Origin of the sequence: Aquimonas voraii, from assembly GCF_900101825.1 — a bacterium.
Taxonomy (GTDB): Bacteria; Pseudomonadota; Gammaproteobacteria; order Xanthomonadales; family Xanthomonadaceae; genus Aquimonas; species Aquimonas voraii.
On the sequence record NZ_FNAG01000014.1, the window covers coordinates 1 to 57,671 of the forward strand.

Sequence of the window (57,671 nt, forward strand, 5' to 3'; positions counted from 1 at the left end):
CCTGTCGTGATTCCCGGCCCGCCCGCCTCACGGCGCTCGGGCGTTCGCGCGCCGCGCGCGCCAGTGGCGCGCAAGCGCGGCGGCTCTCCCCTCCAAGCGCGCGATTTACCCTGTGACAGACCTGTGCCCCGGGTGACCCGAGTCGCGGACCTTGGGCTCCGTGACTTTGCGTCAAGATTGTGCTCGCGCGGACTGGGCACCCAAGCCTGCTGAGGCCCACGACGACCGGCCTGCTTGATCAGCGCGATGATCTGCTCGCTGGTTCATCGACCCTCGCCTGTTTCCGCCCTGGCAGGATGAGGAACTGATGGCCGCTTCGCTCGTCACGGCTGGGTGACGGCGGATCGGAATCGCCCCCGCCGACTGCGGAACATGAAACCCGCGCAGCTGGAGAGTCGAGCTTGAGAAACGAATCCCCTGAACCCCTCGACCACCGCGCAGCGCAAGCGCTGGCGGCGCTTGAAGCCGGCGATGCGAGGACGCTCTGGAGCCTGCTTCCCGGCGCCTCGATTCCGACCCGGCACCTTGAGGCGAAACACGTGCCTGCCAACCCGGATTGGGGCTATGGCAGCCTCGCCGAGGCTTTCGCTCTGAGCTTCGATGGCTATGCCTGGGGCGAGGCGCAGACTGCTCCAGTGGACCCGAGACAGCTTGCCGTGGACGTCGAGCAGGGCGCGGCGATCCGGACATGGACGGCCGATGCACTGCGCGCGGCGCTGTTCGGGCTGCAGCGTCGCTATCGGGACGGCGTCTCGACGCCTGATCGGGCCCACATCGAGCGCCTGCTCACCGCACTGAGGGACAGGCTCGCAGGCTGAGCATCCCGAAGCTCACGCTGTGGCCTTTCAGGTCTGCGCGTGATGCGCTCGATCGATCGGGGCGGACTCCAACTCGATGGGGTCGGAACGCCTGGATGAGTGGATCAGTGACGGCTTCGATGGACGCGCAGGCGCGGTAAGCCGCGCGCCGGCCCGGCTTGTTTGAGACTGGCTGCGGCCGACTCAGCGCCGGCGCAGCCCCGCCCAGGCCAGACCCGCGATCAGCAGGGCGAGCAGGCCCAGGCTGCCACCCGACAGGGTGTCGACCACGGCAGGGCGCGGCAGCGGTGCCGGCAATCCGGGGCCGGCGCCGGCGATGTAGTGGGCCTGGATACGCGCGGGGCTGAGCTCGCTGGCGTAGTAGGCCACTTCGTCGATCAGACCGTTGAAGTAGCGGTTGTCGAGAACGTTGCCGCCGATGGCGATGATCGGATTGGCGTTGAGCAGGGCTGCGCCGGCGGCCGCCGATGCCTGCAGCTCGCCGTTGACGTAGACGCGGATCTCCCCGCCCTGGCTGCGGGTGACGACGAGGTGCTTCCACTCGCCGTCGTTCAGCAGGCTGGTGCTGCTGATATTGGCTTCGTTGTCTCCAGTGAAGAAGGTCAGACGGTTGTTGACCGCGGCAACAGTGAAGTCGTTGGCGCCACCACCCACGTCGGACCACACCAGGCCGTTGCCCTGGAAGGCCTGCACGCCGCCCAGACTGTTGGCCGTGGTGTTCACCCACAGCTCCAGGCTGAAGTTGCCGGCCACGGTGCGGGCGGTGTTGACGTAGTCGTCGATGCCGTCGAATCGCACCGCGCGGCCGAGACGCTCGGCGCCAGTCTGCCCCAGGGTGGGCGCATTCCGATACTCGCCGTCATTGCCGTTGCCGCTGCTGTCGGCGGCCACCGTCCCGCTGGTTTCCTCGAAGCGGTAATAGGCCACCGGGCTGTCCGCCAGCACCACGTCGGCATAGCTTGACTGGGCCTGCGCGTAAGAGGCGAGGCCAAGGCTGGCCGCGAGGGTGCAGCAGGCGAGTACAGGGTTCATGCGCAAGCTCTCCATGGCATCTAGGGTCTGGCTGGGGTCCAGCATCAGGGGTACGGCGTCGGGCGAGTGGTGCCTGCCGTGCGCAGGCGCGACCGGCCCCCATGCAAGCGGCTTGCCGCCGCGGGTTTGACACTTTCAGCAATGGACCTGCCCAGCCCGGGCCGCGAACCCCCGTGCAGATCCCAGAGCGTGTGAAAAAGCCCAGACGCCGTAGCGAGGGCGCCTCTGGGTGTTCGCGGCAAAGCGCGGCACGTGAATTCAAGGGAGTTTGGCGAGCCAAGTGACCGCGGAATTCGCGTAGCGCGCTGCCGCCACGGGCGGCCAGAGGCGGCCGCAGTAGGCGGAGGGTTCTCACATGCTCTCAGTCGGCGTAGGTCTCGGCGATCCGCCGGAACTCGTGCTGCCGCCGCAGGAAAGCCTCGACCACCTCGGGATCGAAATGGCTGCCGCACCCGTCCTGCAGGATCGCGACGGCCTGCTCGTGGCTCATGGGCGCCTTGTAGCAGCGCCGCGAGATCAGCGCGTCGTAGACATCCGCCAGGGCCATCAGCTGCCAACGCGCGGGCCAAGTCGAGCCAGCTGTGCAGCGCGCGCATGATCTGCGGCGCGCTGGGGCGCGCGTGCGAGGCGGTCCGGTGCGTGGGGACGACTGAAGGACGCCCGCCGCCAAGTGCGCCACTCAGTGCCCGCTGGGAATCCACGCCTCGAACTCGGCGCCACCGCCCGCCCGATTGCTGGCCCGCAGCCAGCCACCGTGGCTCTCGCAGATACCGCGGGCGATCTGCAGGCCGAGTCCGGTTCCGCCGGCGCCGGTCTTGGTGCCCGAACTCTGTGAAAAGCGCTCGAAGATGCTTTCCAGCTCATCCGCAGGAATGCCCGGTCCGCAATCGAGCACGAGCAGGCGCCAGCCGGCATCCCCGCCTTCGACACGCACATCGATTCGCGAGCACGCAGGCGAGAATCGCACGGCATTGGCGAGCAGATTGCGCAGCACCTGGGCCATGCGCACCGGGTCCACGAGGCAAGGCGCAGCGCCCGGCAGGTCGAGGCGGATGGTCGAGGCCGGCCCGGTGTCGACTTGGAACTCGGCAGCCACAGCGCGTGCGATCTCCACGAGGTCGCAGTGCACCCTCTGGATCGAGAAGCTGTGCGCCTCGATCTTGGCCGAGTCGAGCAGGTCGTTCACCAGCAGCAGCAGATTCGCGGCGTTGCGCTCGACCTTGCCCAGATAGTTGAGCTGCCGCTCTTCCGGCAGGTCCGGGTCGTCGATCAGGAGACGCGTGAAGCCGAGAATGCCATGCAGGGGCGAGCGCAGCTCGTGCGACATGTTGGCCAGGAACTCGCTCTTGGCCCGGTTGGCGGCGTCCGCCGATTCCTTGGCTGAAACCAGCTCGGCGGTGCGTTCCGCCACCGCGGCCTCGAGGCGCGCATTGAGCTTGCGCAGCGAATCTTCCAGCGCCTTGCGCTGGCTGATGTCGCTCACCATCACCAGCCAACCTGCCGAATCTCCCTCGTCGCGTCGTAGCGGAATCATGGCGATGTCGCACAGACGCTCGCGACCGTGCCCGTCGCGCAGCGCACTCTCCCGACGGACGACATAGCTGCGTGTCGACGAGGTGCTGATGAGGGCTTCGGCGTCTTCACCGCGGGCAAACAAACCCGGGAAGGGTCGGCCCACCAGGCTCTGGTAGCCCTCCAGAATCTCGTACAGGCGCGGACTGCAGTAGTCGATCCCCAAACCCTCGTCGAGGGTCAGCATGCCGTCGTGGGAAGCTTCGAGGATGCGCGCATAGCGGTCGTTGGATCGCTGCAGGGCGAGGCTCTGGCGTGATTGCGCCCGTTCCTGCCACTTGCGCGCACTGATATTGCGCACCAGCGCAACCCAGACCGGGGCTTCGCCGTCCCGAGTGCCCGTGGGTGTGAGCGAGAGCGAAAGCCAGCGTCCTTCGGCCGGCGCGAACTCCAGTTCGATGGGGCGCTGCCGGCCGAGCGCGTCCCTCAGGGCCGCCAGAGTTTCGTCATCGCCCCAGCTGCCATCGAGAAAGGCGGGCGTCTTTCCGACCGAGGCCTTCCCCTGATTCAGCAGGACGTCGAATGGCGGATTGGCGAACAGCACCTCCAGCCGGCCGTCCGCGCTGCCGCGGGCGATCGCGAGGCCATCCGGGATGTGCATGATTCCGGTCTGCAGCAGGCAGACGGTGTGCTCGGCCCGACGCCGCTCCTCGTCGAGGCCCAACAGGCGCCACTGCACGCCCAGCCGGCGCGCTGCCTCCAACTGGGCGGGGCTCCAGGGCCTTGACTCGTCCCGACGCACTTCCCGCCATTTCGCGAAGGAGCGGCGCGGCCCCAGCCGTTCGGTGCGGCCGGAGGGCTCCATCGGCGAATTCGGGTCGCCACCCCAGAACACCGAGCGCGGCTCTTCACGACGCCACAGCAGCAGCCCGCTGCCCGCCCGACCGAAGGGAATCCACAGCGCGCCGGACACCGCCGAGCCCGGTTCGACCACGCCCGCCGCAGCCAGCGCCGACGAGGCCAGCGGGGCATCCCGGCCCTGCGTCATGAAGTGCACGACACAGGCCTCCAAGGAGCCCTGCAGCTCCGCCTCAATGGACTCAACGCGCCCCTCCTCCACCAGCAGGCCGCCATCCGCCATGAACCAGGCGAGTATCTCGGCCTTCAGCGCCTGCCAGGCTGCAGCGACGCTTCGGAACTGGCTGCCCTTCGACTGCAGCCCCTCGATCAGATCCAGCAGGCTCTGGTCCTCAGCGAGACGCTGTCGGTAGTCGAGCGCAAGCAAGCGGGCGCCGACCATCTGGCCCATCACCCGGCAGGTGACGCGCAGTGCATGCACGATGGCGTGCGGCGGCACCCGCGGCAGCTCGTCATGCGCGACCAGCAGCCCCCACAGACGGCCATCCACGAGCAGTGAGATCGCGAGAGTGGCGCGCACGCCCATGTTGCGCAGGTACTGCAGGTGCATGGGCGAAACGCTGCGCAGCAGGGCATGGCTGAGATCGGGGGCGGGCTGGGCCTCGGCAATGCCGACCAGCGGCATGCCCTCGTCGTCGGCGTCGGCGATCACGCGAAGGTGCACGCTGGCATACAGGCGCCGCGCCTGCGGAGGAATGTCCGAGGCGGGAAACTGCAGCCCCAGATAGGCGGTCGGCTCGCCGGCGCGCACCTGTTCAGCGATGACCTTGCCGTTCCAGTCGGCATCGAATTCATAGGCCATGACCCGCTGGTAGCCGGTCATGCGCTGCACCTCGGCACAGGCGATGTCGCAGAGCTCGACAACGCTGGCGGCCACCGCGAGCTTCTGCGAGAGGCTGTCGATGAGGCTGGCGGCGTCGGATTCGACCAAGTCCGGATCGACCCGCGTGGGCTGCAGCTCGACGATGACCGCTGCGTCCCAGGCGTGGACCGAGGCTTCCAGCACGGCGGCGGCCGGCCCCAACGCCACCCGCGCCTGTCGCCGCATCGGCGTACCGTCCGGCCACAGGCCCTGCGCGCGCACGCCACGGGCGAGCTCGTCGAGGCGCGGGCTGAGCCTCGCCAAGGCCCGGCCCAGCAGCTGCTGCGGGGCGATGCCGAGCACCGACTCGGCATTCATCGAGCACATCGCGATGCTCGCGTCCTCAGCCTTGCAGACGAGGATCACGCCGTGTGACTGCGAACGCCCGAGGCGATGGATGGGTTCTTCCGCGCAGGCCCGTTCGGCCGCTTCCAGAATGGGATCGGGCCTCATGCCGAGACCTCCGGTGCTGGCGCGCAGGCACTCAGAGCAGCGAGAGCGAATCGGAAGTCAGCCACCGCGAGTTCGACGGCGGCGCGCTGCGCCGGCCCTTCGAGCTGGTCCAACACCCGGCAGATGCGCGGCCAGTCACAGCGCTGGGCCAGCACCGCATCGAGAAAGCGCCTCGGCAGGTTGGCCGCTCCTCCCAGCCGATCCAGCTGCCGGGCCACGATCGAAAGCCCCGCTTCGGCGCCACGCACCACGTAGATGCGCCCCCAGATCGCGTCGGGATGCGCGGGCTCGGGGGGCGTCTCGACGACTGCGGGCCAGGCGACGGCGAGCGCCCCCAGGTCCTGCGCAAGACAGGCCCAGGCCTCTGTCGAGGCCAGCGCGGGCCGCGCCTCCGTCTGCTGCAGACGGGCGGCAAGCGGCGCGATGCTGGCGGCCAATGCGACCAGGTACTGCCCATAGGTCGTCGCCGAGAGTGGGGAGCACAGCATTCCCTGCATCACCGCGGTGCTCTCGACTGCCGCGTGCAGGCCGCGAGTGGCCGCGCGCAGCGCCTCAAGCCCCGCTGGCATGCGCCGCTCCGGCAGGTGCCCACAGCGCCTCCAGCTCATGCGCCGGCAGCGGTCGGCCGAACAGGAAGCCCTGGAAGCAGTCGCAGCCCATGGCCAGCAGGACGTCGCGCTGTGCCGCGGTTTCGACGCCCTCGGCAACCACGTCCATCCGCAGCGAATGCGCCAGCTGCACGATGCTCAGCAGCACGGCGCGCGCGCCTTCGTCCTTCTCGGCGTCGACGACGAAGCTGCGGTCGATCTTCAGCAGGTCGGCGGGAAAGCGACGCAGGTAGCCCAGCGAGGAATAGCCGGTGCCGAAATCATCGATCGCGAGACCCACCCCATCGGCCTTGAGCGACTTCAGCACGTGAATCGCGTAGTCCACGTCCTGCAGCAGCGCGCTTTCGGTGATTTCGATCTGCAGAGCCGACGGTTGTACCCGGAAGCGTTCGAGGGTGCGCTTGAACTGGCCGCGGAAATCGCTCTGGTTGAATTCGTAGCCGGACACGTTGACCGCGACCACAGGCGCCTGCCAGCCGCGCTCCCGCCAGCGCAGGATCTGCGCGCAGGCCATCTCCACCACCCGTCGACCGAGGTCGGGCATGAAGCCAGCGCGCTCGGCGATCGGGATGAAACGCGCGGGCGAGACGTTGCCCAGCTTGGGCGACTGCCAGCGCAGCAGGGCCTCGACGCCGTCCAGCTGCGGCGCGCCGACAACAAGACGCACCTTGGGCTGGAACACAAGATGGAACTCGTCGTTCTGCAGGGCGCTGGCGCAGGCCGATTCGAGCAGCATGTCGTCCTGCATCTGCCGCGCCATCGCCTCCGAGAAGGCCCACACGGTGCCCCGCCGCTGACGCGCGGCGGTAAACGCTGCGGCCGCCGCATGGTCGAGCAGCTCGCTGGCGCTGCGACCGTGTTCGGGCGCGATGGCCAACCCACCGGTGACGCGGTGGGCATGTTCGCCGCGGCCCACCCGGAGCGGCTGGGCGAGCACCCGCAGCCAGTGCTCGGTGGCGGCCATCGCGGCTTCGGCCGTCGGCTGTGCCAGCGATACCAGCACCAGCTGGCCGTTGCCCAGATGGCCGGCGAACTCTCCCCGGCGCAGTTGGGCGATGACGCGCGTGCTGATCTGATCGATCAGGGCGCCGGCTTCGTTGCGTCCGTACAGCGATTCGATCTCGTGATACAGGCCCAGGTTGAACTGCGACACCGACACGATCTGGCCCAGCTGCAGCGCGGTTTCGAGCGCGCGCTCGAGTCGGAAAAGCAGGCCGGGCGCGTCCAGCAGCCCACCACTGCGACGCGCTGCGACACCTGACCGGCGCTGCACCAGACGGGCGCCATCGGCGCCCTCCAAGGCCAGCACCTCGGCATCCGCGGGCAAGGCGCCGATCGGATGTCCGTTGGCGAGGTCGTACCAGGGCAGGCCTGCCTCGCGCAGCCAGGCGCGAGCCTCTGGATTGGCAAAGCGGAGCTGGCCCTCGGGACCGACGACCAGCAGGGGCCAGAGCGCGCGCGCCAGGACCAGCCACGGCAGCTCGCTGCCGGCTGGCATGGCTAGAACTCACGCCAGGCCGACAGCGCGACCCTGGCCCGCACGGTGTTGCCGCAGCCGAGGTATTCAACGCTGTCGAAGCTGAGCTCGCGCGCGATCTGGATGCCGCGGCCGTTGGGTTCGGTGAGTCGGTGCGGCAGAGCTTCGAGGAAGGCGCCGGCGTCAAAGCCCGCACCCGGGTCGGCCACGGTGTAGGTCACCGCCTCCTCGTCGCGTTCGATGCGGACGGTGGCGAACCAGCGCGAGGCATCGCGCTCGGCACGCCGTGCGGCGAGCAGCGCGGGGTAGTTGCCGCTCAGCAGTGCCGCCTTCTTCTGCTCGTAGCCGATACCGAGGCAGCCGTGCTCGATCGCATTGCTGAGCAGTTCGAACAGGCCGAAGGCGACCGGGCTCGGATCGCCGCTGGCGCGGGCCAGGAAGGTGGCCAGCTCCTTGGCCTCTTCCAGCGTGGAGTAGCGGAACTCGCCCGACAGGATCAAGCCGAGCGCGACGCTCGACAGCATGCGTCGCGTCATCTCGCGGATGTTGCGGTAGTTGCCGACCGCGCCGGCCACGATGGGGATGAGCTGGGCGCGGTCGAAGGGCTTGATGAGGTAGTAGTGGGCGCCGGCTTCGAGGCCCTGGGCGACCTGGTGCGGACTGCCGGCCGCGGTCTGCAGGATCACCGGCAGCGCGTTGAGGCGCGGGTTCTCCTTGATGCTGCGGAGCACCGTGATGCCATCCATGCCTGGCATCATCCGGTCGAGCAGGACGGCGTCGTAGCGGTCGGGCTCGGCCGCCAGCAGCTCAAGCGCTTCGCGCCCGGATTCGGCGCGCACCAGCGTGTACGGGCTGCGGGCCAGCATGCCTTCGATCAGATCGAGGTTGTCGGGCTCGTCGTCGACGATGAGGAGCGTCGCCGTGCCCGCCGCAGGATCCGTTTTTCGGTCAGCGTCCATCAGGCAGCTCCAGTCTTGGCCGGGGAGAGCAGGAAATCGCCGACGCGCTGGCGTCCAAGCGGCTTCGGAAGGAAGGCCACGCCAGCGGGCAGGCCCCCGCGCCGGCCGATCTCGTCGAGGTCATAGCTCGACATCGCGGCGATGCGGATCGCCGCGGTGGCCGGGTCTGCACGCAGCGCGCGCAGCATCGCGAGACCGTCGAGCTCGGGCATGTGGATGTCGGTGATGAGCACGTCCACGGCCGTGCGGCCGAGCTGGATCAGGCCAGAGAAGCCGTTGTCGGCCTCCAGAATGCGGGCGGCGGGCAGCAGGCCACGCACGGCACGAACTGCAAGCTCTCGGTCGTTCTCGTCGTCGTCCACCACCAGCACGCAGGGCGCGGCATCGCTCTGCACATGCGGCGGGGCTGGCGACGCGCCCGTCGCGTTCGCCGATGTCGGGCCCTGCTCGCCCTGCAGCTGCAGCCTCGAGTTGCGGACGAAATTGTCGACGCTGTCGACCGCGAGCCGGCGGTGTCCTCCGGCGGTTCGCCAGGCGCGAAGAACGCCGGCATCCACCCAGCGCTGCACGGTCTGCACCGTGACGCCGAGCATCCGGGCCACTTCGCGGGTGGTGTAGGTCTTTTCGTTCATGGCATCACTAGGGGCTGGAAGTGACGCGACTGCCCGTGTTGACGGGGCGAACCAGATGTCGCGCATTGGCCGCCCAATACTGCCGCAGCAGAACGGCGGCCGGATCAGCGGCCTGTTCCCCGGCCAGCGCCTGCTCGAAGTTCGAGACTTCCGTCAGCAGCCCCGGGGGCGCAATCGCTTCGACCGCCTCCATATGGAAGAAGCCCATGGCCCAGGACGAGAACAGTCGGGACACCACCAAGGGCTGGTCGCTGAGCAGGGTGAACGCCGCATGGCGCCGATCGCGCGCGATGCGTCCGATCAGATCCGACACCTCAACCGTCGGGCCCTCGAGGCACTGCAGGAAGAAGCGGTCCTGGTAGAACAGCGCGCCGGTGATGCCGCGCCCGGTGTTGGCCCGGCGCGAGTGGACGAGCAGTTCGAACAGTGCATCCAGGCCCAGAGGCTTGTGCGAGAAGCTGGCGTACACGATTCGGCGCATGGCGATGGCCTCAGGGGCGCACGGACGGGGAGGCTCGACGCTGCAGGTCGAGGGTGGAGACTGCAATGATCTCGTCGGCGATGCCATCGAGCGGCACCACCGTCTCGGCCGCGCCCAGGCGGATCGCCTCGCGCGGCATGCCGAACACGACGCAACTGGCTTCATCCTGCGCGACCGTGCGGGCGCCGGCCTGACGCATGTCGAGCAGACCGCGGGCGCCGTCGTCGCCCATGCCGGTCATCAGCACGCCGAGTGCATTGGCACCGGCGTACTGCGCCACCGAGCGGAACAGCACGTCGACCGAGGGCTTGTGGCGGTTGACGGGGGGGCCATCCAGCACCTCGACACGATAGAGAGCCCCGCTGCGCACGACGCGCATGTGCAGCCCGCCCGGCGCGATCAGCGCGCGTCCCGGCAGCACGCGATCGCCGTGCTCGGCCTCCTTGACGTCGATCTCGCTCAGGCTGTCCAGCCGCTTGGCGAAGCTCGCGGTGAACTTCTCGGGCATGTGCTGGACGATGACGATCCCGGCGACCAGGCGCGGCAGCGCGACCAGCACCTGCTCCAGCGCCTGGGTGCCGCCGGTGGAGGTGCCGATCGCCACCACGTTCTCGGTTGTGGCCATGGCCGACGCGCGTGCGGCGGCAGCGGCGTTGGCGGCCTGCGCGACGGGCCTGGCAGCACCTGAGCCGCGCGCGCCGATCGCGCGTGGACGCGCCCGCGCCGCCTCGCGGATGGCCTGGACGAACTCCCGAGCGTTCTCCTCGAGAAAGCCCTTCAAGCCGAACTTCGGCTTCGCAACCACGTTGACCGCCCCGGCCGCCAGCGCCTGCAGGGTCGTTGCGGCGCCGGCTTCGGTGAGCGTCGAGCAGACGACAACCGGCGTCGGACGCTCCGCCATGATCTTTTTGAGGAAGGAGATGCCGTCCATCCGCGGCATCTCGACATCGAGCAGCACCACGTCCGGCCATTCGACGGCCATGCGCTCCATGGCGATCAGGGGGTCCGCCGCGGTGGCGATGACGCGCAAGTCACTGGCGCTGCCGAGTACGGCCGACAGCACCTGCCGGACCACTGCGGAGTCGTCGACGATCAGCACGCGGATCGCGGCGGTGTTCATGGTGTCGGCTCGCAGAACGCGGGAGACACGGGATGGAACTGCACCGCGACCACGCCGGTGGCGACATCGAAGCTGATGCGTCGATGTCCATCTCCACCGACCGACTCCGCCGCCAGCGTGATCCCCGCTGCGTCCACCAGTGCGCGGACGCAAGCGATGTTGTCGGCACCAATGTCACCCGCGGCCGGCGCGAACATGCGTCCGCCGCCGAACAGCTTGTGCACGCAGCGCTCGCGGGGGATGCCGCGCGCGGCCAGCTCCGCCCACATCAGCGGCACCACGGCGCGGCCGAACTTGCCGGCGGCGCCCTCCTTCTCTGCTGATCGCGGCCTTGTCTTCTCCTCGGGCAGGATGAAGTGGCAGCAGGCACCCGTCAGCGTCAGCGGATCCCAGAGGGTCAGGGCCACGCAGGAGCCGAGCAGGGTTTCGATCACGCCCTGTCCCCAGCGAATCGCCCATTGACCGGGCATCAGCACGATCGGCGGGCTGTGGTCCGCGTCCGTACTCATGGCGATGCGTCCTCTGGCCGTGCGTAGATGCCGGGGCCACGCGAAACCAGGGGCCCGGCCACCTGATGCAGGCTTTCGGACAAACCCACATAGAGGCGTCCACCGGGCTTGAGCTTGGCCGCGACGGCGCGCACGACCTGCGCCTTGGTGGCCGTCTCGAAGTAGATCAGCACGTTGCGCAGGAAGACCGCATCGAAGGGGCCGATCGCCGGCAGCGCCTCGATCAGGTTGATCTGCTCGAAGCTCACGCGCTCGCGCAGGGCACGCTCGACCAGCAGAGTGCCGGCGTAGTCGCCCTGGCCGCGCAGGCAGTAGCGGTGCAGCAGGTCGATCGGCAGTCGCTGGGCGCGTTCCATCGGGTAGTGTCCGCGCCGCGCGCGCTCGAGTACGCGCTGGCTGATGTCGGAGCCGAAGATCGACCAGACGAGCGTCGGCCGCGTGGTCCGCGCGATCTCCGCAAGCACCATGGCGATGCTGTACGCCTCTTCGCCGCTGGAGCTGGCCGCGCTCCAGACCTCGAAGCGGCGACCGCCGGCTGCCGCCGCGCGCGCCTGCACGGCAAGCGCATCGAAGTGTTGCGGCTCACGCCAGAAGTAGGTTTCGTTGGTGGTCAGCAGATCGATGGCGATCTGCAGCTCATCGTCCTGCGTCCGGTTCCGGATTTTCTGCAGGTACTCATCGAAGCCGCTCAGGCCGAGGGCATCGAGGCGTCGCTGCAGTCGACCGGCCACCAGGGCCTCCTTGCCGGGGCCGATCGAGATGCCCGACACCTCGAACAGCAGCCTGCGGATGCCGTCGAAGGTGGTGGCGCTCAGCGCGGGCCGGTCAAGCAGCATGTGTACCTCAGTGGTGGTCCAGCGCGGCCAGACGGACGCCGGCCAGCTCCTGGAAGTCGAAGGTGGAGGTGATGTCGAGCAGGATCAGGAAGCTCTCGCCGCGATTGACCATGCCGCGGATGAAGTCGGCCCTGACCGCGGTGCCAAAGTTGGGCACCGGCATGACCTCGGAGGCCGCCACGTCGACCACCTCGCTGACGCCGTCCACCAGCACGCCGATGTCGTGGCGTTCGGCGCCATCGGTGAGCTCGACGATGATCACGCAGGCCCGCCTCCCGGGCGGCGAGGGCTGGCGTTCGAGGCGGATCGCCAGGTCGACCACGGGCACCACCAGACCGCGCAGATTGATCACCCCGCGAATGCAGGGCGGCGTCATCGGCACCTCGGTGACGCCCGCGTACTGGAGGATCTCCTTGACCGCCGCGATGTCGACACCGAAGTGGGTGCCGCCGGAGACGAAGCTCAGGCACTGATGATCGTGCATGTCACCGTTCTGGCGCGCCGGCTCCGCCAGCGTTTGCAGGGCGTGTGCACTGTCCATGGCAGTCGCCCTCAGAAGCGCGAGAAGTTGGATTCGAAGCGGTCATCGCCCTCCTTCGCGCCGGCCTCCTTGCGGCGCTTGCCGGACAGCGGGGTGACCCGTGGCTTCTCCCGCGAGCGCGGCTGGGCGACATCGCCGGCGGCTGTCGATACGCGGAAGAACTCCATCAGCTGCTGCAGCTGTTCGGACTGCGCCGACATCTCCTCGGCGGTGGCGGCCAGTTCTTCCGAGGCCGATGCGTTCTGCTGCGTCGCCTTGTTGAGCTGCGACATCGCCGAGTTGATCTGCTGCACGCCGGAACTCTGCTCATCGGAGGCGGCGGTGATCTCCTGCACGAGATCCGAGGTGCGACGTATGCTCGGGACCATCTCCTTCAGCAGCTCGCCAGCCCGCTCGGCGACCGTGACGCTGCCGGCCGCCAGCTCACCGATTTCCTGCGCCGCGACCTGGCTGCGCTCTGCCAGCTTGCGCACCTCGGCGGCGACCACCGCGAAGCCCTTGCCGTGCTCGCCGGCGCGGGCCGCCTCGATGGCCGCGTTCAAGGCCAGCAGGTTGGTCTGATAGGCGATGTCGTCGACGATGCCGATCTTGCCGGCGATCTGCTTCATGGCGGCGACCGTTCGACCCACCGCCTCGCCGCCCTCGCCGGCCTCTTTTGCCGCCTTGGAGGCCATCGAGTCGGTGACTTTGGCGTTGTCCGCGTTCTGCGCGATGGAGGCGCTCATCTGCTCCACCGAGGCGCTGGTCTGCTCGACGCCTGCAGCCTGCTCCGAGGCTGCCTGGCTGATCGACTGGGCGGTGGCGCTGACCTGCTCGGCGGCGGCGGTGAGCGAGTCGGCCGAAAGGCGCACCTCACCGATGATGCGAGCCAGGGTTTCGACGGTCTGGTTGGTGTCATCCTTCAATTGACCGAACAGGCCGGTGTAGTCGGCATCGATCTTCTGGGTGAGATCGCCCTTGGCGATGGCGGACAGCACCCGCGCGACATCGCTCAGGCCGGTCTCGGCGACGTCCATCAGATTGTTCATGCCGCCTGCCAGCTTGGCGAAGAAGCCGGCCTTGCCCTCGGCGACCAGACGCTGCGAGAAGTCGCCGGCGCCGGCGCCTTCGACGACGCGCTGGACCTCGGCCTCGATGGCGACCTCCTCGGTGCGGTCCTTCCATTCGACCACGGTGCCGAGGCGCGCTCCGCCCTCCCCGAAGATCGGCGTGGCGATCAGCGAGAAGGTGCGTCCGCCCACCTGGATCTCGGTCCGGTAGGTGCTGCGCAGATTGCCGAGCAGGTTGCGCTGATGCGCAGGGTTGCGGTGGAAAACGTCGAAGTTCGCGCCCACCACCTTCTTGGCGTCGAAGCCGGGCAGCTGCTTGCGCAGGTCCTGCTCGGCGGTGGCGAGCATCTCGAGTACGGAGCGGTTGCAGAACAGGATGCGACCGCTGTCGTCGGCCAGCATCACATTGGTGGTGGTGGCTTCGAGCGCCTGCTTCACCCGGGCGTTGGCGACACTCTCCTCGGCGGCGCTCGCAAGGTTCTCGCGGACCGCGTCGATGGCAGCGGTGATCTGCGCCTTCTTGCCCGGCAGTCGGTCCATGGCGACCGAGAAGTCCCCTTTGGCGTAGCCGGTGATGACGTCGACAACCTTCATCTTCACGGCGATGTGCGAGGCCACCAGGCCATTGATGCCTTCGGCGATGGCGCCAAAGCCACCCTTGAAGCGCGCACTGTCGATGCGCTCGTCGATCCAGCCGGCTTCATGCTGGCTGACCATCTCCGACTGGGCCGCCTGGAACTCGCGCAGCGAGCGGGCGAGGCCGTTTACCGCCTGCGCCGATTCGCCCAGCGCATCCTCGCCGCTGTAGCGCACGGCGGCCTGGAAGTCGCCCGCACAGATCGCCTCGACACTGCCGGAGAACTCGCGGAGCGTCCGCCCCGAGTAGTGGGTGAGCCACCAGGCGCAGTAGAAGATCGAGCCGATGCCGATGGCGTCAACGGCGATGATCAGCGGCCCCGTGACGAGGTGCGAGACCAGGATGGTGAGAACCGCGAGGATCGAGACGGCCACCATGGTCGCCTTGATGCGGGCTTGGAACGTGAGGCTGGCAAGTGACATGTTGGCTCTCCGGAGCTGCAGCGAGTGACCAGGTGCGGTGAGGAAGGGGGTGGGAATGCGCGGGTGGCTCAGGCCCGGGGTGCACTTTCCAGGCCCAGTGCGAGGGCCCGTGGCGGCGGGCTGCCGCGCGCGCCCCGCAGCAGTTCGCCGACATCGAGGATCAGCGCGATCTCGCCGGTCCCGAGGATGGTCGAGCCCGACAGCGGGCGAATGCGCGAGAACACCTTGCCCAGCGGCTTGATCACCGTCTGGTGTTCGCCGAGGAGCTGGTCGACCAGCAGCCCCGCTCGCACGCCATCGGACTTGACGATGACGATGCTCCGGCGGGTCGCCGTGGTCGCGGGCGGAATGCCGAGGCTGCGCGCGACGTCCAGGATCGGCAGCGCGGTACCGCGCTGACTGATCACTCGTTCGCCCTCGCCCACGGCGGCGGCGGACAGACACTCCTCGATGTTCTCCAGCGGAATCGCCAGCACGGCGGTGCCGCAGCGCACGAGGAAGCCATCGATGATGGCCAGGGTCAGCGGCAGGCGGATTTCCATGCGTGTGCCGCGTCCGCGTTCGGACTGGATGGCGATGCGCCCCCGCAGCTTCTCGACGTTCTGGCGGACCACGTCCATGCCGACGCCGCGGCCGGAGATGTCGGTGACGGCATCGGCGGTCGAGAAGCCGGGCTCGAAGATCAGGGCGTGGATGGCTTCTTCGGACAGCAGCGCACCCTCGGGCACGAGGCCTTTGGCGCGAGCCTTGGCCAGCACGCGTTCGGTGTCGATGCCGCGGCCGTCGTCGGCGACGCGAATCACAATGCTGCCGGAGTCGTGGCGCGCCGACAGGCACAGCCGGCATTCGCGCGGCTTGCCCGCCGCCTCGCGTTCGGCGGGGGTTTCAAGCCCGTGGTCCAGCGCGTTGCGCACGAGGTGCATCAGCGGATCGCTGATCTTCTCCACCACCGACTTGTCGAGCTCGGTGTCGCCGCCTTCGATATCGAGACGCACCTCCTTGCCGAGGCTGGCGGAGAGATCGCGCACGACCCGACGGAACTTGGCGAAGGTCTCCTCGACGGGGACCATGCGCAAAGCCAATGAGCTGTTGCGGATCTCCTCGACCAGGCGGCCCATGTGGTGGGTGGTTTCCTGCAGCTGGGCGTTGCCCTCGGACTGGTTGCGCGCCGCGGCGCTGACGATCACCAGCTCGCCGACCAGATCGATCAACGCGTCGAGCTTCTCGGCCTGCACCCGGAAGACACGGGCTTCTTCGGTCTTCTCGCGCACCTGCGCCTGCTTGCGCAGCGCCGCGTCCACCACTGCCGGCGCCACCAGGCGGTTCTCGACCAGCACCTCGCCCAGCGGCTTGCGGCGATCGCCAGCCAGGCTTTCCATGTGATGGACCGCCAGCGCGCGGTGCAGGTCCTTTTCGCTGATCGCCCTGCAGGCGAGCAGGATCTCTCCGAGGCGCCCCGAATCCTGCGGCAGCGCCTGGATGAGCCGGATGTACTCCTCGGCATCCGCACGCGGAGGAATCAGCCGGACGTCGCATTCATCGTCGATGAATTCGAACGCGTCTTCGATTTCCCGCTGGCTCGCGGTCGTCGACAGCCGCAGCTCGAAGCCGAGATGGCAGCGCTCCGGGTCGAGCTCGGACAGCGGCGGCACGGCGTCGTCGATGGTTTCCGACAGGGTCAACTCGCCCAGCGAGCCCAGGTAGCGGATGGTCGCCAGCGGGTCGATGCCGCGCAGATGGCAGTCGGGATGGAAGCGCAGGGAGATGTGCCAGGTCGAGCGCGCGGCATCGCCCTGCGGATCGGCGGGGTCCGGCTCGGCAACGCGGCTCAGGCGCGTGCTCGCTGTTGGAATCAGCGTCATGGCGCTGGGCTTGAACGCGGCGAGCGACTGCAGAAGCGCCTCCGACGCGAGCCGCTGGGCCTCCGGCGGGTCCACCTCCGGCCCCTCGCTGCGGGCGAAGTCCACCAGTTCGGTGACATGGTCGCAGCAGCGCAGCAGCAGGGAGCTCAGGGGTGGCGACAGGTCGATCTGACCGCTGCGCAGCTGATCCAGCAGGGTTTCGACTTCGTGGGTGAAGCCGACGATCGCGTTGAGGCCGAACAGACCGGCCGAGCCCTTGATCGTGTGGATGCTGCGGAACAGAGCGTTGAGCAGGTCCGGGGACTGGGGCGCATCCTCCAGTTCGAGGAGGGTCTGCTCCATCTGCTCGAGCATCTCGCCGGCCTCGATATAGAAGGTCGCCAGGGCCTTCTGCAGGGCCTTCTGGTAGTCGTCGGCACTCATGTGCGCACCTGGGTCGCCGGTTCCGGCGGCGTGAAACGGTGTTCCAGCGCGAGCAGGGTGAGGGTCGCGGCCAGTCGCGCAGACCGCTGCAGCCGCAGCTGCATTCCACGCAACTCGGCTTCCTTGGCGGTTGCCAGCAGCAGTTGGACACCCGCGCCATCGATCTCCTGCACCCCGCGGCCATCGAGCTCGAACACGTCGGCGGGCCCGGACAGCAGCTGCAGCAGCGCTTCGCGCACGCCGACGACCGACTGGATGGTCAAGGACTCGGGCAGTGTCCAGGCGATCATGGTTCGCGCTCCTCGCGGCAGGTCGCGGGCCTCAGGTCAGTGGCGCGGTCGGGTGAAGGTCCAGTGACCGCGAGCTCATCATACTCATCACAATCATCACTTTCATCTTTTAAATTGCCGATAAACTGCCGTTCGTCGCTTGTATTAGACCGTTGGTCTGTGGCCTCGGGGGATTCGGAACCGGAACAGCCCGCCCTCGGGACTCGCCTCGGCCCACAGATCGCCACCGTGGGCCCGGATGATCTCGCGGGCGATGGGCAGCCCGAGGCCTGTTCCGCCTTCGCGCTCGCGGCCAGGCGATCCGCCCTGGATGAACTTGCCGAAGATGGTTGCAAGCTGGTCTTCAGGAATGCCCGGGCCCTGATCCCGCACGCACAGTTCGAGGCTATGGTCGGGACCCGAGCTGACCTCGATGCGGATCGCGCCCCCATCGGGGGAGAAGCGCACGGCGTTCGCCAGCACATTCCTCAGCACCTGGAGGGTGCGCAACTCGTCCACATCGACGAGCGGCGAGTCGGCGGCGCCTTCGCTCTCCTCGGCCAGGGCATCGAGACCATGCAACTCGATACGCAGGCCCTTGGCCATCAGCATGGCGGACAGCTCTTCCTGGATGCTGTTGAGCAGTTGCCCCAGCGGAATCGATTGGCGACGCAGGGCCACCGCACCGCTTTCGAGCTTGGCCAGATCCAGCAGTTCATCGACCTGGGCCACCAGTCGCTGCGCGGCCTTGCGCGCCCGGGCCAGCTTCGCAGCCGCTTGCTGCGCGCTGGCTTGAGTGCCCCCCTCTGGGCCCGTGAGGTCGTCGCTCGCCAGGTCGATGAACCCCAGGATCGCGTGCAGTGGCGTACGCAGCTCGTGGGAGACGTTGGCGAGAAGGTCGGAACCCAAGGCCTCGGCGCGCTCCGCCGCGGTCCGCGCCCGCACCGCCTCCTGCGCCTCGGTGTGGAGCACGCTGGCCAGCTGATCTGCACGCACTCGCAGCGCCTCGGCGGCCAGGTACTCCACCGAGCAATCCCATGTCGCCCCCACCAGACGCCGGTGGCCATCGGCCGAGGTGGTGGTCGCCGCAACGGTTCTCAGGCGATGGCTTTCACCGTTGGGCAGCAGCACGCTGTAGTCACCCGCGTGCGTGGCATCGCCACCGTTGCGCAGGGTCGCGACGAAGCTCGCCACGCGCTCCAAGGACTCCGGCACGAGCCTTGCGCGCAGCAGATCCGCCGGCGTTTCAACGGTGTCGGGCTCTTCGCCGAACAGCCGGTACATGGTGTCGTCCCAGAGGTGCAGGCCGGTCTTCGGGTCGTATTCCCAAACGCCAATGCCGCCGGCGGTCAGGGCGAGACGATGGCGCAGATTGAGGCGGTCGAGGGACACCTTGGCGTCCTCCAGCGCCGCCACCGCACTTCGCAAGGCGCTCACATCGATCATCACCCCGGTCAGCGTGGTCTGACCGCGTGTGTCGAGGCCGACGCTGACGACATCGCGAATCCACAGGTAGCTGCCGTCAGCGTGCCGGAAGCGGTATTCGAAGGCGTGCGAGCGCCCCGCCGCCGATTGCGCCGCGCAGAACGTGGGCGCCCAGGCGGCGTCCTCGGCGTGCATGTGCTGCTTCCAGAACCCAGGGCGCAGCCAGTCGGCTCTCGGGTAGCCAAGCAAGCGCTCCGCGCTGCCGCTGACGAAGAGAAAGTCCAAGCTGCTGGCGTCGGCCTCCCAGACAATGCCGTCGACCTGCTCGAGCAGGCGCTCAAGGCGCCTGACCTCATGCACGCGCTCGCTGCGCTCGGCCAGCGCAGCCGTCTCGGCGGCGCGACTCTCGGCGAGCAGCAATCGCACGTAGAGCGCGGTGATGCCAATCGCACATGCCCTCAACTCATCCGCGGCTGAGCCCAGGGTGGCCGCTCTGTCGATGCCAAGCAGCGGAGCAAGCTCGAGGTCGTGCAGGGCGAACATCAGCATGAACAGCAGCGCCGACAGGCGCACCGACAGCTGGGTGGCGGCCATCAGCAGCAGAAGCGCGACCAGCGCGTCATCGAAGGCGCGAAAGACGAGCGGCAGGACGAGCGCCAGCACGGCCAGACCCAGGGCTCCAACGAATCGCAGAGCCCGCGCGCGCGGGGCGAGGCCCGCGAGCGGCGCATCGCCCAGCGTGCTTCGCCAGACCAGCCAGGGCGTCACGACGATCGCGGCGGCACCCGCGCTTGCCGACATCCAGTCGAGCAGCGGGGGCGCGCCGGAACGATCCAGCAGCAGCGCGTACCCTGCTGCGACCGCGATCGCCGACAGCAGTGGTGGCAGCATCACCACCGCGAGCCCGGCCTTGGCGAAATCGCCGCTGCGCCGTATCCGTCCATCCTCGCTGATCGAGGCCAGGACGAACATCATCATCCCCGCTTCCAGAAGGTCGGCGAGGACGTGATTCAGATGCAGCCAGATCGAGGCCTCATGAAGGCTGAGCTGCAACAGCAGCAGGCCGATGGCATGGCCACCGAGCAGCGGCAGGAAGGTCGAACGCCCGCCGAGCCGGAAGGCCAGGATCAGCACCCCGATGTTCGGCCACCAGCGTCTCAGGATTTCGCCTTCGCTCGCGAACCAGCGCTCGGAGATCAGCCCGAGCAGGAACGCGAGCAAAGCGGCGAGCAGGATCTGAACGAACAGGGATTGAAGCTGCCTGGGCTGCGTCATGGACTGGGCAGCTCCATGACGAAGGACGAGCCTCCGCCCTCCGGCCGCTCCGCCCACAGGCGTCCACCATGCAGCTCGAGGATGCCGCGGGCGATGGGCAGGCCGAGGCCGGTGCCGCCTGCGCCGGTCTTGGTACGGCTGCTCTGGGTGAAGCGATCGAACACCGACTCCAGCTCCGCCTCGGGAATGCCCGGCCCCTGATCGCTGACGCGCAGCTGCAGGGCGCCGGCTTCGACCGTTCGTGCCTCCACATGCACGGCGCCGCCCTTCGGCGAGAAGCGCACGGCGTTGGCGATGACGTTGCGAAGCGCCTGACCGAGCCGACCCGGATCCGCCATGACACGGCCCTGGGGGACGAGCGTCTTGCGGACGCAGAGCCCCTTGTTGGCGGCCGCCACCTCGAACTCGCCGATGACCGCGTCAACGATCGTTTCGAGCTCGGTTTCCTCCGGCTGGATCACCAGTCGACCGGACTCGATCTTCGCCGCGTCCAGAAGGTCGTTGACCAGCTTGAGCAGTTCGGTGGCGCTGGCCTTGGCCTTTTCCAGGAACCGCTGCAGGGTGTCGCGATCGGCCGATTCGAGCTCTTCCAGGGCAAGACCGGTGAAGCCCAGCACGCTGTGCAGCGGCGAGCGCAGCTCATGCGAGATGTTGGTCAGGAACTCGTCCTTGGCGCGGCTGGCGTCTTCCGCATGCTGGCGGGCGGTTTCGAGCTCGGCGGTGCGCGCACGCACCCGCGCTTCCAATTCGCGCTTGCCTGCCTCCAGGGCCTCAAGCAGCGACTTGCGTTCGGTGATGTCCTGGAACGCGCCCCGCAACATGCGGATCTCGCCCGCGTCGCGTTCCGCCTCGCCCTGGGCACGCACCCAGCGCCGGTTGCCTTTGGCGGTCACGATCTCCAATTCGAGATCCCAGGGTGTGCCCTCGGCGATACAGGCGTCCAAGGCCTGCTGGATGCGCGGACGGCACTCGACCGCATAGAAGCCGATCGCCTCATCGAGGCGGGGGCGATAGCCGGGATCGACCTCATGGATGCGGCAGACCTCGTCCGTCCACAGCGGACCGGGCTCGCCCGGCAGATAGCTCCAGCCGCCGATCCCCGCCATGCGCCCCGCCGCATCAAGCAGGGCCGAATAGGTACGCAACGCCTGCAGGCTGCGCTGCAGCTCGTCCTCGGTCTGCTTGGCGCGGCTGATGTCGATCTGGCTGCCGACCATCAGTTCGGGCCGACCATCGCCGCTGAAGCGCACCACCTGCCCACAGTCGTGCACCCAAACCCAGTAACCCTCGCGATGGCGGACCCGATAGGTCGCCTCATAGCGTGGCGTCGTCCCCGCAAGGTGCGCTTCGATGCTGCGCGAGCAGAGCAGCAGGTCGTCCGGATGCACCTGGTCCATCCAGGTGTCCACGCTCAAGGGCGCCAGCGCCTCCAGGCTTTGGCCGACGATCTCGGCCCAGCGCGTGTTCATGCGCGCGCGCCCGCTCTGGACCTCCCATTCCCAGGTGCCCGCACCCGTCGCCTCCAGCAGGCTTTCCAGGCGGCGACGGGCCTGATGGGCGTCCTCCTGCCGCTTGGCCGCCGCGTGCACGCGCGCGGCCAGACGCAGAGCGTCAGTGGCCTCGACCGCAAGGGCCCCGGCGGGAGCGCCCGCAGGCCCCTGCAGAGCGAGGATCCAGACCTCGGCCTCGGCCGTCGTCAGTTCGAATCTGTGCAGGCCCGAGCTCAGGCTGGAGGCCGGTCGCTGCAGCTTCGCCAGCAGCCGACGCCAGGCCTCTTCTTCGTCGGCCGCAGCGGACGGCGGGCGACCGCTGCGCGCGAGCAACACCGGTGGCGCCGCGGCACCGGTGCTGCTCGCGCGCAGCAAGGCCGCTGCGCTCAGACCGTGCAGGCCCATCAGGCCGCGCAGCAGGCGTTCCAGCAGATCGTCGGCGCGGCTGGACGCCAGCGCCGCCTCGAGAACCTCCAAAGCGATGCCCATCCAGGCGCGGGACGGCGTGAGCGCGTCCTTCATGGTCTGCTCGCGATCAGGCCGCGCATCGGCGCACGCAGGGCCCAGCCGGACCGACGCGCTCGTGGCGCGGCCGAAAACGGCGCATTCGCGTGCTGCGACCTGTTGCGTCGCACCTGCATCACCAACGCTCCTCGCGGGACTCCGGCACCTCGCTGTGCAAGAACCGTGACGGAACCCACGCGCCTGCGTCGACGGAAACCCGTCATCCCCCGCCGGAGGGCCGGCCTGGGCTCGCACTCGCGTTGGCGGTGATCAGGGCGCCAGCTTGGCCTTCAGGCGACGCGCCAGCGCTGCGGGCAACTTCGGCAAGGCCTTCAGCACAAAGGGCAGCGCCTTCCGCTTCACCCCGCTCAGGCTTTCCGGCACCACCGCTTCGATCAGATGCGGGCCGGGGTGGCCGAGCGCGTATTCCAGCGCGCGGCAGAAGTCCTCGGCGCTGTCGGCACGCGCGGCATGCACGCCCATGCCCTGGGCCAGCCGGCAGAAGTCGAGGCGCGGGCCCTTGAGGTCGAGCTGGGCGCGCGCCTTGTCGCCGATGCGTTCCGCGCCAACGCGTTCCAGTTCAACGTTGAGCACCGAATAGCTGGCGTTGTTGAAGATGATCGCGGTGACGTCGAGCTGCTCGCGCGCCAGCGTCCACAGGGCCTGGATCGTGTACATCGCGGTGCCGTCGCCAATCAGCGCCAGCACCGGCCGGTCCGGGCAGGCGATCGCCGCACCAATGGCGTTGGGCAGGCCCTGACCGATGGCGCCGCCAGTCAGCGTGATCAGGTCGTGGCGCGGGCCGCCGGCGGTCATCAGCGGCAGCATCAGGCCGGAGGTGATGGCCTCGTCGACCACGATGGCGCGCTCGGGCAGCAGGTGCCCGACCGCCTTGCAAACCTTTTCGGCGGTGAGGCGTCCGCGCGGGCGACCGGGCCGCGCCGCGGGCTGCAGCGCGGGCGATGCGTGGGCTGCACCCAGGGCTGCCGCCAGCGCTTGCAGGCTGGCGGCGGCGTCCTGCGCGGGCGTGCTGAGCGTATGCACGGTGCAGCCCGCGGGCACCAGCTCGCTGGGCTTGCCGGGATAGGCGAAGAAGCTCACCGGCGCCTTGGCATCGACCAGCACCAGGTGCTGGAACTCGGCCAGCTGCACGCCGGCCAGCTCGGCCAGATAGGCGATGCGCTCCACCGATGGCAGGCCGGCGCCGCGCTCAAGCCGCGTCGGAAACACCTCGGCCAGCAGCTTGACCCCGCTGTGCGCAGCGATGCGTGCGGCGGCAAGCAGCGCGGGCTCGCGCAGCGCATGACGCCCCAGCAGCAGGGCGGTCTTGGCGCCGCTGCGGATCACCTCGGCGATCCGCGCCACCACCGCCGCTTCAGCAGCCGGCGGCGGGGAAAGTTCGGGCGGCGGACAGGCCACACCGCCCTCGCCCCAGCTGACGTCGGCCGGCAGGATCAGGGTGGCGACCTGCTCGGGGCGGCTGCGCGCCGCGGCGATCGCATCCACCGCGTCGCGGCAGAGGTCTTCCGTTCGCATCGAAGTGCGCACGAAACCCGGCGAGACATTGCGCGCCACGGTTTCGATGTCGCTCTGCAGCTGGGCGTCGAGCGGCATGTGGTACGTCGCATGGTCGCCGACGATGTTCACCATCGGCACCCGGCCCTTGCGCGCGTTGTGCAGGTTGGCCAGGCCATTGCCCAGGCCGCAGCCGAGATGCAGCAGGGTGGCGGCAGGCCGGTCGGCCATGCGCGCGTAGCCGTCGGCGGCGCCGGTGGCCACGCCCTCGAACAGGCAGAGCACCGCGCGCATGCGCGGCTCGTCGTCGAGTGCGGCGACGAAGTGCATTTCGCTGGTGCCGGGGTTGGTGAAGCAGACCGTGACGCCGGCATCGGCGAGGGTCTTCATCAGGGCTTGGGCGCCGTTCGGCATCGGAGACTCCGGGGTGAGGCAGGTCATCAGGCGGCGTGTGCGGGTGCGGACGCGCGGTCTCGCAGGGCGTCATGCCCGGCGTCGGTCTGGCGGCGCCTATCCGGGCTCGAGATGCTGCGGCCCGATGTCGGCGATGCGGGTCACGCCTGCGAGCGCCATGGTGGTGCGCAGCTCGTTCTGCCAGGTTTCGATGAGCGCTCGCACGCCGGCCTCGCCAGCGCTGGCCAGCGCCCACACCCAGGGCCGGCCGATCAGCACGCCCTCGGCGCCTCGCGCCAGCGCGCGGAACACGTCGACGCCGCTACGGATGCCGCCGTCCACCAGCAGGGAACAGCGCCGATCGACCCGGGTGGCGATCGCCGGCAGCACGCGCGCGGTCGACGGCGCACCGTCCAGCTGGCGTCCGCCGTGGTTGGAAACGATCAGCGCATCGGCGCCGCTGTCGAGCGCCGGCGCGATGTCGTCGGCGTCGAGCAGGCCCTTGAGCGCCAGCCGGCCCTGCCAGCGCGCGCGCAGCCAGTCGATGTCTTTCCAGGTGACGCTGGGATCGAACTGCGCGTCGACCCAGTGGCGGAAGGTCTCGAAATCGTTCGCGGCCGGCACATGCGCACCGAGGCTGCCGAAGCTGTGCGGCTTGCCGCCGATGCCAACGGCGCGCAGCCAGCCCGGTCGCGACAGCAGCTGGGCCAGCTTGATCAGCTTCGGGCGCAGGCCGGGCCGGCCGATGCCGTGGCGGGGGTCGCGATGGCGCGGACCCAGCACCGGCAGGTCGATGGTGAACACCAGGGTGCGGCAGCCCTCGGCCCAGACCTGATCCAGCAGCGCCGCCACCAGTCCGCGATCGCGCAGCATGTAGAGCTGGAACCAGGGCGCGAGGCCACTGGCTGCGACGACCTCGGCGTAGCTGCAGATGCCGACCGTGGACAGCGTGAAAGGCACCTGCAGGGCTTTCGCCGCGCGCGCCGCCTGCCCCTCGCCGCGACGCGCCATCATGCCGGCGAAGCCCACCGGCGCCAGCGCCAGCGGCAGCGCGCAGGCCTCGCCCAGCAGGGGGCTGGCGGTGTCGACACCCTCGACGTCGACCAGCACCCGCTGGCGCAGGCGCAGGCGCGCCCAGTCGTCGGCATTGGCGGCGAGGGTCTGCTCCGCGCCGGCACCGCCATCGAGATAGTCGAACAGGAAGCGCGGCAGCCGTGATCGCGCGCGTTCGCGGTAGTCGCCTGCAGTGACGGGATAGCTGCCGAACATGCGTATCAGCCTCCGCTGAGATGGCGTGCCGCCGCGCGGGCGGTGAGGATGCAGCCCGGCAGGAAGGTCCCCTCCAGCGAGCGCTTGCCGTTGGCCCCACCGCCGCCGAAGCCTGCCGCCTCGCCGACGCAGTACAGGCCGGGAATCGGCGCATCGTCGGCGCCGAGCACGCGCGACTGCAAATCGGTGCGCAGGCCGCCCAGGCTCTTGCGGGTGATGAGCTGCAGACGGATCGCGATCCACGGCCCGGCGCCGGGCTTCGACAGCGGCGCCGGCGCGCAGGTGCGCAGGCGGTCGGGTCGCCACTGCCGGGCCTGCAGGATACGCCGCACCTGTTCGTCGTCCGTCGGGTTGCGGCCCGACGCGAAGTGGGCGTCGAAGGCGGCGACCGTGGCCTTGAGGCGCTGGGCGTCGATCTCATGCGAGCAGGTCAGGGCATTCATCTTCGAGGCAAGGCCTTCCAGCGAATCATCGACCAGGAAGTCCTCGCTCTCGCGCTGCATCTGGTCGACCAGGCGCGCATTGCCCAACACGGTGTCGAGCAGGAAGCGGACGAACTGGCGATCGCGGATGCGCGGGTTGTGTTCGGCCCCGGAGATCGCGAACTCCTTGAGTGCAATCCGGCGGTTCAGCAGCTGCCAGGTCCAGGGCTTGGCCTGCTCGGCCACGCGCTGGCAGAGCCAGTGGGTGTCGAAGCCGGTCACCAGCGGCTCGGGTCCGATGCGCTCGCCGCGGTGGTCCAGCCACAGCGCCGACTTGCAGGGCACGATCGACAGCCCATGGCCCTCGAAGTGCGGGAACGGATGGGCGATGCCACCGGCGTAGTTCCACATTTCTCCGGCATGAACGATCTGGCCACCCAGCCGCTCGGCGACTTCGGCATGCAGGCGGCCATCGGCGAAGGGATGCGCGCCATTGAGCATCGTCGCCGGCCGCGGCCGATCCTTGGGCCAGTGGGCGCGACAGGCCGCGTGGCTGCCGTTCAAGCCCCCCATCGCCAGCACCACGGCGTCGGCCTTGAGGCGGACTTCGGCGCCGCTGCGTTCGTCCACCGCGAGCGCGCCGCAGACGCGGCCGCCCTGCGTTTCGAGCGCGCGGACGCGATGCCGGTGCAGCAGGCGCAGGCGCCCGCCGCGGTCGGCGCGCCGCAGTGCCTCGGTGAGGCAGAGCACCAGCTGCCGCGCCGTGCCCCAGAGCATGTGGTAGCGCGGCACCGAACTGCCCTCGCCCTGGCGGCCGCGCTCCACCCAGTTCACCGCCGGCAGGAAGCGCAGGCCCTCGCTGAGCAGCCAGTCGTAGACCTCGACGCGCGAGCGCTCGACGTAGTGCTCGGCCCAGGCCCGCGACCAGGTATCCGCGGGGTCGAGCTCACCGAAGCTCAGCCAGTCGCGCAGCGCGAGTTCCGGCGTGTCGCGGATCTTGCTGCGCGCCTGCAGGGGCGTACCGACCAGGGCCATGCCGCCGAAGGCCCAGCGCGCGAGGCCGCCGAAGCGCTCGGGCGTGTCGCGATCGACGATGGTCACCGAGCGATCGGCGCGCAGGCACTCCAGCGCCGTGACCATGCCGGCCAGGCCACCGCCAATCACCAGCACCGCCGAATTGCCGCTCACCGCCATGCGCCCTCCCCTGTCGAGGGCAGGAACATACGCGATGGTGCGGTCGGGCGATGCTGCGGCGCGGCAGGCATCCTTGGGCGTCGCGCCCTGCGGAATTCGCCGGGAGCCTCAGCCGCCAAGCTGACGGTTGAGGAAGGCGCGGGCGAAGCGCAGGTCGCGGTCGATGGTGGCCGGGCTGACCGCCAGCACCTCGGCGATCTCCTCGCGCTGCATGCCGCCGAAGTAGCTCATCTCCACCACGCGGGCGGCACGGGCATCGGTGGCGCTGAGCTGCTGCAGGGCCTGATCCAGCGCCAGCAGGTCCACCTCGACACTGTCGCCGACGGCCTCGAACTCGGCGGCGCGCAGGGTCACCAGCGCCGCCCCGCCACCGCGCTTGGCGGCGACCCGCGCACGCGCGTGATCGACGAGCACGGCGCGCATCTGCAGGGCGGCAACAGCGAGGAAATGGCTGCGGTTCTGCCAGTCCGGGCTGTTGCCGAGCAGACGCAGCACCGCCTCATGCACCAGCGCGGTGGGTTCCAGAGTCGGCGTGCGGTCCAAGCTGCCAACGCGGCCGGCCGCCATCCGCTTCAGCAGCCCATAGACCTCGGGCAGCAGCCGATCCAGCGCGGCGCGGTCGCCGCCGCGCCAGGCCTGCAGCAGGCCGGTGAGATCGCTGTCCGACACCGGCTCAGGCCTCGCTGCGTCCTTCGCCGTGCGCGGCGGGGTCTGCGTGGCCGTGCTCGGGATGTGGCGGCAGCAGGCCGCCGCGCGCGACCACCACCGAGCCGACCAGATCGCCGCCGACGTTCACCGTGGTACGGCACATGTCGAGGAAACGATCGACACCGAGGATCAGGCCGATGCCCTCAGGCGGAATGCCGAACATGGCCAGGATCATCGCGATCACCGGCAGCGAGCCGCCGGGCACGCCGGCCGCACCGATCGCACCGAAGATGCACAGCACCAGGATGCTGATCTGCTGCACGAAGCTGAGCTCGACGCCGAAGAACTGGGCGAGGAACAGCACCGTGATGCCCTCGAACAGCGCGGTGCCGTTCATGTTGGCGGTGGCACCCAGGGTGCAGACGAAGCGCGCGACCGGGCGCGGCACGCCCAGCCGCTGCTCGGCGCACTCCAGCGTGGTCGGCAGCGTCGCGCTGGACGAGCTGGTCGAGAACGCGGTGAGGATGGCCGGCTGCGCACCCTTGAAGAACTTCAGCGGCGACATGCCGCCGAACACCCGCACCAGGATCGGAAACACCACGAAGAAGTGGATGGCGAGCGCCAGCACGACGGTGCCGACATAGGCCGCCAACTGCGCCAGCACCGCCAGGCCGAGCTTGGCGGTGATGCTGAACAGCAGGCAGGCCACCGCATAGGGCGCGAGCTGGATGATCCAGCCGATCAGCTTGAGGCAGATGTCGTACACGCCCTGCACGGCGCCGACGAAGCTGCGGGTGCCGGCACTGGCCACCACGGTGGCGCCGATGCCGAACATGAGCGCGAAGAACATCACCCCGATCAGATCGCCGTTGACCGCGGAGGCGATCGGATTGCGCGGCACGATGTTGATCAACAGATCGATACCCGACACCGCGCCACCCTTGGCGGCGATGTCAGCCACGCGCTCGCTGGAGCCGGCAATGAGTTCGTCGGCCAGCTCGGGCGGCAGGCCCTGGCCCGGCTGCACCAGGTTGACGATCACCAGGCCGATGCTCACCGCGATCGTGGTGACGACAAGGATGAACAGCAGGGTGCGCCCGCCGATGCGGCCCAACGAACGCGGATCGCCGATCTCGACCACGCCCAGCACCAGCGCCGAGAACACCAGCGGCACCACCAGCATGAACAGCAGGCGCAGGAAAACCTGGCCGACCGGGTCGGTGACGTAGCGGATCAGGCCGCCGAGCCAGTCGGCATCGGCGGCGGTGAAATTGGCCAGCACGCCCGCGGCGATGCCCACCGCGAAGCCGATGGCCATCTTGGTGTGCAGCGACAGGCCGCGGGCGTTCTGCATGGCTCAGGCCTCCGGCTGATCGCGGAAGTTGCGCAGCTGGCCGGACTTGAGCCGCGCCCAGTAGGCATTGAGCTCGCGCTTGACCACCGGCATCAGCAGGTAGACACCGATCAGATTCGGAATGGCCATGATGAACAGCAGGGCGTCGGCGATGTCGACCAGGCTCGACAGCTGCAGGGTGCAGCCCAGCACCGCGGTGAACAGGTAGAAGATCTTGAAGCCGTACAGCACGCCTTTGTGCTCGCGGGCCATGAAGGCCGCCGCCTTGGCGCCGTAGTAGCCCCAGGTGATGGTGGTCGAGAAGGCGAACAGCAGCACCGCGAACGTGAGCACGTAGGGGAACCAGCTGACCACGCTGCCGAAGGCGTTGGAAGTGAGCTGCACGCCATCGCCGCCGCCCTCGACCAGGTACTGGCCGGTGATGATGATGACCAGGGCCGTCATGGTGCAGATCACCACGGTGTCGACGAAGGGCTCCCACAGGGCGACGAAGCCTTCGGTGACCGGGTCGCGGGTCTTGACCGCCGAGTGGGCGATCGCCGACGAACCCAAGCCCGCTTCGTTCGAGAACGCCGCGCGGCGGAAACCGACGATCAGCGCGCCAATGATGCCGCCGACCGCACCCTCGCCGGTGAAGGCACCGGCGAAGATCGCGCCGACCGCCGTGGGCAGCTGGCCGATATTGGTGAGGATGACGAACAGACAGCCGACGATGTAGAGCGCGGCCATCGAGGGCACCAGCTTGGCGGTGACGCTGCCGATGCGGCTGATGCCGCCCAGCACCACCGCGCCGGCCAGGGCAGCGTAGGCAAGGCCGAACCACAAGGCGTTTCCGGCCAGCGGCCCTTCGGCGCCCCCGGTGACATTGAGCAGCTGCGAATAGGCCTGGTTGGCCTGGAACATGGCGCCGGCGCCGATCGCGCCGAGCATGGTGCAGATCGCGAAGATGATGGCGAGCTTCCAGCCGAACCACTTCATGCCCGGATAGTTCTCGGCGATGCCGCGCGAGAGGTAGTACATGGGCCCACCGGACACGGTGCCGTCGGCCTTCTCCAGGCGGTACTTCACGCCCAGCGTGCACTCGACGAACTTCGTCGACATGCCGAGCAGGCCGGCCAGCACCATCCAGAAGGTGGCGCCTGGGCCACCGATCGTGATCGCCACCGCCACACCGGCGATGTTGCCGAGGCCGACCGTTCCGGACACTGCAGACGTCAATGCCTGGAAGTGGCTGACCTCACCCGGTCCGGCATCGCGCTTGCTGCTGAAGTCGCCGCGCAGCAGGCGGAAGCCATGCGCGAAGCCGCGCACGTTGATGAAGCCCAGATACAGGGTGAACACCAGGCCGCCGAGGATCAGCCAGCCGACGATCAGCGGAAACATCACCGGGGCTTCGTCGGTGCCGCCCACGCGGACGGAAGTGAAGATGAAGCCGGAGACGGCGTCTGCCACGGGCCGGATCATGGCCTCGATACGCTGGTCGAGACTGGGCTCGGACGTGGCCGAGGTCTCGCTGCTCACCGCGGGCGCGGAGGCGGGCTGCACAGGAGCCGTCTCGGCCGGGGTCGCCACGACCTCTGCGGTCGCGGTGGCTTCACCGGCCTGTGCCGACTCGAAACCCTTGTCGCCCTCGGGCGCGGAGTCCTGCGCCAGGGCAGGAACGGCAATTGCCAGCAGCAAGGCCAGCGCGACACGTTGGATCATCGGGCGTCCCCCCAGAGGACTGTGCGTGGATGAAGCGTGCCTCGGCGCGGCTGCGCCGGAGACCGCCGGGACGCGGCTTCCCCGCCGCGTCATCGCCGCGCAAGACCGACCTTGGTCTGTGCGCGACAGGCCCGGATGGTACATCACGCTCCCACTCGGATCGGGTGCCCATCGGCACAGGGCAGCGCCGGGCGCCAGCGGCGCGTGCGGCCTTGATCAGCCGCCGCCACGCGGCGGATACAGCGGCGGCAGCGCCGTGGACGAGGCTTTGGCGGTCGGCACGCTGCGGAACTCCGGCGCACGCACGAAGGCCGAGCGCAGCGCCTGCAGGGCCGGTGCGCCATCCGCGCCGGCGTACAGGCTGCGCTGCAGGGCATCGACCGCGTCTCGTTGGGCGGCATCATCGAGCGCATCGACAAGCGCGCTGAGTTCTGGCGCCAGCCCGCGGGCGCGGGCCACGCCGCGCAGCGCCTGTGCGATATCGCTGAGCTCGCCCTGTCTGAGTGCGGCAGCCAGAGAAGGGCCCGCCTGCGGCGGAGGCGCTGCGGCCACGCTGGCAGCGCCCGTGGGTGTTCGGCTCCGCGCCCGCGCGCGCCAGCACAGGCCGGCAAAGAGCAGCAGCAGCGGCAGCTGCAGCAGGGCTGCAAGCCGCCAGAGGGGATGCACGCCCTGCTGCACGATCGTGGCGATGCGCGGTTCGCCCTGCGCGCCAGACCGGTCCGGCGCACCGGCGCTGGCGATGGCATCGCCACCAGCACCGCCCTCCACCGCGAAGCGCTGCGCTTCGATGACCGCCTCGCGCATCTCGTCCGCCGCCACGTCCCACCAGCGGATGACGAGGCGCGGCAGCTCCAATGTGCCGGCGCGGTTGGGCACCACCGCGAAGCTGCGGCTGCGCTCGCCCTCGATGCCGCGCGGCCCTTCGCGACTCTGGCTGGCCTCCTGGTCGGGGTAGACCTCGGCGCCCTCGATGGCCGGCAGCACCAGTTCCGGCAGCTGCTCAGCGGACAGCCCGCGCGCCGACAACCGCAGCGAGAGGGTGACAGGCTCACCGATCCTGAGCGTGCCGGCCGCGCTGGTCTGGGCGCTGTAGTCCAAGGACTGCGCGGGCAGCCAGGGCTCGCCGGCGCTGGCCGGCCGCGGCCGCACGTCAAGGCTCACCGCATCGCCCGCGGCACTGACCGGCGTGCCGGGGTCGAACATGCGGTTGGCGCGACCGCCCGCCAGCGCGCGGCCGCGGAAGCGCGGGGCCTCGATACGCAGCGAGCCCGAGGCCAGCGGCGTCAGCGCGTAGCGGCGCTCGACCACGTTGTAGCGACGACCGCCCATGTCACGGCTGAAGGTGGCATCGCCGCCCAGGCGACGGATATCCGCACCGGCCGCGCTGGGCTCGTCAAGCTGGCCGTCGAGCAGGGTCACGGCATACAACAGGCGCACGGTGTAGATCACCTGCTGCTGCACGTACGGGTTCTCGGGCGCGGCCTCGACTTCCAGCAGCACGTCGGCATCGACGTCGCGCGGACGCGCGCTGGCCGGCAGCACCGACAGCCGCAGCGGTGCGGTGCGCTGGCCGCGCACCTCCAGCGCCGGAATGCCGATCACGCCGGCCGACAGCGGCTCCAGCACCACGCCCCAGAGCGTACGCATGCTCTGCTGGCCGTTGACCACGCTGATCTGGGTGCTGCTGGAGCTGCCGAGCACGCGCACGTCGCTGCCCAGCGCGGAGAGGTCGGGTTCGCCGCCACCCGGCTGGTCGGTCTCGATGTTGAGGGTGACCGACTCGCCCAGCAGGATCTCCTCGCGGTCGAGGAAGGCACGCGTGCCCTGCGCCATCGACAGCGGCGAGAGCAGGATCAGCAGCAGCCCGCAGCACAGGCGCGGAAAGAGATTCATCGGGGTTCGCCCTCGCGCTGACGACGCTGGTATTCGAGCAGGAACTTGCGGCGCAGCAGGCCACCGGGGTCGTCCGGTACGCGCCGCATCAGCTGCTCCAGCGCCTGCCGCTTCTCCGCCTCAGCCATCGCCTCGGAACTCAGCGGCTCGGCTTCCTGCCGAGCATCCTCGGGCTGCGCCTGCACTTGCTCCAGCGCCTGCTGCATGGCCTCGTTGAAGTCCTGCTGCGTCTGTTCGGAGTCGGCGGCCTCGCCCTTGGCCTCGGCCTGCTGAGCCTCGGACTCGCTGCCCTGATCGCCCTCGGCAGCTGGGTTCTGCGGGCTCTCCGAGGACGGCGGAGCTTCGCCTTCGGCCGACTCCGATTCGCTGCCGGCGTCCTGCTTCTGCTCGCCCTCGGGCGGCGGCTCGCCCGCTTCGCCGGACTGACCGTCCTCGCTCCGCTGGCCTTGCTCGCCCTGCTCGCCGCTCTGGCTTTGGCTCTGTTGCTGCTGCTTGAGCCAGTCTTCGACCGCTTGGCGGTTGGCGGCCGCATCCGCATGCTGCGGATTCCGTTCGAGTGCCGCCTGGTACGCCGCCAGCGCCTCTTCGTAGCGCTGCAGCTTGGCCAGCGCATTGCCGCGGTTGTAGTGGCTGCTTGCGTCATCGCCCGCGGCGAAGTCCGCCAGCGCAGAATCGAAGTCACCCGCACGATAGGCCGCGCTGCCGCGCAGGGCCGGGTCCTCGGCCAGCGCGGCGGCACGCTCGGGGGCATCGCCCTGAAGGGCCTCCCAGGCCTGGCGATCACGACGCGCCCACAGATCGTTCCAGAACTGCACGAGCGCGCCCGGTGCGGCCTGGCCGGCGTTCGCCTGGTTGCCTGCTTCGGCATCGGCAGGGGCCGAAGCCGAAGCGGCCGCGGGCTGTGCCTGCGCCGGGCGCAGCGGCGCCAGAGGCAGCACCAGCAGGGGCAGCACCAGCAGCCAGCCGCGGCGCGCCGCAAGTGCGGCCAGCGGCAGCAGCAGCAGGGCCAGCAGCGGGCCTTCGTCCTGGTAGCGCAGGGTCTCGCGCGACTCGCGAGCGGCGGTTTCGGCTTGATCAACCTCGGTGCCGGCAGGCGCGGCCTCGAAGCCCAGCGCGCGCAGGTCACTGCCGTCGGCGGCGAAGCGCGCGTAGCCGCCCTGCCCGGCTTCCGCCAGCGCGCGCAGGCTGGCCTCGTCCAGCCGCGGCAGGCGGATGTTGCCGGCTTCGTCACGCATGAAGCCGCCACCACCCACCGCCACCGGTGCACCCTCCGGCGTGCCGAGGCCGAGCGCCGACACCCGCAGGCCCTGCACTGCCGCTTCGCGTGCGGCTTCGATGGCGGCGCTGCCAACGCGATCCGTCAGCAGCAGTACATCCCCTCGACGCGCGCCGCTTTCCGCGAACAGGCGCTGGGCCATGCGGATGGCGCGCTCGGGACGCTGGCCCGGCACCGGCAGGATGGACGGGTCGAGCGCAGACAGCAGGCCGTCCAGGGTGGTGGCGTCATCGGTCAAGGGCGCGACGGTGAAGGCCTCGCCGGCGAAGGCGACCAGCGCGGTCTGGCCGTCGCTGCGGCGGCGGATCAGTTCGGCCAGCTTGAGCCGCGCGCGGCTCAACCGATCCGGCTTGAGATCGGCCGCGCGCACGCTGGCCGAGAGGTCGAGTGCGACGATCAGCGGCGCCTGCAGTTTCAGCAGGGGCTGCGGCAGCTCGCGCCAGGCCGGCCCGGCGAGCGCCAGCACAGCGAGCGTGACACCGAGCAGCAGCAGGGCTTCCGGCAGACGCGGCGCGCGCGCCGGCGCGGCGGACTGGGCGGCGAGCAGCGGCCCATCGACCACCGCGCGCCAGGGGTCGGCGCCGACCTGCGCGCGCCGGCGCAGCCACAGCAGCAGAGGCAGGGCGAACAGGGCCAACAGCCAGAGCGGCCGCAGGAAGTGGAAGTCATCGAGGCCCAGCGCAGTCATCGCAGCACCTCGCCGGCACGCCGACTGTCGGCCAGCAGCAGGCCGATGCCCAGCAGCAGGGCGATGCCCAGCGGCCAGTGGAACAGCTCGTGGCGCGGACGCAGGGGCTCGGCCTCCTGCTCGACCGGCTCCAGCCGGTCCAGCTCGGCGTAGATGCCGGCCAGCTCGCGGGTGTCGCGGGCACGGAAGTAGCGGCCGCCGGTGTTCTTGGCGATGCGCCGCAGGCTGGCTTCGTCGATCCCGGCGCCCGGCGTGGCGACCTGCAGGCCGAACACGCTGGCGCTGCCGCCCTCGCCGCCCATGCCGATGGTATGCACGCGCACGTTCTCGGCCATGGCGAGCTGGGTGGCGCGCTCGGGGTCCAGCGCGCCGGCGTTGTGCACGCCATCGGTCAGCAGGATCAGCACGCGCTGTCCCTCGCCGCGCTCGCGCAGACGCTTCACGCCCAGCCCGATGGCGTCGCCGATCGCGGTCTCGCGTCCGGCCATGCCGATCACGCTGGTTTCGAGCTGATAGCGCACATGGGCGCGATCGAAGGTGAGCGGGGTCAGCAGGTAGGCGCTCTGGCCGAACAGGATCAGGCCCACACGATCACCGGCGCGGCGATCGAGAAAGTCGCCCAGCACGCGCTTCACCGCGGTGAGCCGATCGACGCGGCGGCCGGCGATCTGCATGTCCTCGGCCGCCATCGAACCGGACACATCCACCGCCAGCATCAGGTCACGGCCGCTGCTGGGCGGGGCTTCGATCTCGCCCAGGCGCTGCGGCTGGGCGGCGGCGAGGCAGAGCAGCCCCCACACCGGCAGCGCCAACAGCAGGCGAGGCGCGAACAGGCGTGAACGCGCCTTCGTCACAGCCGCGTCGGGCAGTTCGAAGGGCAGGCGCAGGGCGCTGCCGAGCTGCACGCGCGCGGCCGGCAGCAGCAGGGCCAGCAGGGGCAGCGGCAACATCCACAGCGCCCACGGCCGCGCCAGCTCCAGCGCCGCCAGATGTTCCAGAAGGGCGCTCACGGGAAGGTCTCCAACAGGCGCTGCAGACGCTCGTTGGCGCGGCTAAGCGCGAGTTCGGTGTCCGTATCGGCGAGACGCGGCCGCCACGGACCTTCGACCAGCAGGTCGAGTCCGGGATCGTCCGCCGGCAGCGGCCCCAGCGCTGCGAGATGCGCGCGCCAGCGCGCGCCCTCAAGCACCGCGGCCTCGGGATCGCGCTGACGCACAGCGCGACGCAAGAGCTCGGAGGCCGCCGCCACGCGCTCGACGCCCGCTGCTGTGGAGTCCTCAAGGATGGCGCGCATCGCGCCCTGCCAGCGCTGCAGGGCCCGTCGACGCACAGCCCTGCGCCGCGCATGCAGCACCAGCCTTGCGACCAGCAGCACGGCTACCAGCAGCAGCAGCCAGACGCCCGGTGGCCACGGCCATAGGCCGGGCTCGGGCGGCAACTGGATGTCGCGCAGCTGCGGGCCGGGGCTCATGCGTCCTCCCGCGGCGGCGCGCCGCGCAGCAGATCGCGCAACGCTGGGACGGGATCTTCGCGGGTGCTGACCAGACGCGCGCCGACACCCGTGCGCTGCAGGGCCTGCAGGGCACGCGCATGACGTTCACGCAGCGCCTGCTGCCAGTCCGGTCGACCTCCGCGTGGCACCTCCAGCAGACGCTCACCGGTGGCGGTCTGCACCCGGTAGCGGCCCGGGGGCAAGGCCTCGCGCTCCAGCGGATCAACCAGCACCGCGGCGATCACGTCGTGATGCCGGCGCAGGCGCAGCAGGCTGCGCAGGCCGTCCTCGTCGAGGCTCGCCGCGTCGAGCAGCAGCAGCACGTGCGCGCCAGCGCGCAGGGTACGATCGAGGGCGTCGGCGGCCCGGGCCAGCGGCTGTGCCAGCGATGCATCTGTCGGCAGTGACCACTCGCACAGCGCCTTCAGCACGCGCAGCACGCCACGCTGCGTGCCGTGCGCGGGCAGCTGGGCCGCGCGTCGTCCGAAGGCCGCCGCACAGACGCGGTCGCCCTCCGACTGCGCGAACCAGGCGAACAGCGCGCCCAGCCGCGCGGCCTGCACGGACTTGAAGCAGACCCGGGTTCCGAACTGCAGGGCGAGCGAAGTGTCGAGCAGCACGGCCGAGGTGCGTTCGCGCTCGGCGGCAAACAACTTGGTGTGCAGCTCGCCCGCGCGTGCGGTCAACCGCCAGTCAATATGGCGCACATCATCGCCTGCGGCGTAGGCGCGTGATTCCGCATAGTCCATACCGCGACCGCGGAAGGGGCTGTGGCGCGTACCGGCCGCACGGTCGGCCGAGCGCCTGCGCGCGCCCGCCGCCAGCTGCGCGGCGCGGGCGCGCAAAGCCACCAGCTCGCTGAGCGAGGGCTGGATCGCGGCGTGGTCAAGGCTGCTCATGGGCCGGGAACGCTCGCGCCTCAGGGCAGCGGCACCCGCTCCAGCAGGGCGCTTACGACGGCATCGCTATCGAGGCCTTCCGCTTCGGCCTCGAAGCTCAGCAGCACGCGATGGCGCAGCACGTCCAGGGCCACCGCACGGATGTCCTCGGGCGCAACGAAATCCCGGCCCGCCAGCCAAGCGTGCGCCCGCGCGCAGCGCTCGAGCGCGATCGAGCCGCGCGGACTGGCGCCGAAGGCGATCTGGCGCTTCAACTCGGCGCCATAGGGCGATGCGTCGCGGGTCGCCAGCACCAGTTCGATCAGGTAGCGCTCCAGACGCGGAGCGACGTGCAGACCCAGGATCCGCCGCCGCGCCTCACGGATTTCGTCGGCGCTGATTTTTGCGACGCGCGCGGCATGGGTGACGGCGCCAGAAGGATCAAGCTCGGCCAGCGCACGCTCGCGCGCCAAGCGCAGGATCTCAGCTTCGGTTTCCGCCTGCGGGTAGCCGATGCGCACGTGCATCAGGAAGCGGTCGAGCTGGGCCTCGGGCAGCGGGTAGGTGCCCTCCTGCTCGATCGGGTTCTGCGTGGCCATCACAAGGAACAGATCAGGCAGGCGATAGGTCACGCGGCCCACCGTGATCTGGCGCTCACCCATGGCTTCTAGCAGGGCCGACTGCACCTTGGCCGGCGCGCGATTGACCTCGTCGGCCAGCAGGAGATTGTGGAACAGCGGCCCGGGCTGGAACTCGAAGCGCGCCTCCTGTGGTCGGTAGATCTCGGTGCCGGTGAGGTCGGCGGGCAGGAGGTCAGGCGTGAACTGGACGCGGTGGAAGTCGGCTTCGATGCGCGCTGCCAGCGCCTTGATCGCCGTGGTTTTGGCCAGTCCCGGCGCGCCTTCGACCAGCAGATGGCCGTCTGCCAGCAGTGCGATCAACAGGCGCTCGACCAGTTCGGGCTGGCCAACCACCTCGGCGGCCAGGGCGTCGCGCAAGCCGGCGAAACGCGAGGCCAGCGCATCGGGCGGGGTGTCGAGCGGAGAATGATCCATGGCGTGCATGCGGGGAGATCTCGGAAGGGCGCATTCGACCGCATGCAGGCGCAAAGGTTTCGCTGTGCAGCGCGGCGCGTGTCGGGTCGCAGTATGGATCGACGGGCGGGCGGCGGCCTGTGCGGATCGTGGGGGCGGCGGTCTGAGCGTTACCGCGGGTACCTGCGGTTCTCGCAGATCGAGGTCCGGCCCTTGCAGCTCTGCGCGATGAGAACACGGCACGCGCGACCGGAGATCAAGCACGCGGTGCGCGCACCGACCCCAGGGAGCCCGGCGAGGCCGGACGCGCGATCGAGGGTCTCGTCCGGGGACCGGGATCAGTGCTGTCTCAGGTGCTGTGCCAACAACTCCTCGAGGCTCAGCGGCCGTCCGATCAGCCAACCCTGCGCATAGCGGCAGCCCAACTCGCGCAGCACGGCCAGCTGGCCTTCGGTTTCGACGCCTTCGACCACCACATCCGCGCCCAGGCCATGGGCCATGCTGACGATGGACTCGACGATTTTTCGCGCGCGCGGGTTGTCGAGCATGCTGCGCGCAAACGCCTGGTCGACCTTGAGCGTGTCGAAGCTCAGCAGGTGCATGTGCTGCAGATTGGAGTAGCCGGTGCCGAAGTCGTCGAGCGCGACGCGCACGCCTGCCTCGCGCGCCTGCTGCATCATCGCGGCGACCCGGGAATAGTCGAGCTGCCGGCTTTCAGTGATCTCGATCTTGATCTGCGAGGGCTGCAGGCCTCGATCGGCAACGCGCTCCAGCAGCTGCGGCAGCAGCGCATCCTCAACCAGCTGCCTCGCCGAAACGTTGATGGCGACAAAGGGCGGGCGACCGCGAGTTTCGCCGAGGAGGCACAGCGCGTCGAGACTGGCTTCGAGGACGAACTCTCCGACCGGCACGATCAGCGAGGTTTCCTCGGCGAGCGCGATGAACTCCGCGGGCGAGATCTGGCCGCGCTGTCCATGGTTCCAGCGCACGAGCGCTTCGTAGCCGGCGATCTCGCCTCGCGGAATCTCAAGCAGCGGCTGGAAGCGCACGTCGAGGCCACCACTTGACAAGGCTTCGCGCAGCTCAGCCTCCAGGCGGATCTTGCCGATGCCATCGGCGGGCTCGCTCGTGCCCTCGATGTCCGCCTGCTCATGGCCCTGCAGGCTGGCGAGTGTGGCTCGATAGCGACGCAGCTGCCCTTCCAGCAGTGCGCGCACGACGGGGTCGGTATTGAGCAGGCGCTCGGCGATCTGCTCCGGCGTGATCGGCACCAGCACGCAGGTCTCCAGTGCCGTTGCCGTCGCCGTACGCGGCGAGCGGTCGATCACCGCCATTTCGCCAAGCAGCTCACCTGCGCGCACCTCGGCCAGACGGTGCTGGTCGGGCCCGGTGGTGATGGCGAGAACGCCCGTCTCCACGAGATAGGCGCAATCGGGAGGCTCGCCTTCGCGGAACAGCACCTCACCCGTCTTCAATTCGAGTCTGTGTTGCGCCAAGAGCGGGATCCTGCGGTCGAGGCATTCTGGGTGCGTTGTGCTTCCGCGAGTTGTCACTTCGCGGCGCTTGCGCGTGGGCTGCCGAAAAGTGGGGGTGTTCCCCTTTCGCCATCAGCCCAGTCTAAACATTGCTTGGGGATACACATGATCCCCTGAACCCGTAAGCAACCCGGTTTATGCCACTGACAGTTGAAATTGCCAGGACGTCGCACCCGCATGGTCGAAACTGCGCCTGCTTGTCCGCTCGTCTCGCTGTCGTCCTGGTGCTTTGTCAGGCGGCCGTAACGCATCAGGGGGGCCGCTTGCGCGAGCCCCCCTGAACGTTCACATCCTTGTGGAAACTTGCTCGTTTACTGGAACACGACCGTACAAGTGTTCACCGGCTGCAGTGGGCCCGTGCTCGCCTGGAAGCTCGTGCCCGTTGCCGGTTGCCCCGCACCGTAGGTGCAGCTGCCAGAAAGCAGGGGCCGCGCCCGGGGGCCGTTGGACGGAGTGATCACAAGATCCACAGAGGTGTTGGCGGAGAACTGAAGCTGGCAGGTTTGCGAGCCCCCGTCCGCCACCGAGCACACAATGCCCGAGCCGGTCACAACGCTTCCGCCCTGGGTCGTCCCGGGAGCCGCCAGCGCAAGATTGAGCACGTTGGGATCGTTTCCGTTGGCTCCATCGCAGGCCCCCACCGGCGGCGGCGGGCTGAAGCCGGTACCACCGGCGCAGCTGTCCCGGCCTTTGAAGATGACGGTCGCCGAAGGCTCCCCACCGGGCAGGCTGAACACGCACTCCCACTGGGCGCCGCCGTCAGGCTGATCCATCAGCGAAGCGGTGATCAGCGCTCGACTGTTGCCGCTGGCATCGGTGATCGTCGGCGGCGTGGTGACGCTGACAGTGGCGGTTTCGCCGCTTCCAGTGCACTCCACATCGATTGCGCGCCCCGCGACCCCGTTGCCAGCGCCATCAATGAGGCGCAGGTTGACCTGGTATGCGCCGTCACCGATGAAGGCCGTCGGGAAGGCCTGCAGGATCAGGCCATCGGCCACGCGAATCTCGACTTCAGCCGGCTCGGCATCGCCCAAGGTGAAGCGCAGCGTGTTGTCGCCATCCTCGGTCATGCCGCTGGTCACCACGCTCACCAGGGCACAGCCGTTGGCGCCAGTGGGTGTCGGCAGCGGGCCGCTGTTGCGACCGCCGATGGTGCCGGTGCCGCTGGAGAGCGAGAAGCCGAAGTTCACGAACGCGCCCTGGATCGGCGAATCCAGAGCATCGCGCAAGCAGACCGTGACATTGGCGGTGGTGTTGCCCGGAATCGCTTCGGGGCTGGCGATGATGGTCAGCGGCGCGAGACCCGGATAGACATACGCAGCGATGTCGGTCACCAGCTTGCCGGTGGCGCCTGCGGTTGCGGAGCCGCGCGCCCACACGGCCACGCTCTGACCGAGGCGGGACACCGGATAGTTCATGCGGACCGTTGCCACGCCTGTGGAATCGGTAAAGCCGGTTGCAGCGATGTTGCCGTGCTGTGCGCGACCGATGACGTAGGGCAGCACGTTGCCGTTGTCGACGCTGGTGCCGGTGTCGTCGTTGCGGTTGAAGCGCTGCTGCGTGGTCAGATTGGTCTGGCTATTGACCTGGGCGACGGTGCGCGCGCTTTCGAGGTCGCGGTTGCCTGAAACCGACTGGCCGAACACCAGCAAGGTGTCGCCGGGACCGGCACCACCGCCCGCAGTCTGGAAGGCGCCACCCGGAGCCGAGAAGATGAAGCCGTTCTCCTGCGGGTTGCCGTCGCCGCCCGCGATCGCGAAGGCACCGGCGCCCTGGTTCGGGAAGCCCACCAGCGGGGCGTCGATCAGACCAAACTCGATCGGGGTTCCCGGCAGCACCGGATTGCCCTGGCGATCGGTCGCCAGCGCACTGACGATCAGGCTGTAGGAGCCATCGGGGCTGACCCGGATCGAGCCGTCCTGGTTGGTTCCGGTAGCCACGCCGTTGGCGATCAGGCCTTCCGAATCCGGGCCGGTGATCTGGATCGAGAACAGGCGGCCGTCGGAAATCACGACCGTGCGCTCCGCGGAAACCGGATCCGAGATGCCGTTGTCGACATTGTTGTCGGCGCGATCGGAAGTAACCCGGACCGTGGTCTGGCCAAGCCGGTTGCCGGTCACGAAGTTGAAGGTGGCGATGCCGTTGGACGTGCGGATGGCGATGTTCTGGCCGCTGACGTTCTGGCCGGCCGCATTGATGCCGGTGACGCGCTCGTTGGCGGCAGCAGGCGCTTCACCGATGATCTCAACACGGACGTTGTTGAAGGCGGTGTTGCCCGCGGTCGGATCCGGCACGGGCTGGCCAATTCCGTCGCTGACCTCGGCCTCGAGCACGCCCGAGGTGTTGCCGCCGGAGCCCTGCACGTACAGGCCGCTGAAGGTGGGCGAGAGCAGGATGTTGGCAGGCAGGGCCGCCGTGTTCGAGACCACGTTGAAGGTCTGGGTCGCCGTCATCACTCGGCCCGTCTCGGGGTCCTGGATGGTCGCGGTCAGGACGGCGGCGCCAGTGAGGTTGTCGGAGTGCACGAAGACGGTGGCGCGACCGGCGACGATGTTGACCGGGCCCTGGCCCATCAGGGTCAGGAACTCGTTGTTCTCGATCTCAGGAGTCGAGGGATCGTCCTCGGTCTCGGGGTCATCGAGCGTCGAATAGGCCGCGATGCTCACCGGGTTGATCGACACGCCCAAGCCACCCGCTTCACCCTTGGGAATGCTGATGGGCTGGCCGCTGGCGGTGCGCGCCGTGATCGTCAACTCGCTCATGTAGGGCGAGCCGATGAAGGGAGCGACGCGGAAGAGATTGACCGGCAGCTGGGTCCGGGTAGCGGTGATGGTGATGTTGCCGGTCGCCGCAGGCGCGCTCACCGTCACCGGCAGCGAAGTCGCCACCGCGGAGGGCTGCCCCGAAGGCTGGGTGGAGAAGGTCAGGGTCGCGCTGCCCTGGTTGGTGCCGGTGACGAAGATGAATTCAGCGCGACCGCCAACGGTGGTCGCCGTGTTGGAGGAGCCCTGCTGGCCGTTCACCACGCCAAAGATGCCGCCGAGGTTGCTCGGGCTGACCGCGGCAGTAACCACGGTGCCGTCAGCGATCGGAGTGTTGTTCGAGTTGTTGACGCTCACGCTGACAGCGAGGGTGCCACCAGCCGGCACCGATGACGTCTGGGCGGATGCAGTGATGCGCGCGCTCGAAATCGGGCCGAACGAGCCGTCATTACCGCTTCCACCGCCGCCCCCGCAGGCTGTCAGTACCGCCAGCGAGCCAAGCAGCAGGCACTTGAGCAAAAGTGTTGGTTTCATCATCTCTCTCCAAGAAAGCCGGCAGCAGTCCTTCGCCGACCAGATTGTGAATTGCCTGCTTGCCGTTGATCAGCGCCCACTGCGACCGGAGACCGCGAGCACCTTGGGCGTCACGAAGATCAACAGTTCTGCCTTTTCGGTGCCATTGCGCTTGGTGCGGAAGAGATTCCCAAGCACCGGCACGTCGCCGAGGAAGGGCACTTTCCGGAGGTCTTCGCGGCTGTTGAACTCGTAGACACCACCGATAACCACCGTCTGGCCGTTGTCGACCAGCACGGCGGTGTTGATCTCGCGCTTGGAAATCAGCGGGATGTCGCCGACGGGGCTAGAGGTGAAGCCGGCCAGCTCGTCCTTCTTGACCTTGAGGGTCAGGTAGACGCGGTCATCCTGGGTGATGGTCGGCGTGACCAGCAGCTCGAGCACGATTTCCTTGAACTCGGTCGTGATCTGCGCCGCCGTACCGGTGCCAGTGGTGGTGATGTAACCGATCTCGTCACCCTGCTTGATGCTGGCCTCGCGCTGGTTGGCAGTGATCACGCGCGGGCTGGAGACGAGTTCGCCGCGGCCCTCCGACTGCAGGGCGGACAGTTCGAGGTCGACGAGGTAGTCCGCACTCAGGATGGCGAAGCCGATCGAACCGGCGGGGTTCTGCACCGGCAGGTTGACACCCAGTCGGCTGGCGGCCGGCAGGATGTCGCCACGCTCCGGTCCACGAGCACGCCCTTCGAGCAGCGGCCCGATGGTCAGCGCATCGCCGATGTTGCTGGTCGCATTGCGGCCCGCGTAACGATTGCTGATGGCGCTGGTGATCAGGGCGTTGTTCGCTGCCTGCGAGCCCGAGGTCGTGATCACTCGTCCGCTACTGCTCTGGTCGGCGCCACTGACGCCGAACTTGGCGCCGAGCTCCCGGGCGAAGTTCTCGCTGGCGATCACGATGCGCGCCTCGATCAGCACCTGGTCGACCGGACGATCGAGCAGGGCGATCAACTGCTTGATTTCCTCAACCTTCGGCGGGATGTCGTTGACCAGAAGGGTGTTGGTGCGCTTGTCGAAGGTCACCGAGCCACGGCCGGAAAGGAAGCCCCTGGCCTCTCCCCCCTGCTGTTGCTGCTGTTGCCCACCTTGGTTGTTGCCCTTGCTCTGGTCGGTCAGCAGCTTCGCGATCTCTTCGGCGCTGCCGTAGTTGATCGCGATGTACTCACTGACCAGCTCCGCGCGCTGCTCCTGTTCGATGCGGGCGTCAGCGATCGCCTTCTCGTAGGTGGCGATCTCGGACTGCGGGGCAACCCAGATGACGTTGCGATCCTGGCGCTTGTCCAGCGACTTGGCGCGCAGGATCAAGTCGAGTGCCTGATCCCAAGGCACATTGATCAGGCGCAGCGTCATGTTGCCGGTGACGCTGTCGGCGGCGACGATGTTGAGCCCCGACTCTTCGGCGATCAGCTGCAGCAGGGTGCGGACCGGGATGTCCTGGAAGGTGAAGGTGACGGGACGGCCGGTGTAGCCGGGTTCCGCCCCCTCTGCCACCACGCCGTCGGCGCTGACCACCTGCTGCACGGGGTCGATCTCGACCACGAATTCGTTGCCGGTCTGGTAGGCCAACGGCTCGAAACGGCCGTTGATGGCGATGTCGAGCTGGGTGCCGGAGGCGCTGCGACTCAGCTGCACCGACTGCACCGGCGTCGCGAAGTCGGAGACATCAAGACGCTCGGCCATTTTCTCCGGCAGGAACACGCCCGCCAGATCCACCCGCACGCGCTGACCATCGACCCGCATGTCGGAGGCGGCCCCCTCGCCCGCGAGGGTGAGGATGATGCGGCCGGTACCCTGCGGCGTACGGCGGAAGTCAATGTTGGCGACTTCGGTCGCATTCACCGTGCGCTTGGCGGGGTCCGCCGCATAGGCGGTCACCTGTTGAGCCGAAGTGCTGGCCCCACCCACGCTGAGAATCACATTGTTCCCTTCCGTGCGCGTCTGATACGCGCTGGACCGGAACAGATCGATCGACACGCGGGTCCGGCCAGCCGCCTCGGCCGTCGAGATCGCACTGGTGGCGCCGATACCCACGGGAATCCGGCGCTGGTCGACCGCGTTCCGGGTATCCGGGAGATCAACGATGATCCGCGGCGGGTCGTCGGTGGTGAACACCGGCAGTTCGGCCGCAGGCTCGCTCAGGCTGAGGGTGATGTCGACCTGACCGCCGGGGCCGGCGGAGAAGCTGATGTTCTCCAGGCTGCCGGCGGCGATCGCGTAGTTGCCTGCTCCGAGCAGGGCGGCGAGGGCCGTGAGCCGCAGCATGCGGACCCGCAGGACGCTGGTGTAGGACTTGGATGTGCGCTTCATGCGATTCCCCACTGCTTATTCGTTGTCGAGCGCGAGACGCGCCGGGCGTTCAAGCCAGCCACCCGAACCATCGGGAATGAGTTCGACCAGTTCCAGGCCATCCTCACGGATCGCGACGACGCGGCCGTCGCTCTGCCCGAGGTAGTTGCCAACGCGCACGCGGTGCACCACGCGCTGCGGATCCATGACCAGGGCCACCTGGGCTTCGCCTTCGCCGATCAGGCCGACCATGTCGAGGCCGTCGAGCGGGAAGCCCTCCAGAAGTTCCTTGCGACGATTGGGGTCGGGCCGCGGGCCGTCGTTGCGCGTGGCGTCATCGCGCCGCTGGGGCATGGAGAACGGGTCGCGCAGGTCTTGCGCGGCATACACAAAGGTCTCGAACTGCTTCATGACCGGCAGCGGCTCCAAGGGCGGAGCGGGGCGCTGCTTGACGTCAGCGACGTAGTTCTCGAGGTCGCGCATGCCGGGATCGCAACCGGCGAGGAGGCCGGCTGCCAGGATCACTGCGACGACGCGCGGGATGGTCGGCGTGCTTCTCATTGCGCGGCCCCCTGCTGTGCCTGTCCCACCTCGGCCTGCTCCTCTTCATCGAGGTAGCGGTAGGTCTTGACCGTGCCCTCAAGCACCAGCCCACCTGCCGGACCTGCCTTCTCGTCCCGCGGCTTCAGCGAGATGTCGTGCATGGTCATGATCACCACGCGCGGCAGCGAGGCGACGCCGCTGACGAAATTGCCGAACTGGTGGTAGCTGCCCACCATCCGCAGCGAGATGGGCTTCTCCGCGTAGAACTCCTTGCGGATCTCCGGCTGCGGCTGGAACAGCTCATTGGTGATGCCCGAAGCCAGCGCGGTCTGCGAGATGTCGACAATCAGGTCGGGCATCTCGGTGCGGGAGGGCAGCTGCCGCAGCATCTGCTGAAGCATGGCCTCCATCTCAGCGAGTTGCTCTTTGAGGGGCTCGAGATTGACCGCCTTGGCCTGCTCCTTCTCGAAGTCCTGGCGCAGGGTCATCTCAGTTCGGCGCAGCGCTTCGAGTTGGTCCTGCTGCTTGCTGACGAACAGGTACCAGCCGAAGAACAGGATCAACACGACCACGATGCCGCAGAAGAAGGCCTTGACCGGCGGCGGCCAGGCACCTGCGTTGTTGAAGTCCAGATTGTTCAAGTCGAAGTTCTTCACGGCTGTCCCCCTGCCGCGGCCTGCGGAGCCACCTCGGCACCGTCTGCGGCTTCGCCTTCGGCGCCTTCCTCGCCCTCGCCCACCGGCTTGGTGGCGGTTGCGTTCATGCGGAAGAAGTAGGGCATGGCCTTGTCTTCACCCTTGATCTCGATGACCCCGAGGTCGGCTCGGGTCAGCCATTCCGCAGCTTCGATGTTGCGCATGTACGAGGAGACGCGGGCGTTCGACTGGGTCATGCCTTCGATGGTGAGCTGATCACCGGCCTGCTTGACCGAACTGAGACGAACGCCATCGGGGATCGTCCTGACCAGGTCGTCGAACAGATGCACCATCTGCGAGCGGTTGGCCTGCAGCTGCTCGATCACCGCCTTGCGCGCAAGCAGGTCGGACTTCTTCTTCTCGAGGATCTCGATTTCCGCGGTCTTGGCCTTGAGCGCGGTGATCTCCCGGGTCAGGTAGCCGTTGCGCTGCTCCTGGTTGCTGATCAGGGCATCGAAGTATTTGACCGCGCCGAAGCTGACCGCCACTGCGAGACCTGCGCACAGGCCGAGCAGGGCGAAGAACTCGTTCTGTCGCTGCTTGCGGCGCTCGGTGCGCCACGGCAATAGGTTGATCTTGGCCATCAGTCGAAGCTCCTCAGCGCGAGCCCGGCGGCGATCATCAGCGAGGGCGCATCCTGCGCCAGCGCCTGCGCCTGCACCCGCGAAGCCAGGGACATATTGGCCAACGGGTTGGCGACGACGGTGCTGACGCCGAGTTGCTCCTCCACCATCTGGGCGACACCGGCGATCGAAGCGCAGCCGCCCGCCAGCACGATCTGGTCGACACGGTTGAACTCGCTGCCGGCGTAGAAGAACTGCAGAAGACGACTCACCTGCTGGACCATTGCTTCCTTGAAGGGCTCCAGCACCTCGATTTCGTAGCTTTCCGGCAGACCGCCCTGACGCTTGGCGAGGCCGGCCTCCTCGTAGGAGAGCCCGTAGCGGCGCATGACCTCGTCGGTGAGCTGTTTGCCGCCGAACACCTGCTCACGCGTGTAGATGCTGCGCTGGTTGCGCAGCACGTTCAGCGTGGTCATGGTGGCACCGACGTCGACCAAGGCCACAAGGCCGTCGCGGGTGACGGAGAGCTGGTCAGCGATCAGCCGGAACGCGTTCTCCATCACGAAGGCTTCGACATCGATGACCTTGGCGGTCAAGCCGCCGAGATCGAGCGCGGCGGTGCGCACCTCGACGTTTTCGGTGCGCGACGCCGCCAGCAGCACCTGGACCATCTCAGGATTGTCCTTGACCGGTCCCAGCACTTCGAAGTCGAGGCTGACTTCCTCGATCGGGTACGGGATGTACTGCCCGGCCTCGACCTGGATCTGATCCTCAAGCTCGTCTTCGGACAGGTCGGCCTGCATCGGGATGATCTTGGTGATCACCGCCGAGCCGGCGACCGCAGCGGCCGCGAAGCGACTCTTGGCACCGCTGCGGTTCAGCGCGCGCTTGATCGCCTCGCCCACCGCCTCGACCTCGACGATGTTCTTTTCGACCACGGCATTGGGAGGAAGCGGCTCCACCGCGTAGTGCTCGACGCGATAGCGACCGCCGCTTTGGCTCAGCTGGAGCAGCTTGACGGCCGTGGAACTGATGTCCACGCCGATCAAGGGCACCTTCTTGTTTGCGAACAGCCCCACGGTTTCTCCCCTTCCCACAAGCCCTTACAGGCAATAACTCCACGACTACATTAAATAACGATTATTTGCAGTCTGGCAACAGATAGCCGCGGTTCAGGCTCGGACAATCGCGATGGACGTCAAGATTTCGCACATCCGCGACCGTCCGGAGGGGGGTCTTGCGGGCCGGAAGCCACCGCTTCAGCGTCCGGCAGTCCATCGGCAGGCCCGTATACTCGGCGCCCGTTCCTGACCTGCCGGATCCCGCGGATGCGCCTGTTCCGTCGCCTGTTGCGCTGGGCCCTCGTGGCTGGGCTTCTCTCTGCTGCCATCGGCCTCGGCGCCCTGGGTGTGGCCTGGTGGCTGATCGCCCCGACCCTGCCGGATGTGCAGGTACTGCGCGAAGTGCGCATGCAGGTGCCGCTGTCGGTGTACTCGGCGGACGGCAAGCTGATGGCCGTGTTCGGCGAGGCCCGGCGCAAGCCGGTGGCGGTCGCTGACATCCCCGACCGGGTCAAGCAGGCGGTGATCGCGATCGAGGACGCCCGCTTCTACGAGCATCCGGGGATCGACTGGCGCGGCATCTCGCGCGCGGTCTGGCTGCTGGCCACCAGTGACATGGAGCGCGTGCCGGGTGGCAGCACCATCACCCAGCAGGTCGCCAAGATGTTCTTCCTGAGCCCGGAGTACAGCTACACCCGCAAGCTCACCGAGATTTTTCTCGCCTTGAAGATGGAACGCGAGCTGAGCAAGGACGAGATCCTGGAGCTCTACTTGAACAAGAGCTTCTTCGGCAACCGCGCCTACGGCATCGCCGCGGCTTCGGAGTTCTATTACGGCAAATCGCTGGCAGACCTGGCCCTGCACGAGGCGGCCATGCTTGCCGGCATCCCGAAGTTCCCGTCCAGCGGCAACCCGCTGGCCAACCCCGAACGCGCCCGGGTGCGCCGCGACTACATCCTGCAGCGCATGCACGAGGTTGGCTTCATCAGCGAGGCCGAGCTGCTGGAGGCACAGGCGATGCCCGACACCGCCCGCCCCAACGAGCCGGCGATCGAGCTGGAAGCGCCCTATGTCGCCGAGATCGCGCGCGTGGACGCGATCGCGCGCTTTGGCGAGGACGCGATGTCCGATGGCCATCGCGTGTTCACCACCCTGCACAGCGCCGGACAAGCAGCCGCCAGCCGCGGACTGCGCCAGGCGCTGCTGGACTACGACCGCCGCCACGGCTGGCGCGGGGTCGAGTCGCGGGTCGAGCTGCCGGCGAACGCCACGCCGCAGCAGCTGCAGCGGCTGCTGAAGGACTTCCCGACCATTTCCGGGCTGGTGGCGGGTCTGGTGCTTGAGAGTTCGACCGAGCGTGCCCAGTTGCTTCTGCGCGACGGCCAGCTGGTGGAGCTGGCCCTGGTCCAGGTCGAATGGGCGCGCCCCTTCATCGACGAGGACCGTCGTGGTCCTGCCCCGCGCACGGTGGATGCCGTACTGGCACCCGGCGATGTGGTGCGGTTGGAGCTCGACGCCGAGGGCGTCTATCAGCTCTCGCAGTTGCCCAGGGCACAGGCCGCGCTGGCCGCGGTCGACGCCGAGACGGGCGCGGTGCGCGCGCTGGCCGGCGGCTTCAGCTTCGCCCTCAACAAGTTCAACCGCGCCACCCAGGCGCAGCGCCAGCCCGGGTCGAGCTTCAAACCTTTCGTCTATGCCGCGGCCTTCGAGCGCGGCTACGGGCCCGGCTCGATCGTGCTGGATGCACCTGTGGTGTTCCGCCAACACGACGGCACCACTTGGCGGCCACAGAACGACAACGCCACTTTTGCCGGCCCCATGCGCTTGCGCGAGGCCATGGTGACTTCACGCAACCTGGTCTCGGTGCGCCTGCTGGATGCGATCGGCGCGAGCTTCGCGCGGCGCTACATCCAGGGCTTCGGCTTCAGCGCCGAAAGCCTGCCCGAGAACCTCTCGCTCGCGCTCGGCACCAGTTCGGTGCCGCCCTTGGCGATGGCGCGGGGCTACACCCTGTTCGAGAACGGCGGCTATCTGGTCGAGCCCTACTTCGTCGAGCGCATCGAGGATCGCAACGGCACGGTGGTATTCCAGGCCAATCCCGCGCGCGCCTGCCGCGAGTGCCCCGAGCGGCTGCGCGAGGAACTCGCCAGCGGCAGCGACACCGGCTTTGACCTCGGCCCCGCGCAACCTGCGACTGCCACCGAACCGCCAGCGCCTGACACCGGGTCGGCCACGTCCGACCCGGTTGCGGCGGAAGCCGGCGAAATCGTGCTCGCTCCGCGGCGTATCGATCCGCGCACGGCCTACCTCGTCAACTCGCTGCTGCGCGATGTCGTCCGCCGCGGCACCGGCCGCAACGCTCTGGTGCTGAATCGCAGCGACATCGGCGGCAAGACCGGCAGCACCAATGACCACCGTGACGCCTGGTTCGTCGGCGTGGGCGGCGGTCAGGCCGTGGCCGCCTGGGTGGGCATGGATGACTTCGCTTCGCTGGGCCGCGGCGAGTTCGGCGCGCGCGCCGCGCTGCCGATCTGGATCGAGTACATGCGCGGCGCGCTCGAAGGCGTGCCGGAATCGCAGCTGCCGCTGCCCTCCGGCATCGCCACGGTCACCATCGATCCGGTCACCGGCGCCCTGTTGCCGCCGGGCACGCCGGGCGCCCTGCCCGAGCTGATCCGGGTCGAGGACATCGCCCGACTGCAGCGCAGCGAGCCCACCGACCAGCGCACGCTGGACGCCCGCGAGAGCTTCGATATCTTCTGAGTCTGCGCACTTTGCCGATGCCCAGACGCCGTGGTCATGCGCGTCCGCTATGCTCGGGTCCCTGTGAGTACCCGTGGGGAACGCCATGCGACACGCCGCCCAGCACGCCCGCACCCGCACCCGCGAAACCCGCCAGCGCTTGGCCTCCGAAGCCGCCCGGCTGATCGCCGAAGGCGGCCTCCGCGACTTCCACCTTGCCAAGCTGCGCGCGGCCGCCAAGCTGGGCGTGCTCGACGAGAACGCACTGCCACGCAATGCCGAGATCGAAGAGGCGCTGCGCGTGTACCAGCGCCTGTTCCGTGCCGAGGCGCAGCCTCAGGTCCTGCGCCAGCTGCGTGAAGCAGCGCTGGAGGCGCTGCGTTTCTTCGAGCGTTTCGACCCCCGCCTCGTCGGCGCCGTGCTCGATGGTTCGGCCGACCAGCATTCGCCGGTCTGCCTGCATCTGTTCAGCGACGAGCCCGAGAGCGTCGGCCATTTCCTCGAGGAGCGGGGGATCCCGGTCGAACAGCAGAATCGCCGGCTGCGGCTCGATCGCGAGCGCAGCGCCCTCTTCCCGGTCTACGTCTTCAGCGCCGACGGCACGCCCTTCGACCTCACCGTGCTGCCACGCGATGCCCTCCGCCAGGCGCCGCTGGACCGCATCGACGACCGGCCCATGAGACGGGCCTCGCTGGCGGCACTGCGCGAGCTGCTGGCGCATCCGGAAGCCTGATCCGGCGGAGGCGGCACGGGGATCCATGCAATCACAAACGCGAACGCCCACCGTGGGGTGGGCGTTCGCGTTGCCTTGCAGCGAGCAATCAGCGCGAAGCGATCGGCGTGTAGTCGCGCACGGCAGCACCAGTGTAGATCTGGCGCGGGCGGCCGATCTTGGCTTCCGGATCGTTCTGCTGCTCCAACCAGTGGCTGACCCAGCCAGCAGTGCGGGCGATGGCGAACATCACGGTGAACATCTCGGTGGGGATGTTGAGCGCCTTGTAGATCAGGCCCGAGTAGAAGTCGACGTTCGGATAGAGCTTGCGGGCGACGAAGTAGTCGTCCTTCAGCGCGGCCTCTTCCAGCTTCATCGCGACTTCGAGCAGCGGATCGTTGACGCCGAGGTCGGCCAGCACCTTGTGGGTCATCTCGCGGATGATCGAGGCGCGCGGGTCGTAGTTCTTGTAGACGCGATGGCCGAATCCCATCAGGCGGAAGCCCGAGTTCTTGTCCTTGGCCTTCTCCACCGCCTTGGCGACGTCCTCGGGGCGGCCGATCTCCTCCAGCATCTTCAGCACCGCCTCGTTGGCACCGCCGTGGGCCGGCCCCCACAGCGCCGCGATACCGGCGGCGACGCAGGCATAGGGATTGGCGCCGGTCGAACCGACCAGGCGGACGGTCGAGGTGGACGCATTCTGCTCGTGGTCGGCGTGCAGGATGAACAGCAGATCCAGCGCTTTGGCCGCCACCGGCGGCAGCTCCAGCGGGCCCGAGGGCACCTCGAACATCATGTGCAGGAAGCGGTTGACGTATTCGAGGTTATTGCGCGGATAGCGCACCGGCCAGCCGATCGAGTAACGGTAGCAGGCGGCGGCAATCGTCGGCACCTTGGCGATCAGGCGGATCGCGGCGAGGCGGCGTTGCTCCGGGTCCTCCATGTCGAGGCTGTCGTGGTAGAACGCCGCCAGCGAGCCGATCATCCCGCACAGCATCGCCATCGGATGCGCGTCGTGGCGGAAACCGTGCAGGAAGTTCTTCAGAGCCTCGTGCATCATCGTGTGGTGCGTGACCTCGTGCTCGAACGCCTTGAACTGCGTAGCGTTCGGCAGCTCGCCCTGCATGAGCAGGTAAGCGACCTCCAGGAAGCTGGAGTGCTTGGCCAGCTGCTCGATGGGGTAGCCGCGGTACAACAGCACGCCCTGGTCGCCGTCGATGTAGGTGATCGCACTGCGACAGCTGGCGGTGGCGACAAAGCCCGGGTCGTAGGTGAAGTAGCCGGTTTCCTTCGGCAACTTGGTGATGTCCACGCAGGGGGCACCGAGCGTGCCGCGCAGCAGGGGAAACTCGGCGCTCTTGCCGGCAGCGGAATCGGTGAGCGTGAGGCTCTGGCTCTCGGACACGGCTTACTCCTTGGTGCGTACTTGGGGGGAGGGGGCGCCGCCAGCCGGCAGGCTGCGCACGCCGGGCGGAGGGCTGTTCACCCTCCCGAGGATTCCGGCAGTTCGTGAAGCAAGAGCTGCGCCGGAACCACCGTCGGGCCCGCGCTGGGGCCCCGGCTCGAGTGGAAGGACACAGCCGCCGGTCAACTTTGGGAGTATGCCACGCAGCGGTTCAGTGGTCCGTCCAACTTTGGTGAAGCCGGGGCTCGACGGCGCCGGAACGGCAACAGGCCCGGCAGCCGAGAGGCTGCCAGGCCTGAAGACGAAAACCCTGTGGGGGGATTACTTCTGCGCGTAGCGACGGCGGAATTTGTCGATGCGTCCGCCGGTGTCCACGATCTTCTGCTTGCCCGTGTAGAACGGGTGCGACTCAGCGGAGATTTCCACCTTGATCAGCGGATACTCTTGGCCGTCTTCCCACTTGATCGTCTCCTTGCTGGTCAGCGTGGAGCGGGTCAGGAAGGAGAAGTCGCAGGACACGTCCTGGAACACGACCGGCTGGTACTTCGGGTGGATGTCGGCTTTCATGGATCGGCCCGGAATTCGGCGAGACAAGAGCGGCATGGTAACGTTCCCAGCTCGATCCTGCAAGCCTTGCCATGACCATGCGCCGCGTCGCCCTGTCCATCCTCCTAATCACCGGGCTGGCGAGTATCTGCTCCGCAGCGCTTGCCGGCCGGACCGACACTGCGGACGCCGATGTGATGGCGCTGGACGCCCTGCGCGAGCGGATCAGCGCCGCTGCAGGGCTCGCCGATGCCCAGCGCACTGAACTCCTCGCGCAGCTGGACTCTGCCCACGGCGACCGTGCGAGCGCGGCGCAGGTCCTCACGGACACTGTCCGTATCGAAGCAGAGGCGGCACGCGCGGAGGCCGAGGCGCGTGCCATCGAGCGCGAACTGGAGCGGAGCAGCACCGGCGTGGCCGAGGCAGAGCGGGCCCGCATCCAGACGCTGGAGACACCGGAAGCGCTCGAGGAAGAGCTGCGCGCGCTGGAGGCCCGCATCGAGCCGCTGCGGCGCGAACAGCAGACTCTGGCGGCCAGTCTCGATGCCCTCGATGTCGGCAACGGCAGCTCGCTGGCCCGCCTGCGCGAGACCATCGGCACGCTCGAACAGCGGCTTGCCGGCGCCCAGGGCACGGATCTCGAATCGCAGGCCACACGCACACGCCAGCTGGCCGAGCTGGAGCTGCGCCGGGCCGAACTCAAGCGCGCCGAGATCGATGAAGGCACCGCCGAGCTGAGGCGCCGAGTACTCGAACTGAAGTTGCGACGCCTGCGCCAGCAGCTGGGAGAAGCCGAGGCGCTGGCGAGCGTGGTGCAGGCGCGGTTGGGCGAGCGCTCCGAATCGGAATTGGCCGAGCTGCTGCGGCAGCTCGACTCCGAGGCCAACGCACTCGCCGAAGCAGCGGACCCGCTGCGTGACGCGGCCGCCACCAATCTGTCACTGGGCCGCGAGTTCAGCTCAGCCAATGCGCGCCTGACCGCGATGCGGATCGACGCCGCGCGCGTGCAGCATGAGCGTGAGCGGATCGAGCGCGCGCTGCGCGATGCCGCCTCGCGTCTCGCGCTTGGTGCGGACACCGAGGCGGTGGGTGCGGTGCTTCTGCGCGAGCGCCAGCGGCTGCCCCAGCCCGAGGGCCTGCAGCGCGAAGTCAGCTCGCTGCGCGAGGAGGCGGTGCAGATCAGGCTGCGGCTGTTCGATCTGGCGGACGCCGGCAGCGCACTGGAAATCCAGCGCAACGACCTTCACCGCGCCCTGGAGGAAGCGGACGCGCGCGACCCCGCGATCCTGGCGCGTGTCGATGGCCTGTTGCAGACCCGCGATGAACTTCTGCGTCGCCTGGAAACCAGCCTGCGCCGCTTGCTGGAGCGCATCGAACAGGCCGAAGTGGCGCTGGACGCACAGCTCGCCGCGAGCCTGCAGCTCAAGGCCCTGCTCGACCGCCAGCTGTTCTGGATTCCGAGCCACCGCAGCGTCGATTTCGAGTGGTTGCGCGCGCAGCCCGCGGGCTGGTTCGATCTTCTGGCGCCGGGGCGACTGGTCGAAAGCAGCGCGCGTGCGATCGATGCAGTCTTCGCGAGGCCGTGGAGCGTGCTTGCCGGCGGCCTGCTGGTGGTCGCGCTGTTCGTGCTGCAGCAGCGTGCACGGCAGGTATTGCCTGAACTTGCGCGTCCCACGCGCACGATTCGCGAAGACAGCTATCGCCACACCTGGCAGGCGCTGGGCTGGACTCTGCTCGCCGCGCTGCCCTGGGCGGCACTGGCCTGGTTGTGCGGCCGACTGCTGCAGCACGCGGGGGATCCCGGCCGCTATACGCATTCCATCGGCACAGCGCTCGCGGCGCTGGCTGGCAGCATCGCCCTGTTCACCTTCCTGCGCTGGCTGGTCATCGACAACGGCCTCGCGCATGCCCACTTCCGCTGGACGCGCGCCCGTCGCGACGCGCTGGCGCGGATCGTGCCGCAGGCCGCGCTGGTGCTGCTGCCGGCGCAGTTCCTGAGCACGCTGGCGCTGGTCCGAGGACAGGATCTCGCCATCGATACCGCCGGGCGCAGCCTGTTGATCGTGTTCGCCATCGCGTGTGGCCTGCTGTTCCACTGGTTGCTCGCGCCGGGTCGGCTGTGGAGCCCCCGCGGTGGCGTAGTCGAACCCGTGCGGCTGCGCCAGGCCCTGCGCATCGGCCTGCCGGCTTTGCTGGGCTTGACCGTGGGGCTGACGCTCGCGGGCTACGTGTTCACCGCCAGCGTGCTGGTGCTCTGCCTCTGGCAGACCGGTGGGGCGCTTCTGCTGGTCTCGCTGCTGCACGGTCTTCTCGGTCGCTGGTTCCTGCTGGGCGAGCGGCGCATCGCTCTGCACCGCGCCGAGGAGCGGCGCGCCGCGGCGCTGGCCGAGGGCGTCAGCGATGGCGAACTGCCCGCCGACATCGAAGCCGACCGCCTCGACATCCAGAGCATCTCGGCGCAGACCAAGCGCCTGCTGCGCGCGCTCAGCGCAACCGCGCTGGTGCTGCTGCTGTTCTGGGTCTGGGCCGACATCCTGCCGGCGCTGCAGCGCCTCGACGAGATCGCTCTGTGGAGCTTCAGCGACAAGACCGCCGACGGCAGCGCCATCGTCGGCCAAGTCAGCCTGCGCGCCGCGCTGTTGGGCGCGGCCGTGCTGATGCTCACCGTGATTGCGGCGCGCAACCTGCCCGGCCTGCTTGAGATCGGTCTGCTCACGCGGGTGCAGATCGATGCCCCGACGCGCTATGCGATCACCAGCGTCGCCCGCTACGCCATCGTCATCCTCGGCGTGATCATCGGCCTCGGCTTCCTCGGCATGCGCTGGTCGCAACTGCAATGGATGGCTGCGGCGCTGACGGTCGGCCTCGGCTTCGGCCTGCAGGAGATCTTCGCCAACTTCGTGTCGGGCCTGATCCTGCTGTTCGAACGTCCCTTCCGGGTCGGCGACGTGATCACCATCGGCGAGTTCACTGGTCGAGTCACCCGCATCCGCACCCGCGCCACCACCATCCTCGACTTCGACAACAGGGAAGTGGTGATCCCGAACAAGGCCTTCATCACCGACCGCCTGACCAACTGGACCCTGACCGATTCGATGACGCGGGTGACGATCCGGGTTGGCGTCGCCTACGGCAGCGACGTCGCGCAGGTGCACAGACTGCTGCTCCAGGCCGCGGCGGAGTGCCCGCACATCGCCAGTGAACCGTCCCCCCGCACCTGGCTGCTGGCCTTCGGCCCGAGCTCGCTCGACTTCGAGTTGCGCGTGTTCGTGCCGGCGATCGACCAGCGCCTGCTGGCGCAGAGCGACCTGCACGGACGCATCGCCACCCTGCTTGCCGAGCATGGCATCGAGATCGCGTTCCCGCAGATGGATCTCCACGTGCGCGACATGCCACGAGCGCCAGCGGCGGAGGATGAGGGCGAGGCCGCGCGCGCGCGCTGAGGCACGCAGCGCGGTCCGCCCCGGGTCGCTCAGGCGAGGCCCAGGGCCGTGCGCAGCAAGGCGTGGAAACGCGGCAGGTCGATGCGGCCGACGATCGCCGCATTCGGCCCGCGCGGATCGCGACCGTCCCAGTCGACGCGGGTGGCGCCGCGGTAGAGGCTCTGCGCCACTTCAACCTCGACCCGGCGCAGGCGCACCTCGCTGCCGATCTCGGGCTCCAGCACCACCGCCATCGCCAGCGCGTCGGCGCTGTGGAAGGTGTCGTCGTGATGCTGGCGGATGAAGGCACGGGTTTGCGCCGAGATCGCGTCATAGAAGCGCGCAAGCTCGCCGCCTTCGGCCAGCCAGCGGCCGAACTGCTCATCCGGCATGGCGTGCGCCAGGGTTGCCTCCCAATCCACCAACTCGAAGGCCGGCCAGGCGTCGAACACCACCTTGGCGGCTTCGGGATCGAAATAGATGTTGAACTCGGCGCTGGGCGTGATGTTGCCCAGGCCCGTCACCGCCGCGCCCATCACCACGAGGCGCGGAATCCGCTGCGGCAGCGAGGGATCCAGCCGCAAGGCCAGCGCGAGGTTGGTCAGCGGCCCCAGCGTGACCAGGGTGAGTTCGCCCGCGTGTTCCCGCGACAGCCGCAGGATCGCCTGCACGGCGTGCTCGCTCTCCGGCGCCCGAGTGGGGGCGGCGAGACCAGCATCGCCGAAACCGTCGCTGCCGTGCACGTAGGCGGCATCGACTGGCGGCCATACCAGGGGCCGATCGGTACCGACAAAGACCGGCACCTCCAGCCCGCAGCGCTCGACCAGGCTCAGCGCATTGCGGGTGGTGTGCTGGATGCCGACATTGCCGGCGGTGACGGTGATGCCGACGACCTCGGCACGCGGATGGCGCATCGCCATCAGCAGGGCGAGGGCGTCATCCACGCCGGGGTCGG

At 68.8% G+C, this 57,671-nt stretch carries 41 protein-coding genes and 3 pseudogenes (1 of these 44 running past the window's edge); 4 read left to right on the top strand and 40 right to left on the bottom strand.

Features of this window, described 5'->3' with window-relative positions; all coding sequences use genetic code 11:
• The first annotated feature begins 401 nt into the window (after positions 1 to 401).
• Positions 402 to 818, top strand: a complete 417-nt coding sequence (locus tag BLP83_RS15725; protein WP_143006724.1) for a hypothetical protein — start codon at positions 402 to 404, stop codon at positions 816 to 818.
• Positions 819 to 1,001: 183 nt separating this feature from the next.
• Here BLP83_RS15725 and BLP83_RS15730 read toward each other — a convergent pair whose 3' ends face one another.
• From BLP83_RS15730 to BLP83_RS15905, 37 genes and pseudogenes are all read right to left on the bottom strand, one after another.
• Positions 1,002 to 1,850: a LamG domain-containing protein gene (locus tag BLP83_RS15730; RefSeq protein ID WP_176764233.1), complete on the bottom strand. Its 849-nt coding sequence runs from the start codon at positions 1,848 to 1,850 to the stop codon at positions 1,002 to 1,004.
• Positions 1,851 to 2,211: 361 nt separating this feature from the next.
• A complete protein-coding gene (locus BLP83_RS19415; RefSeq protein WP_425389021.1) occupies positions 2,212 to 2,529 on the bottom strand; it encodes an HD-GYP domain-containing protein in 318 nt (105 codons plus the stop codon).
• A 21-nt stretch (positions 2,530 to 2,550) separates the two neighbouring features.
• Positions 2,551 to 5,595: pseudogene (locus BLP83_RS15740) on the bottom strand (ATP-binding protein); the annotation flags it as partial.
• Positions 5,592 to 6,164, bottom strand: a complete 573-nt coding sequence (locus BLP83_RS15745; protein WP_091245000.1) for a heme oxygenase-like domain-containing protein — start codon at positions 6,162 to 6,164, stop codon at positions 5,592 to 5,594. The pseudogene BLP83_RS15740 and the gene BLP83_RS15745, both read right to left, overlap by 4 nt.
• Positions 6,148 to 7,701, bottom strand: a complete 1,554-nt coding sequence (locus tag BLP83_RS15750; RefSeq protein ID WP_091245003.1) for a putative bifunctional diguanylate cyclase/phosphodiesterase — start codon at positions 7,699 to 7,701, stop codon at positions 6,148 to 6,150. The genes BLP83_RS15745 and BLP83_RS15750 overlap by 17 nt, the downstream gene beginning before the upstream one ends.
• A 2-nt stretch (positions 7,702 to 7,703) precedes the next feature.
• Positions 7,704 to 8,639, bottom strand: coding sequence for a response regulator (locus tag BLP83_RS15755; protein ID WP_091245005.1), 936 nt, complete (start codon positions 8,637 to 8,639; stop codon positions 7,704 to 7,706).
• Positions 8,639 to 9,271: an excisionase family DNA-binding protein gene (locus BLP83_RS15760; RefSeq protein WP_176764234.1), complete on the bottom strand. Its 633-nt coding sequence runs from the start codon at positions 9,269 to 9,271 to the stop codon at positions 8,639 to 8,641. The genes BLP83_RS15755 and BLP83_RS15760 overlap by 1 nt, the downstream gene beginning before the upstream one ends.
• Positions 9,272 to 9,278: 7 nt before the next feature.
• On the bottom strand, positions 9,279 to 9,752 hold the full coding sequence (locus BLP83_RS15765; protein WP_176764235.1) for a BLUF domain-containing protein: 474 nt from the start codon (positions 9,750 to 9,752) through the stop codon (positions 9,279 to 9,281).
• 10 nt (positions 9,753 to 9,762) lie between these two features.
• On the bottom strand, positions 9,763 to 10,872 hold the full coding sequence (locus BLP83_RS15770; RefSeq protein WP_091245013.1) for a protein-glutamate methylesterase/protein-glutamine glutaminase: 1,110 nt from the start codon (positions 10,870 to 10,872) through the stop codon (positions 9,763 to 9,765).
• On the bottom strand, positions 10,869 to 11,381 hold the full coding sequence (locus BLP83_RS15775) for a chemotaxis protein CheD (RefSeq protein WP_091245016.1): 513 nt from the start codon (positions 11,379 to 11,381) through the stop codon (positions 10,869 to 10,871). The genes BLP83_RS15770 and BLP83_RS15775 overlap by 4 nt, the downstream gene beginning before the upstream one ends.
• Complete coding sequence (locus BLP83_RS15780) at positions 11,378 to 12,217, bottom strand: CheR family methyltransferase (protein ID WP_091245020.1); 840 nt, start codon at positions 12,215 to 12,217, stop codon at positions 11,378 to 11,380. The genes BLP83_RS15775 and BLP83_RS15780 overlap by 4 nt, the downstream gene beginning before the upstream one ends.
• 7 nt (positions 12,218 to 12,224) lie before the next feature.
• Positions 12,225 to 12,758, bottom strand: a complete 534-nt coding sequence (locus BLP83_RS15785; RefSeq protein WP_091245022.1) for a chemotaxis protein CheW — start codon at positions 12,756 to 12,758, stop codon at positions 12,225 to 12,227.
• Between the two features lie 11 nt (positions 12,759 to 12,769).
• Positions 12,770 to 13,798 (bottom strand): annotated as a pseudogene (locus BLP83_RS19420) (methyl-accepting chemotaxis protein); the annotation flags it as partial.
• 306 nt (positions 13,799 to 14,104) lie between these two features.
• Positions 14,105 to 14,866 (bottom strand): annotated as a pseudogene (locus BLP83_RS19425) (PAS domain-containing protein); the annotation flags it as partial.
• Positions 14,867 to 14,934: 68 nt separating this feature from the next.
• The gene (locus BLP83_RS15795) at positions 14,935 to 17,151 is read right to left on the bottom strand and encodes a chemotaxis protein CheA (RefSeq protein WP_091245025.1); all 2,217 of its coding nucleotides are present in this window, start codon (positions 17,149 to 17,151) and stop codon (positions 14,935 to 14,937) included.
• Positions 17,148 to 17,441, bottom strand: coding sequence for an STAS domain-containing protein (locus tag BLP83_RS15800; protein ID WP_091245028.1), 294 nt, complete (start codon positions 17,439 to 17,441; stop codon positions 17,148 to 17,150). Before BLP83_RS15800 ends, BLP83_RS15795 begins: the two co-directional genes overlap by 4 nt.
• 144 nt (positions 17,442 to 17,585) lie before the next feature.
• Positions 17,586 to 20,120 carry a sensor histidine kinase gene (locus BLP83_RS15805; RefSeq protein ID WP_091245030.1) on the bottom strand — a complete coding sequence of 845 codons (2,535 nt, stop codon included), beginning with the start codon at positions 20,118 to 20,120 and terminating at the stop codon, positions 17,586 to 17,588.
• The gene (locus BLP83_RS15810; protein WP_091245032.1) at positions 20,117 to 22,132 is read right to left on the bottom strand and encodes a sensor histidine kinase; all 2,016 of its coding nucleotides are present in this window, start codon (positions 22,130 to 22,132) and stop codon (positions 20,117 to 20,119) included. The genes BLP83_RS15805 and BLP83_RS15810 overlap by 4 nt, the downstream gene beginning before the upstream one ends.
• A 252-nt stretch (positions 22,133 to 22,384) precedes the next feature.
• Positions 22,385 to 24,043 (bottom strand): acetolactate synthase large subunit, encoded by a 1,659-nt coding sequence (locus tag BLP83_RS15815; protein ID WP_091245035.1) that lies wholly within the window; start codon positions 24,041 to 24,043, stop codon positions 22,385 to 22,387.
• Positions 24,044 to 24,139: 96 nt separating this feature from the next.
• On the bottom strand, positions 24,140 to 25,291 hold the full coding sequence (locus BLP83_RS15820; protein ID WP_091245038.1) for an L-lactate dehydrogenase: 1,152 nt from the start codon (positions 25,289 to 25,291) through the stop codon (positions 24,140 to 24,142).
• Positions 25,292 to 25,296: 5 nt separating this feature from the next.
• The gene (locus tag BLP83_RS15825; RefSeq protein WP_091245040.1) at positions 25,297 to 26,907 is read right to left on the bottom strand and encodes an FAD-dependent oxidoreductase; all 1,611 of its coding nucleotides are present in this window, start codon (positions 26,905 to 26,907) and stop codon (positions 25,297 to 25,299) included.
• Between the two features lie 108 nt (positions 26,908 to 27,015).
• The gene (locus BLP83_RS15830) at positions 27,016 to 27,576 is read right to left on the bottom strand and encodes an ECF-type sigma factor (protein WP_091245043.1); all 561 of its coding nucleotides are present in this window, start codon (positions 27,574 to 27,576) and stop codon (positions 27,016 to 27,018) included.
• A 4-nt stretch (positions 27,577 to 27,580) separates the two neighbouring features.
• Positions 27,581 to 28,909, bottom strand: a complete 1,329-nt coding sequence (locus BLP83_RS15835; RefSeq protein WP_176764236.1) for a dicarboxylate/amino acid:cation symporter — start codon at positions 28,907 to 28,909, stop codon at positions 27,581 to 27,583.
• 3 nt (positions 28,910 to 28,912) lie between these two features.
• A complete protein-coding gene (locus tag BLP83_RS15840; protein ID WP_091245046.1) occupies positions 28,913 to 30,613 on the bottom strand; it encodes an alanine/glycine:cation symporter family protein in 1,701 nt (566 codons plus the stop codon).
• A gap of 216 nt (positions 30,614 to 30,829) precedes the next feature.
• A complete protein-coding gene (locus BLP83_RS15845; RefSeq protein WP_091245050.1) occupies positions 30,830 to 32,506 on the bottom strand; it encodes a BatD family protein in 1,677 nt (558 codons plus the stop codon).
• Positions 32,503 to 34,470, bottom strand: coding sequence for a VWA domain-containing protein (locus BLP83_RS15850; protein WP_091245053.1), 1,968 nt, complete (start codon positions 34,468 to 34,470; stop codon positions 32,503 to 32,505). The genes BLP83_RS15845 and BLP83_RS15850 overlap by 4 nt, the downstream gene beginning before the upstream one ends.
• Positions 34,467 to 35,420, bottom strand: coding sequence for a vWA domain-containing protein (locus tag BLP83_RS15855; protein ID WP_091245197.1), 954 nt, complete (start codon positions 35,418 to 35,420; stop codon positions 34,467 to 34,469). The genes BLP83_RS15850 and BLP83_RS15855 overlap by 4 nt, the downstream gene beginning before the upstream one ends.
• 56 nt (positions 35,421 to 35,476) lie before the next feature.
• Positions 35,477 to 35,941 (bottom strand): DUF4381 domain-containing protein, encoded by a 465-nt coding sequence (locus tag BLP83_RS15860; protein ID WP_091245056.1) that lies wholly within the window; start codon positions 35,939 to 35,941, stop codon positions 35,477 to 35,479.
• A complete protein-coding gene (locus BLP83_RS15865; protein ID WP_091245059.1) occupies positions 35,938 to 36,861 on the bottom strand; it encodes a DUF58 domain-containing protein in 924 nt (307 codons plus the stop codon). The genes BLP83_RS15860 and BLP83_RS15865 overlap by 4 nt, the downstream gene beginning before the upstream one ends.
• A gap of 20 nt (positions 36,862 to 36,881) precedes the next feature.
• Positions 36,882 to 37,895, bottom strand: a complete 1,014-nt coding sequence (locus tag BLP83_RS15870) for an AAA family ATPase (protein WP_091245200.1) — start codon at positions 37,893 to 37,895, stop codon at positions 36,882 to 36,884.
• A 317-nt stretch (positions 37,896 to 38,212) separates the two neighbouring features.
• Positions 38,213 to 39,370 (bottom strand): EAL domain-containing protein, encoded by a 1,158-nt coding sequence (locus tag BLP83_RS15875; RefSeq protein WP_176764237.1) that lies wholly within the window; start codon positions 39,368 to 39,370, stop codon positions 38,213 to 38,215.
• Between the two features lie 350 nt (positions 39,371 to 39,720).
• Positions 39,721 to 42,705, bottom strand: coding sequence for a hypothetical protein (locus BLP83_RS15880; protein ID WP_143006725.1), 2,985 nt, complete (start codon positions 42,703 to 42,705; stop codon positions 39,721 to 39,723).
• A gap of 69 nt (positions 42,706 to 42,774) precedes the next feature.
• On the bottom strand, positions 42,775 to 45,048 hold the full coding sequence (locus BLP83_RS15885; RefSeq protein WP_245680062.1) for a type IV pilus secretin PilQ: 2,274 nt from the start codon (positions 45,046 to 45,048) through the stop codon (positions 42,775 to 42,777).
• A gap of 15 nt (positions 45,049 to 45,063) precedes the next feature.
• A complete protein-coding gene (locus BLP83_RS15890) occupies positions 45,064 to 45,588 on the bottom strand; it encodes a pilus assembly protein PilP (protein ID WP_091245070.1) in 525 nt (174 codons plus the stop codon).
• Positions 45,585 to 46,226: a type IV pilus inner membrane component PilO gene (locus BLP83_RS15895; RefSeq protein WP_091245073.1), complete on the bottom strand. Its 642-nt coding sequence runs from the start codon at positions 46,224 to 46,226 to the stop codon at positions 45,585 to 45,587. Before BLP83_RS15895 ends, BLP83_RS15890 begins: the two co-directional genes overlap by 4 nt.
• The gene (locus BLP83_RS15900; protein ID WP_091245077.1) at positions 46,223 to 46,849 is read right to left on the bottom strand and encodes a PilN domain-containing protein; all 627 of its coding nucleotides are present in this window, start codon (positions 46,847 to 46,849) and stop codon (positions 46,223 to 46,225) included. Before BLP83_RS15900 ends, BLP83_RS15895 begins: the two co-directional genes overlap by 4 nt.
• A complete protein-coding gene (locus tag BLP83_RS15905; protein WP_091245080.1) occupies positions 46,849 to 47,907 on the bottom strand; it encodes a pilus assembly protein PilM in 1,059 nt (352 codons plus the stop codon). Before BLP83_RS15905 ends, BLP83_RS15900 begins: the two co-directional genes overlap by 1 nt.
• A gap of 249 nt (positions 47,908 to 48,156) precedes the next feature.
• On the opposite strand from BLP83_RS15905, the gene BLP83_RS15910 reads away from it, so the two are divergent.
• Together BLP83_RS15910 and BLP83_RS15915 are read left to right on the top strand one after the other, a co-directional pair.
• Positions 48,157 to 50,652, top strand: coding sequence for a penicillin-binding protein 1A (locus BLP83_RS15910; RefSeq protein ID WP_091245084.1), 2,496 nt, complete (start codon positions 48,157 to 48,159; stop codon positions 50,650 to 50,652).
• A gap of 85 nt (positions 50,653 to 50,737) precedes the next feature.
• Entirely contained in the window at positions 50,738 to 51,364 is a 627-nt protein-coding gene (locus BLP83_RS15915; protein ID WP_091245089.1) for a hypothetical protein, read from the top strand.
• Between the two features lie 88 nt (positions 51,365 to 51,452).
• Here BLP83_RS15915 and BLP83_RS15920 read toward each other — a convergent pair whose 3' ends face one another.
• Together BLP83_RS15920 and BLP83_RS15925 are read right to left on the bottom strand one after the other, a co-directional pair.
• The gene (locus BLP83_RS15920; RefSeq protein ID WP_091245093.1) at positions 51,453 to 52,748 is read right to left on the bottom strand and encodes a citrate synthase; all 1,296 of its coding nucleotides are present in this window, start codon (positions 52,746 to 52,748) and stop codon (positions 51,453 to 51,455) included.
• A gap of 321 nt (positions 52,749 to 53,069) precedes the next feature.
• Positions 53,070 to 53,315 carry a type B 50S ribosomal protein L31 gene (locus BLP83_RS15925; RefSeq protein WP_091245096.1) on the bottom strand — a complete coding sequence of 82 codons (246 nt, stop codon included), beginning with the start codon at positions 53,313 to 53,315 and terminating at the stop codon, positions 53,070 to 53,072.
• Between the two features lie 71 nt (positions 53,316 to 53,386).
• Here BLP83_RS15925 and BLP83_RS15930 point away from each other — a divergent pair, with 71 nt between their 5' ends.
• A complete protein-coding gene (locus tag BLP83_RS15930; protein ID WP_091245101.1) occupies positions 53,387 to 56,737 on the top strand; it encodes a mechanosensitive ion channel domain-containing protein in 3,351 nt (1,116 codons plus the stop codon).
• Positions 56,738 to 56,766: 29 nt separating this feature from the next.
• Here the strand turns inward: BLP83_RS15930 and BLP83_RS15935 are convergent, their stop codons facing one another.
• Positions 56,767 to 57,671, bottom strand: the 3' portion of a protein-coding gene (locus BLP83_RS15935; RefSeq protein WP_176764238.1) for a nucleoside hydrolase. Its footprint extends 31 nt past the window's final position; only the last 905 of its 936 coding nucleotides appear in the window; its start codon lies off the right edge, out of view; the stop codon is at positions 56,767 to 56,769.

Bases quoted from the DNA above. Each gene is read 5' to 3' on its own strand.
- BLP83_RS15885 (WP_245680062.1), bottom strand. From the start codon at position 45,048: ATGAAGCGCACATCCAAGTCCTACACCAGCGTCCTGCGGGTCCGCATG.
- BLP83_RS15930 (WP_091245101.1), top strand. From the start codon at position 53,387: ATGACCATGCGCCGCGTCGCCCTGTCCATCCTCCTAATCACCGGGCTG.
- BLP83_RS15800 (WP_091245028.1), bottom strand. From the start codon at position 17,441: ATGATCGCCTGGACACTGCCCGAGTCCTTGACCATCCAGTCGGTCGTC.
- BLP83_RS15900 (WP_091245077.1), bottom strand. From the start codon at position 46,849: ATGGCCAAGATCAACCTATTGCCGTGGCGCACCGAGCGCCGCAAGCAG.
- BLP83_RS15825 (WP_091245040.1), bottom strand. From the start codon at position 26,907: ATGGCGGTGAGCGGCAATTCGGCGGTGCTGGTGATTGGCGGTGGCCTG.
- BLP83_RS15880 (WP_143006725.1), bottom strand. From the start codon at position 42,705: ATGAAACCAACACTTTTGCTCAAGTGCCTGCTGCTTGGCTCGCTGGCG.
- BLP83_RS15760 (WP_176764234.1), bottom strand. From the start codon at position 9,271: ATGAACGAAAAGACCTACACCACCCGCGAAGTGGCCCGGATGCTCGGC.
- BLP83_RS15770 (WP_091245013.1), bottom strand. From the start codon at position 10,872: ATGAACACCGCCGCGATCCGCGTGCTGATCGTCGACGACTCCGCAGTG.
- BLP83_RS15870 (WP_091245200.1), bottom strand. From the start codon at position 37,895: ATGGATCATTCTCCGCTCGACACCCCGCCCGATGCGCTGGCCTCGCGT.
- BLP83_RS15865 (WP_091245059.1), bottom strand. From the start codon at position 36,861: ATGAGCAGCCTTGACCACGCCGCGATCCAGCCCTCGCTCAGCGAGCTG.
- BLP83_RS15835 (WP_176764236.1), bottom strand. From the start codon at position 28,909: ATGCAGAACGCCCGCGGCCTGTCGCTGCACACCAAGATGGCCATCGGC.
- BLP83_RS15750 (WP_091245003.1), bottom strand. From the start codon at position 7,701: ATGCCAGCCGGCAGCGAGCTGCCGTGGCTGGTCCTGGCGCGCGCGCTC.
- BLP83_RS15795 (WP_091245025.1), bottom strand. From the start codon at position 17,151: ATGAGTGCCGACGACTACCAGAAGGCCCTGCAGAAGGCCCTGGCGACC.
- BLP83_RS15805 (WP_091245030.1), bottom strand. From the start codon at position 20,120: ATGACGCAGCCCAGGCAGCTTCAATCCCTGTTCGTTCAGATCCTGCTC.
- BLP83_RS15815 (WP_091245035.1), bottom strand. From the start codon at position 24,043: ATGCCGAACGGCGCCCAAGCCCTGATGAAGACCCTCGCCGATGCCGGC.
- BLP83_RS15775 (WP_091245016.1), bottom strand. From the start codon at position 11,381: ATGAGTACGGACGCGGACCACAGCCCGCCGATCGTGCTGATGCCCGGT.
- BLP83_RS15820 (WP_091245038.1), bottom strand. From the start codon at position 25,291: ATGTTCGGCAGCTATCCCGTCACTGCAGGCGACTACCGCGAACGCGCG.
- BLP83_RS15745 (WP_091245000.1), bottom strand. From the start codon at position 6,164: ATGCCAGCGGGGCTTGAGGCGCTGCGCGCGGCCACTCGCGGCCTGCAC.
- BLP83_RS15840 (WP_091245046.1), bottom strand. From the start codon at position 30,613: ATGATCCAACGTGTCGCGCTGGCCTTGCTGCTGGCAATTGCCGTTCCT.
- BLP83_RS15860 (WP_091245056.1), bottom strand. From the start codon at position 35,941: ATGAGCCCCGGCCCGCAGCTGCGCGACATCCAGTTGCCGCCCGAGCCC.
- BLP83_RS15785 (WP_091245022.1), bottom strand. From the start codon at position 12,758: ATGGACAGTGCACACGCCCTGCAAACGCTGGCGGAGCCGGCGCGCCAG.
- BLP83_RS15845 (WP_091245050.1), bottom strand. From the start codon at position 32,506: ATGAATCTCTTTCCGCGCCTGTGCTGCGGGCTGCTGCTGATCCTGCTC.
- BLP83_RS15925 (WP_091245096.1), bottom strand. From the start codon at position 53,315: ATGAAAGCCGACATCCACCCGAAGTACCAGCCGGTCGTGTTCCAGGAC.
- BLP83_RS15730 (WP_176764233.1), bottom strand. From the start codon at position 1,850: ATGAACCCTGTACTCGCCTGCTGCACCCTCGCGGCCAGCCTTGGCCTC.
- BLP83_RS15855 (WP_091245197.1), bottom strand. From the start codon at position 35,420: ATGTTGCCGCTGCCCCTGCTGGCCCTGCTGCTGCCGGCCGCGCGCGTG.
- BLP83_RS15765 (WP_176764235.1), bottom strand. From the start codon at position 9,752: ATGCGCCGAATCGTGTACGCCAGCTTCTCGCACAAGCCTCTGGGCCTG.
- BLP83_RS15755 (WP_091245005.1), bottom strand. From the start codon at position 8,639: ATGGACGCTGACCGAAAAACGGATCCTGCGGCGGGCACGGCGACGCTC.
- BLP83_RS15850 (WP_091245053.1), bottom strand. From the start codon at position 34,470: ATGACTGCGCTGGGCCTCGATGACTTCCACTTCCTGCGGCCGCTCTGG.
- BLP83_RS15915 (WP_091245089.1), top strand. From the start codon at position 50,738: ATGCGACACGCCGCCCAGCACGCCCGCACCCGCACCCGCGAAACCCGC.
- BLP83_RS15910 (WP_091245084.1), top strand. From the start codon at position 48,157: ATGCGCCTGTTCCGTCGCCTGTTGCGCTGGGCCCTCGTGGCTGGGCTT.
- BLP83_RS15810 (WP_091245032.1), bottom strand. From the start codon at position 22,132: ATGAAGGACGCGCTCACGCCGTCCCGCGCCTGGATGGGCATCGCTTTG.
- BLP83_RS15780 (WP_091245020.1), bottom strand. From the start codon at position 12,217: ATGCTGCTTGACCGGCCCGCGCTGAGCGCCACCACCTTCGACGGCATC.
- BLP83_RS15890 (WP_091245070.1), bottom strand. From the start codon at position 45,588: ATGAGAAGCACGCCGACCATCCCGCGCGTCGTCGCAGTGATCCTGGCA.